Source organism: Shewanella cyperi, from assembly GCF_017354985.1.
In the GTDB taxonomy this organism is placed as follows: Bacteria; Pseudomonadota; Gammaproteobacteria; order Enterobacterales; family Shewanellaceae; genus Shewanella; species Shewanella cyperi.
In genome coordinates, this window is record NZ_CP071501.1 from 498,187 (window position 1) to 555,857 (window position 57,671).

Annotated in this window: 42 protein-coding genes (1 of these 42 running past the window's edge); 22 read left to right on the forward strand and 20 right to left on the reverse strand. The window is 55.5% G+C overall.

Features of this window, described 5'->3' with window-relative positions; translation table 11 throughout:
• Positions 1-10: 10 nt before the first annotated feature.
• From JYB84_RS02125 to JYB84_RS18485, 6 genes are all read left to right on the forward strand, one after another.
• Positions 11-517: a nitrous oxide reductase accessory protein NosL gene (locus JYB84_RS02125; protein WP_207321811.1), complete on the forward strand. Its 507-nt coding sequence runs from the start codon at positions 11-13 to the stop codon at positions 515-517.
• Positions 518-735: 218 nt separating this feature from the next.
• Complete coding sequence (locus tag JYB84_RS02130; RefSeq protein ID WP_207321812.1) at positions 736-1,587, forward strand: MipA/OmpV family protein; 852 nt, start codon at positions 736-738, stop codon at positions 1,585-1,587.
• Entirely contained in the window at positions 1,581-1,949 is a 369-nt protein-coding gene (locus JYB84_RS02135; RefSeq protein WP_207321813.1) for a DUF3019 domain-containing protein, read from the forward strand. Before JYB84_RS02130 ends, JYB84_RS02135 begins: the two co-directional genes overlap by 7 nt.
• On the forward strand, positions 1,949-2,641 hold the full coding sequence (locus tag JYB84_RS02140) for a response regulator transcription factor (protein WP_207321814.1): 693 nt from the start codon (positions 1,949-1,951) through the stop codon (positions 2,639-2,641). Before JYB84_RS02135 ends, JYB84_RS02140 begins: the two co-directional genes overlap by 1 nt.
• Complete coding sequence (locus JYB84_RS02145; protein ID WP_207321815.1) at positions 2,641-3,843, forward strand: sensor histidine kinase; 1,203 nt, start codon at positions 2,641-2,643, stop codon at positions 3,841-3,843. The genes JYB84_RS02140 and JYB84_RS02145 overlap by 1 nt, the downstream gene beginning before the upstream one ends.
• Positions 3,844-4,134: 291 nt before the next feature.
• A complete protein-coding gene (locus tag JYB84_RS18485; RefSeq protein ID WP_207321816.1) occupies positions 4,135-9,396 on the forward strand; it encodes a S8 family serine peptidase in 5,262 nt (1,753 codons plus the stop codon).
• A 120-nt stretch (positions 9,397-9,516) separates the two neighbouring features.
• On the opposite strand, the gene JYB84_RS02155 is transcribed toward JYB84_RS18485, so the two are convergent.
• The 5 genes from JYB84_RS02155 to JYB84_RS02175 all read right to left on the reverse strand — a co-directional run bounded on the left by JYB84_RS02155 (position 9,517) and on the right by JYB84_RS02175 (position 24,354).
• On the reverse strand, positions 9,517-10,029 hold the full coding sequence (locus tag JYB84_RS02155) for a TlpA family protein disulfide reductase (RefSeq protein ID WP_207321817.1): 513 nt from the start codon (positions 10,027-10,029) through the stop codon (positions 9,517-9,519).
• Positions 10,026-11,234 (reverse strand): exo-alpha-sialidase, encoded by a 1,209-nt coding sequence (locus JYB84_RS02160; protein ID WP_207321818.1) that lies wholly within the window; start codon positions 11,232-11,234, stop codon positions 10,026-10,028. Before JYB84_RS02160 ends, JYB84_RS02155 begins: the two co-directional genes overlap by 4 nt.
• Entirely contained in the window at positions 11,228-13,342 is a 2,115-nt protein-coding gene (locus JYB84_RS02165) for a TonB-dependent receptor (protein ID WP_207321819.1), read from the reverse strand. Before JYB84_RS02165 ends, JYB84_RS02160 begins: the two co-directional genes overlap by 7 nt.
• 247 nt (positions 13,343-13,589) lie before the next feature.
• On the reverse strand, positions 13,590-18,773 hold the full coding sequence (locus JYB84_RS02170; protein ID WP_207321820.1) for a S8 family serine peptidase: 5,184 nt from the start codon (positions 18,771-18,773) through the stop codon (positions 13,590-13,592).
• Between the two features lie 394 nt (positions 18,774-19,167).
• The gene (locus JYB84_RS02175; protein ID WP_207321821.1) at positions 19,168-24,354 is read right to left on the reverse strand and encodes a S8 family serine peptidase; all 5,187 of its coding nucleotides are present in this window, start codon (positions 24,352-24,354) and stop codon (positions 19,168-19,170) included.
• Positions 24,355-24,671: 317 nt separating this feature from the next.
• Between JYB84_RS02175 and JYB84_RS02180 the strand changes: the two genes are divergently transcribed.
• The 13 genes from JYB84_RS02180 (at position 24,672) to JYB84_RS02240 (ending at position 37,693) form a co-directional block, all read left to right on the forward strand.
• Positions 24,672-24,974 carry a c-type cytochrome gene (locus tag JYB84_RS02180; RefSeq protein WP_207321822.1) on the forward strand — a complete coding sequence of 101 codons (303 nt, stop codon included), beginning with the start codon at positions 24,672-24,674 and terminating at the stop codon, positions 24,972-24,974.
• A 289-nt stretch (positions 24,975-25,263) separates the two neighbouring features.
• Entirely contained in the window at positions 25,264-26,187 is a 924-nt protein-coding gene (locus JYB84_RS02185) for a cytochrome c3 family protein (protein WP_207321823.1), read from the forward strand.
• A 200-nt stretch (positions 26,188-26,387) separates the two neighbouring features.
• Positions 26,388-27,329, forward strand: a complete 942-nt coding sequence (locus JYB84_RS02190) for a peptidylprolyl isomerase (protein WP_207321824.1) — start codon at positions 26,388-26,390, stop codon at positions 27,327-27,329.
• 11 nt (positions 27,330-27,340) lie between these two features.
• Positions 27,341-29,104 carry a hypothetical protein gene (locus JYB84_RS02195; RefSeq protein WP_207321825.1) on the forward strand — a complete coding sequence of 588 codons (1,764 nt, stop codon included), beginning with the start codon at positions 27,341-27,343 and terminating at the stop codon, positions 29,102-29,104.
• The gene (locus tag JYB84_RS02200) at positions 29,104-29,577 is read left to right on the forward strand and encodes a c(7)-type cytochrome triheme domain-containing protein (protein ID WP_207321826.1); all 474 of its coding nucleotides are present in this window, start codon (positions 29,104-29,106) and stop codon (positions 29,575-29,577) included. The genes JYB84_RS02195 and JYB84_RS02200 overlap by 1 nt, the downstream gene beginning before the upstream one ends.
• Before the next feature lie 3 nt (positions 29,578-29,580).
• Positions 29,581-30,537 carry a c(7)-type cytochrome triheme domain-containing protein gene (locus JYB84_RS02205; RefSeq protein WP_207321827.1) on the forward strand — a complete coding sequence of 319 codons (957 nt, stop codon included), beginning with the start codon at positions 29,581-29,583 and terminating at the stop codon, positions 30,535-30,537.
• Positions 30,538-30,546: 9 nt separating this feature from the next.
• Entirely contained in the window at positions 30,547-31,347 is an 801-nt protein-coding gene (locus JYB84_RS02210; protein ID WP_207321828.1) for a hypothetical protein, read from the forward strand.
• 10 nt (positions 31,348-31,357) lie between these two features.
• Positions 31,358-32,254: a hypothetical protein gene (locus JYB84_RS02215; protein ID WP_207321829.1), complete on the forward strand. Its 897-nt coding sequence runs from the start codon at positions 31,358-31,360 to the stop codon at positions 32,252-32,254.
• A 19-nt stretch (positions 32,255-32,273) separates the two neighbouring features.
• Complete coding sequence (locus tag JYB84_RS02220) at positions 32,274-32,897, forward strand: c(7)-type cytochrome triheme domain-containing protein (protein WP_207321830.1); 624 nt, start codon at positions 32,274-32,276, stop codon at positions 32,895-32,897.
• 17 nt (positions 32,898-32,914) lie between these two features.
• Positions 32,915-33,271 (forward strand): c(7)-type cytochrome triheme domain-containing protein, encoded by a 357-nt coding sequence (locus tag JYB84_RS02225; RefSeq protein WP_207321831.1) that lies wholly within the window; start codon positions 32,915-32,917, stop codon positions 33,269-33,271.
• Complete coding sequence (locus tag JYB84_RS02230; RefSeq protein WP_207321832.1) at positions 33,265-34,302, forward strand: 6-bladed beta-propeller; 1,038 nt, start codon at positions 33,265-33,267, stop codon at positions 34,300-34,302. The genes JYB84_RS02225 and JYB84_RS02230 overlap by 7 nt, the downstream gene beginning before the upstream one ends.
• Positions 34,303-34,313: 11 nt before the next feature.
• A complete protein-coding gene (locus JYB84_RS02235) occupies positions 34,314-36,698 on the forward strand; it encodes a cytochrome c3 family protein (RefSeq protein ID WP_207321833.1) in 2,385 nt (794 codons plus the stop codon).
• Positions 36,674-37,693: a cytochrome c biogenesis protein ResB gene (locus tag JYB84_RS02240; RefSeq protein ID WP_207321834.1), complete on the forward strand. Its 1,020-nt coding sequence runs from the start codon at positions 36,674-36,676 to the stop codon at positions 37,691-37,693. Before JYB84_RS02235 ends, JYB84_RS02240 begins: the two co-directional genes overlap by 25 nt.
• Here JYB84_RS02240 and JYB84_RS02245 read toward each other — a convergent pair.
• The 5 genes from JYB84_RS02245 to JYB84_RS02265 form a co-directional block, all read right to left on the reverse strand.
• A complete protein-coding gene (locus tag JYB84_RS02245) occupies positions 37,690-38,970 on the reverse strand; it encodes an ethylbenzene dehydrogenase-related protein (RefSeq protein WP_207321835.1) in 1,281 nt (426 codons plus the stop codon). The two genes, JYB84_RS02240 and JYB84_RS02245, sit on opposite strands and share 4 nt — an antisense overlap.
• A complete protein-coding gene (locus JYB84_RS02250; protein ID WP_207321836.1) occupies positions 38,967-39,503 on the reverse strand; it encodes a cytochrome b in 537 nt (178 codons plus the stop codon). Before JYB84_RS02250 ends, JYB84_RS02245 begins: the two co-directional genes overlap by 4 nt.
• A gap of 231 nt (positions 39,504-39,734) precedes the next feature.
• On the reverse strand, positions 39,735-40,811 hold the full coding sequence (locus tag JYB84_RS02255) for an Lcl domain-containing protein (RefSeq protein WP_207321837.1): 1,077 nt from the start codon (positions 40,809-40,811) through the stop codon (positions 39,735-39,737).
• Positions 40,795-41,484, reverse strand: coding sequence for a tetratricopeptide repeat protein (locus JYB84_RS02260; protein WP_207321838.1), 690 nt, complete (start codon positions 41,482-41,484; stop codon positions 40,795-40,797). The genes JYB84_RS02255 and JYB84_RS02260 overlap by 17 nt, the downstream gene beginning before the upstream one ends.
• A 4-nt stretch (positions 41,485-41,488) precedes the next feature.
• Positions 41,489-42,757, reverse strand: coding sequence for a hypothetical protein (locus JYB84_RS02265; RefSeq protein ID WP_207321839.1), 1,269 nt, complete (start codon positions 42,755-42,757; stop codon positions 41,489-41,491).
• A 277-nt stretch (positions 42,758-43,034) separates the two neighbouring features.
• Here JYB84_RS02265 and JYB84_RS02270 point away from each other — a divergent pair, with 277 nt between their 5' ends.
• The 3 genes from JYB84_RS02270 (at position 43,035) to JYB84_RS02280 (ending at position 47,637) form a co-directional block, all read left to right on the forward strand.
• A complete protein-coding gene (locus JYB84_RS02270) occupies positions 43,035-43,658 on the forward strand; it encodes a cytochrome c biogenesis protein (RefSeq protein ID WP_207321840.1) in 624 nt (207 codons plus the stop codon).
• 29 nt (positions 43,659-43,687) lie between these two features.
• Entirely contained in the window at positions 43,688-44,389 is a 702-nt protein-coding gene (locus JYB84_RS02275) for a hypothetical protein (protein WP_207321841.1), read from the forward strand.
• A 626-nt stretch (positions 44,390-45,015) separates the two neighbouring features.
• Entirely contained in the window at positions 45,016-47,637 is a 2,622-nt protein-coding gene (locus JYB84_RS02280; RefSeq protein WP_207321842.1) for an RCC1 domain-containing protein, read from the forward strand.
• 230 nt (positions 47,638-47,867) lie between these two features.
• On the opposite strand, the gene JYB84_RS02285 is transcribed toward JYB84_RS02280, so the two are convergent.
• The 10 genes in view from JYB84_RS02285 to JYB84_RS02330 are tightly spaced (at most 3 nt apart) and all read right to left on the reverse strand, a layout consistent with a single transcriptional unit that may run on beyond the window.
• On the reverse strand, positions 47,868-49,001 hold the full coding sequence (locus tag JYB84_RS02285; protein WP_207321843.1) for a ligand-binding sensor domain-containing protein: 1,134 nt from the start codon (positions 48,999-49,001) through the stop codon (positions 47,868-47,870).
• The gene (locus JYB84_RS02290) at positions 48,998-50,068 is read right to left on the reverse strand and encodes a ligand-binding sensor domain-containing protein (protein ID WP_207321844.1); all 1,071 of its coding nucleotides are present in this window, start codon (positions 50,066-50,068) and stop codon (positions 48,998-49,000) included. The genes JYB84_RS02285 and JYB84_RS02290 overlap by 4 nt, the downstream gene beginning before the upstream one ends.
• Entirely contained in the window at positions 50,065-50,358 is a 294-nt protein-coding gene (locus tag JYB84_RS02295) for a c-type cytochrome (RefSeq protein ID WP_207321845.1), read from the reverse strand. The genes JYB84_RS02290 and JYB84_RS02295 overlap by 4 nt, the downstream gene beginning before the upstream one ends.
• Positions 50,355-51,071, reverse strand: a complete 717-nt coding sequence (locus tag JYB84_RS02300) for a tetratricopeptide repeat protein (protein ID WP_207321846.1) — start codon at positions 51,069-51,071, stop codon at positions 50,355-50,357. Before JYB84_RS02300 ends, JYB84_RS02295 begins: the two co-directional genes overlap by 4 nt.
• The gene (locus JYB84_RS02305; RefSeq protein WP_207321847.1) at positions 51,068-52,414 is read right to left on the reverse strand and encodes a sigma-54-dependent transcriptional regulator; all 1,347 of its coding nucleotides are present in this window, start codon (positions 52,412-52,414) and stop codon (positions 51,068-51,070) included. The genes JYB84_RS02300 and JYB84_RS02305 overlap by 4 nt, the downstream gene beginning before the upstream one ends.
• Positions 52,415-52,417: 3 nt before the next feature.
• Positions 52,418-53,647 (reverse strand): ATP-binding protein, encoded by a 1,230-nt coding sequence (locus JYB84_RS02310; RefSeq protein WP_207321848.1) that lies wholly within the window; start codon positions 53,645-53,647, stop codon positions 52,418-52,420.
• Positions 53,640-55,124, reverse strand: coding sequence for a sensor histidine kinase (locus tag JYB84_RS02315; RefSeq protein WP_207321849.1), 1,485 nt, complete (start codon positions 55,122-55,124; stop codon positions 53,640-53,642). Before JYB84_RS02315 ends, JYB84_RS02310 begins: the two co-directional genes overlap by 8 nt.
• Entirely contained in the window at positions 55,121-55,597 is a 477-nt protein-coding gene (locus JYB84_RS02320) for a TlpA family protein disulfide reductase (RefSeq protein WP_207321850.1), read from the reverse strand. Before JYB84_RS02320 ends, JYB84_RS02315 begins: the two co-directional genes overlap by 4 nt.
• The gene (locus tag JYB84_RS02325) at positions 55,594-56,565 is read right to left on the reverse strand and encodes a c-type cytochrome (RefSeq protein ID WP_207321851.1); all 972 of its coding nucleotides are present in this window, start codon (positions 56,563-56,565) and stop codon (positions 55,594-55,596) included. Before JYB84_RS02325 ends, JYB84_RS02320 begins: the two co-directional genes overlap by 4 nt.
• Positions 56,555-57,671, reverse strand: partial view of a cytochrome c gene (locus tag JYB84_RS02330; protein ID WP_207321852.1) — the 3' portion only. The gene runs 116 nt beyond the window's last position; only the last 1,117 of its 1,233 coding nucleotides appear in the window; its start codon lies beyond the right edge, outside the window; its stop codon occupies positions 56,555-56,557. The genes JYB84_RS02325 and JYB84_RS02330 overlap by 11 nt, the downstream gene beginning before the upstream one ends.

Below are 57,671 nucleotides of genomic sequence, written 5' to 3' on the forward strand. Positions count from 1 at the left end.
GGAAAGAAACATGAAAACAACCGCTAACCTCTTTCGTCTGCGCCCCTGGTTGGCGGCGCTGTTGAGCGGCGCCCTGCTGGCCGGCTGTGGTGGTGAGCCCCAGTCCCAATCCCAGCGTTTGCCGGTGGCGCTGGAGCGGGGCGACGAATGCCATCTGTGCGGCATGCTGATAGGCACCTTTCCCGGTCCCAAGGGGGAGCTTTACACCAAGGACTCGGATCGGGTGAAGAAATTCTGCTCCACCCGGGATCTGTTCAGCTTCCTGCTCGACCCCGAATACCTGCATCAGGTTAAAGAGGTCTATGTGCACGACATGGGCAAGTCTCCTTGGGAGAATCCGGCCGATGACAGTTTCATCGATGCCCGCAGCGCCTGGTATGTGCTGGGTTCGACCCGTGATGGTGCCATGGGCCACACCCTGGCCAGCTTTGGCACCGAAGCGGCCGCCCGCAGTTTTATGGAGCGTTTTGGTGGCGAGGTGTATCGCTTCGAGGAGATCAGGCTCGACATGCTTTAGTCGCCACCACCCAATACGCAAGGCACCCAGTGGTGCCTTTTTTATTGTCATGACAGTGGCTTGGGCTCCTGCAAGCGGCAACTCATCTCCTATAATGTGAAAACAATCAAGTCGCTCTCGCGCTGGAAATTGTACAAAAGTGTACCGCGGCGGGGGTTAATGCTGGTGCTGTTTGTAAACAATTGATACAAAGCTCGGAGATTCATTAGGAATATTTGATGTTTAATTGCTGTTTTTCCTTATGGCGGCGCCTGGTACCGGCACTGCTGTTGTGTTTACCCCTTTTTGGTACCCAGGCCCAGGAGGTCGCTGCAAGCAGCGGCAAGCTGTCGCTCGCCCTCGGCGTGGGTCGCTACAACTCTATGATGTATCAGGGCCAGGACGTGCCCCTTTATCTGTTGCCCCGTTGGTCCTATTACGGCGAGCGCTTCTATGTAGAAGATCTCAATCTTGGTTTTAATTTGCTTGAAAGCGATTCTTTTTCCTGGGATTTGACCACCAAGCAGAGTTTCGATGCCCTGATGTTCCGCCAGGATAACTCCCTCAATGATTCCCTGCTGGCCGGCCTGACCGCCGGCAATGTGCTGTTGGCCCTGCCATCCTGGGAAGCGGATCCCAAGGCACTGTTTCACCTCAAGGATCGCCATTTCAGCTACCTCGCCGGCAGTACCCTGTTTTGGCGCCACGGTGATTGGCAGTTCAGTTCGGCGCTGCACGCCGATGTCAGCAATGTTCACGGCGGTCTGGAGTGGGACAATCAGCTGCGTTACCTGACCAAACTCGGCCCTCTGGACGTGGCCACCACAGTGGGTGGACGCTGGCTCGACAGTCACTACAGCAACTATTACTTCGGCATCACCAAGCTGGAGACCAGCAGGGTATGGAGCAGCAGGCCCGATGCCCAGTGGCTGCCGTCGCTGAAGCTTGAGCTGTCCTGGCCTCTGGATGAGGATTTACGTCTGATTGGCAGTTGGCGCCGCGAATGGCTGTCCTCGGCTTTCGACAACAGCTATTTCCTGGCCAGCAAGACCCACGATATCTGGTTTATCGGAGTGATGAAGACATGGTAAAGACCTGGCTAATCTCGCTGACGCTGTTGTTTGGAGGCCCTTTGGCCGCCGAACCGCTGTCGTTTGAGATCTTGCCCAGGGTCTGCATTACCGCCCCCGACAGCCCCTGTCGCATGAATGTCAGCGTCAGTTGGCAGGCGCCACAGCTGGCCTGCCTGGTCGATGCGACGCGGCCGGAAGAATATATTCATTGCGCTGATAATCTGGATGATTTCCCGCTGGAGCTGGATCTCAGCCAGGATGCCGAGTTCAGTCTGGTGGACCCGGGTACCCATCAGGTGCTGGCCAAGCAGCGTATCGATTTATTAATCAAGGAGAAGCCGCCGCTGCAGGAGCGACGCCTTAGTTGGAGCCTGTTCTGATGTCTGCCCATATACTGCTGCTTGAAGATGATCCCGAACTGACCCGGCTGATAAAGCTGTGCCTGGAAAACGAAGGCTACATGGTCAGCACCTGTGCCAACGCCAATCGCGCCGAATTTATCTTGCAGCAGCAACAGGTGGATCTGCTGATCTGCGATGTGATGTTGCCGGGCCGCAGTGGCTTTGACTTTGTCAGCGAGATCCGCAGCCAGACCCAGTGTCCAATCCTGTTTATGACAGCCAAAACCTCGTTGCAAAATCAGCTCCATGGTTTGTCGCTGGGGGCCCAGGACTACCTGCTCAAACCCATAGATCCCAGGTTGCTGCTGGCAAAGATCAAGGTGTTTCTCGGGCGCCCCAAACCGACGGAAACAGCCCAGACCCAATACAGCCAATTCAATCTTTCTCTGAACGCCCTGACCCGCAGGGCCGAACTCAAGGGCCAGTTGTTGGAGCTGACCACGGCGGAATTTCAGTTGCTGGAGGCCCTGTTGGCCCACTTTGGCACCGTGGTCAGCCGGGAGTTCCTGTTCCAGCGGCTGCTGGGCCGCAGTTATGACGGTATGGCTCGCACCATGGATGGACGTGCCTCCAGGTTACGCAAAAAATTGCAGGCCATAGACGATAAATGGAACGTGCAGACCTCCTGGGGCGAGGGCTACTACCTGTCCTACGGTGAGCCCGAGTTGTGATGAATCCCCTGCTGCGTTTCAACGCCGTACTGATAGCCACGGTACTGCTGCTGGCCCTGAGTCTGGGCCAGGTGTATCGCTGGTACGGCAGTGAGCCCACCCCCGTGGTGGATGCCGAATACGTGCTGCAGGCGGTGGAGCAATTGCAGCACAGCCACAGATCGCTGCAATGCCAGATGGATAACGGCATTGGCTGTGGTGATGCCCTGTTTGTGGAGTACCCTGCCGGGTACTGGGGTGGCAAGCTGGACGAGGCCCAGGTGTTTGCCATGCGCGACAAACAGGGGCGGCAGATGCTGTGCCGCCATTCCGAGTCTGACAAAATTCTGTGCATCAACAACCTCAAGTCGCCGGACAAGCTGGAGCACGGGCTGGATCTGGCCTATGTGTTCTACCTGGCACTGTTCCTGGTGATTTTTCTGCTCAGTCGCAATCTGTTCCGTGACATAGAGATCTTGCGTCGCTCGGCGATCTCCGAAATCAAGTTCGGCAAGTTTCCAGCCTTCTCCTTAAGCCCCAAGTCCTACCTGGCGCCGCTGGCCCAGTCACTGCGCAACATGACGGCCAACATTGAACAGCTGAACCAGTTCCAGGCCGAGGTGGCCGAGACAGTGTGCCATGACATCAAGACGCCCCTGGCGCGAATAAAGTTTCTCAGCCATCTGATGACGGCGGACAACCTGGATACCTCGCGTCAGCAGCTGAACAACAACATTGCCGATATCGAAGACAATATTTACGACTACCTGTCGCTGGCGGAAAACGAGTACAGCGAGGTGGGCAACGAGCGCACCGAGTTGGAACTCGGCGCCTTTATCAAGGATCTGCTGGCCCAGGTGCCGGCAGACAACGACATTGCCATTGAGCTGCAACAGCCTGCGCCCATTTCCGCCTGGCTCTACAGTAACCTGATGAAACGCCTGGTGAATAACCTGCTTGGCAATGCGCTGCGTTTTGCCAAAAGCCGGGTGCTGATCCGCTGTGAACGGCAGGGGCAGCACCTGCTGCTGGCGGTGGAGGACGATGGCCCCGGCTGGGACGCCGCCGAAGGAAGCGGCGGTGATGGCCAGCTGGCACATCACAAGCTGGGCCTGTCGATAGTGCGGCGGGTGGTAGAGAAACACCAGGGCCAGATCCGGCTGCAGCCCTCCAGCCTTGGTGGGGCCAAGGTTTTGATTTTACTCCCCTTGATAACACAGTAGCTCCATTCCCCGTGGCCCTCTTTCCGGGCCTTCTTTCCGGGCTTTCTTTCCGGGCCTTCCGTCGGGAAACATTCCTTTTTCCTCGCTTTTCCGCCCTTGGGGTGGACCGCAAACCTGGCCTCGGGGGCCGGTGATTTTTTTGCATCACCAAGCAAATGATTTTGGCAGCAAAAGTTTAACAAATGTCACCAAATGTACACTTTTGGACAGTTTCGCAGGTACTTCTGCCTTAGGGTATCGCCTGGGGAGGCAAACCCAAAAACCCGAATCCACTCCTCCAGGAGAACTAGAATGAAACTGAAGTCCCTTACTGTGGCGACACTTGCGGCGCTGTATGGCGCCGGTATGGCATCGGCCATGCCCACGTCGTCGACAAACGTGTCTGCCACTGGCAGCAAGGGTGGCGTTGTACTGCAAGCCATCACCAAAGAAGAATTAAGCCGGCCCAAGCGCGTTTCCGACAAAGCGCCCCAAACCAATAACGCTATCCGTCCCATGCCCGGCGGATTGAACCAGCAGCATCAACCCGCATCGGCCAAGGCCAAGTTTGTTGAAGAGCCTAATCGCAGCGGCGAGGATGTGTACATAGTGCGCCTGCGGGACTTGCCGCTGGCCACCTACGACGGTCGGGTTAAAGGTTATGCCGCCACCGCCCAGCAGGTGATCCGTAACGAGATGGCTTCCCAAACGCCTGTGATGCAACAGGGCAAGCAAAGGATGCAAAAGGCGGCTGCCGTCGACCAGGCCCAGGTGCAGGCGGTGCAGCAATCCAGAGTGGAAAGCTACCGTCAATACCTGAGCGCCAAGCAAAATGACGTGCTGCAACAGGCCCGCAGCCAGGGCATACAAAACCCGGTGCGCGCCAACTACACCAACGCGGTCAACGGTTTCTCCATCAAGATGACCCAGGCCCAGGCCAAAGCCCTGGCAGCCCTGCCTCAGGTACAGTTCATCGAACGCTCCACCATGCAGCAGATCCAGACCGACCGCGGCCCGACCTTTATCGGTGCCGATCAGGTGTGGACCGGCAATACTGTCACCGGCCTGCCCTGGAAGGGTGAGGGCATAGTGATGGGTATCATAGATACCGGCATCAACTCGGATCATGTGGCGTTCGCCGATATCGGCGGTGACGGCTACGATCACACCAACCCCCTGGGCGACGGTAATTACCTGGGCGACTGCGCCACCGGTAAGCTGGTTTGTAACGATAAGCTGATTGGTATTTACAGCTGGCCTGTGATCACCGACACCTACCAGGGCCTGGCCCCGGCCACGGGTGAGGACATCCAGGGTCACGGCAGCCACACCGCGGGTACCGCCGCCGGTAACTATGTGGAAAACGTGCCCTTGCTGGCCCCCTCCCTGGGGGATGGTGACGGTGAGCCCCTGGGGTTCACCTTTGAGTCCACCTCGGGCGTGGCACCACATGCCAACATCATTGCCTATCAGGTGTGTCTCCCGGAAGATGGGTGTCCCACAGAGGCGATCCTCAAGGCCTATGAACAGGCCATTGCCGACGACGTGGATGTGATTAACTTCTCCATCGGCGGCGGCGAGCAATTCCCATGGGAAAGCGCTACCGAGCTGGCCATACTCTCGGCCCGTGAAGCCGGTATTTCCGTGGCCGTGGCCGCAGGTAACTCGGGTGGTGATGCCCATAACACCTTCTTCGGCAGCCTGGGACACAGTGCGCCCTGGGAAATGGTGGTGGCCGCGAGCACCCATGACAGGGTGTTGCACAAGACCAACAACCTGATCTCCTTTAGCGGTGGCAACTCCACCCCTTATCTCTACATAGATCCCAACTCCAGTTGGGGCGATGATATCGCCGGTTACTCGGTGGACAGCATCAGCCTGGGTATTCCCGTGAGTGCCGCCGATTATGGCGATCCCCAGTGTCTCAACGCCTTTGCCCCCGGCACCTTCAGTGCCGATCAGGTGGTGGTGTGTGAGCGCGGAACCAATGCCAGGGTCGCCAAGGCACACAACGTCAAGGCCGGCGGAGCCGGTGGCTTTATCCTCTACAACCAGGCCTGGTACTCGGGCATTACTCAGGAAGAGCAGAGGCTGTATGACGATGCCTATCCGCTGCCGGGTATCCATGTGTCCAACTACACAGGCAACAACATATTGAACTGGATGAATGACGGCGCCGCCGAACATTTCATCAACATTACCGGCGGTTCCGTGGACCGTAGCCTGGATCCCGCCAAGGGTGACATGCTGGCGGACTTCTCGTCCCTCGGTCCTTCCATGACCTACAAGCACCATATGGCGCCGAACATTGCTGCCCCCGGGGTGGACATTCTCGCGCCCTATGCCGATGAGCATCCAATGGCGCCTGGCTCAGCTCAATCCCAGGACTGGGCCATCATCAGCGGTACCTCCATGGCCAGCCCACATGTGGCCGGTGTCATGGCCCTGGTGCGTCAGGCCCATCCGGACTGGACTGCTGCCGAGGTGCAGTCGGCGATGGAAATGACCGCCTCCCAGACTGTGCGCCGTGACGTGGATCAGTACAATCCCGACGGTTTCCCCGCCACCCAGCACCGCACCGGTTCCGGCCGCGTGGATGCCCAGGCGGCGGTCAATGCCGGTCTTATCATGAATGAGACGGTGGAAAACTTCCGTCTGGCCAACCCATCCATGGGCGGCGATGTGCGCCAGCTCAACCTGCCACAGCTGGCAAACAGCAACTGCCGCGGCGGCGTCTGCTCCTGGGTGCGAACCGTGACCGCTACCCGCGATGGCAGTTGGACTTTGAGTGCCGATCAGTGGGTCTATGACCGTTGGGTCTCCACCTATGACGGCGAGATCGACATGCACAATGCCAAGATGGAATTCTTCCCGGCGAGCTTCAGTCTCAAGGCCGGCGAGAGCCAGAGCATAGTGATCAAGGCCGATATTACCGACATTCAATACCAACACGATTCAAAACTTTTGGGTGCAGGCCGCAGCCTGGATGGGGTGGAGCTGTGGACCAGCGTTAACCTCACTGCCTCCGACAGCAGCATACCCAAGTCACATTGGCCCGTGTCCATCAACTTCGACCATGGCGGTCTGCCGGAAGCGGTGAATGTTGAGGTCCACAGGGACAACGGCAGCTATCGCATCGCCGATCTGCCACTGGGTGCCAGCAATGACCTGGTGTACCGTGGCCATGGTCCGGTCAAGGCCGATATCATGGAAGTAACCCTGCCCCAGGACAACAACCACAGGCCTATCTACTCGGACGGTGATTATGCTCCGGGACATAACCAGGTGACCCTGTTCAATGTGCCCGAAGACACTGCCCGCTTTGTGGTGGAAGTGCTTGAACACACCAAGGACCCTGGCTTTAACAAGTACATGCGCGAATTGGGTGGCTCACTGGCGATTCACATAGGCCGTGACAGCAATGGCAACGGCGAGGCCGATTTCGATGAGGAATGGATCTGCTCCTCCACCACCCAAATCGAACTTAACCGCTGCAGCCTGACCAACCCGGATGCAGGCCAATATTGGGTCTTGTTGTCCAACACCAGTAAGAATATGAGCGACTGGGACCTGGACCAGGGGCCGGATCCCTGGGGTTACTACGGTATCACCAGAGAGCAATTGGTTGACAGTTACAGGGTTGCCATGGCCTTGGTGCCAAGCGATGCCAGTGGCCTGACGATCGAAGGCCCGGCCACCTCGGATGGCAGCCTGGTTGACCTGGATCTGAACTGGAACCTGGATAACCTGGCCGAAGGCGATGTGGCCTATGCCGGTGTCGATATCGGCAGCAGCGCAGCGCCCGGCAGCATAGGCTTTATCCCTGTGCGCCTTAAGCGTGGCATGGATGACGTGACCGTCAACAACAACCAGAGGGTTCGCGGTGGCGATATTGTCGACGTGACCGTACACGTGGTGGAAAACAACACGGGTACCGATCGCGACTTCGACCTCAGCACTGTTATTCCCGCGGGACTGACCCTGGTGCCGGGGTCGGTCAAGGTCAGCAGCCTGGAGCAGGAAGCAAACCTGAGCGTTGACGGCAACACAGTGCGCGTTGCCGGGGTGCAGCAGGATTCCGGCAACTGGGATCGCAGCTACAAGGTGACCACCAATGAAACCGACGCCCTGTGCCGGGTACCGGCCTATGGTCGCAATGACAGCGGCTTCGTCGGTCTGGCGAAAAACTACGGTTTCATGCCGGCCATAGGTGGCACCATGGTCGATGCCTCCGGCAGCTGGGATTATGATGCCACCGTCGGTGAGTGGGTCTACACCAATCCGTTCGAGATCCACATGGCGGATTACTGGGGCGCAGATGGCCATATGAACCTGTTCCATAACGAGGATTATATGAGCTATGACCGCTTCATTGTTTCGCCTCAGGGCTTTGTGACCTTCGGGCCTGAGTGGGGAGCTGCCAGCCACTTCATCAGCCAGAAGTTCCCTTACTACATGAACCCCTATGGCCCATTCGTGGCACCGTTCTGGCGTGGTTATGCGGACCCCGCAAACATCGGCTTCTCTATACCTGTCGATGTACTGGGCGCGCCACTGGAACAAAACCTGTTTGAGCCCTGGAAAGGCTCGGGTATCGCCCTGGCGTATGCCGGTGATGACTTCATCATAGAGTGGGTTAACGCCCGTACCCAAGGTGTGGAAGCCAGCTGGTTTGGCACCTATCCGACGGGTGTGGAGCAGAACGACCGCTATACCTTTGATCTGATCATGAACAAGGGTTATCGCTACGGCGCAGGTGAGTTCGAGTTTGTGATGGCCTATGGCGACATGGACTTTGCCGATCAGGGGGATTACGGTTCCATAGGTGTGCACGGCAACTATGGCCCGCTGGATGTCTTTGGTTATCCCTATGGTCAGGAAATGGGGGTCAGTGCCGCCTATAACGATCTGAAGGAAGTGACCACGGCCAACAAGGTGATCTGCTTAGACTACACAGGCCCGGAAGCAACCCAGTTCGACCTGAGCTTCCAGGTGCGTGTGGCTGAAACCGCCGCCGGTCAGACCCTGACCATGGACGTGGTCAGCGACGTCAGCGGTATGGGACAGAAGGTGATAGCCAATGCCATCCAGGTGGCCGGTAACATCACTCTGGCGCCGTTCAACGCCATGACAATCGCCGAGAACACCAGTGCCGATGTGACAGTGGCCTACGCCGACGTTGATGCCAATCCGAACCTGATTTCCGTCAGCGGTGAGCACATCAGTGCCCTGGTGCATGGCAACAGCGCCGGTTCTACCGTGACCATCACCCCCGATGCCAACTGGCATGGTGAAACACAAGTCAGCGTAACAGTGGCCGACAGCGTCAACCCCACTGATGCCACGACCCAGAGCTTTATGCTGACCGTGACTTCGGACGGTATCGAGCCCGGTTGTACCGATAGCGCTGCCACCAACTATGATGCCAACGCCAATCAGGATGACGGCAGCTGCACCTTCCCGGCGCCGCCTGCCGCTGAACCTGCCAAGGACACCTCCAGCGGTGGTGCCCTGGGCTGGCTGGCACTGCTGTTGGCACCTGTTGCCATGGTGCGTCGCCGCCGCCTGCACTGAGCTGCAATGCTTGGTTTAATGCAAGCTGCATGAGTCGCGGTTAACGCAAGATAAAACGGGTCCCTCGGGACCCGTTTTTTATTGGCTTAGGCCTTGATGCTCACCCCATGGGCCGGTTGTTCACTGCTGATGAATCAGGGGAGCCTGCTGGGCTGTCTGCTTTGACGCTTCATCCTGCGCCAGCCATTGCCGCAGCCATTGCTGCTCCACTAGGCCGCTCTTGCCTTTCCAGTTGCCTTTCTCATCGATAAAAAAGGTGCGCGGCAGCTCGCCGTACCAAGCGGGGTCGAGCAGGAAGCGCCCCTGTTGCTCCTGGCCATCGGCAAAACTGAGCTGTGGCAGGGCAGTCAGTCCCAGTTGCGCCAGCACTTGTTGTTGCTCCTGCTCCCGGTCGGCGTCGGCATCTGTGTTGATCAGCAGCAGACGTTCGCGGTCAACCTGTGGCAGCAGCGACTTGAGTTCGCCAAGTTCCCGAATACAGGCGGGGCAGTCGAGGCTCCAGCAAATGCTCACCCAGCGCTGGCCCGCCATGATGGCGGCCCTGGCATCCAGGCTTTGGGCCGTCAGCAAGGGGGCCGCGGTCAGGGAGCCGGACAGCAGCCAGAGTCCAAGCATCAGGCCGCGGCGGATCATGGCAGCACCCGGAAAAAGTGGCCCAGTCCGGGTCTGTGCCAGGAGACATAGGCCTTGCCGTCGTGGGTCAGCACAAAGGGCCGGTCGCTGCCGAGCTGGGAGCTGGCTAATTGACGGGCGGGACCGAAGAGGGCGCCGCCATCGCTTGAGCCTTGCCACCAGAGCTGTTGTTCGCTGCCGTTATATTCGGTCCACACCAGATCCACTCTCTGCCCCTGCACCGCCAGATGTGGGTGGGATGCCAGTTGCTGGTTATTGCCGACCTTGAGCGGCGCACTCAATTGAACCCCGCCATCGTCGGAATAAGCGTAAAAAATTCCCTGACCCTTGCGCCCGGCATTAAACCAGGCCAGGTGGTAACGTCCTGCGTCTGAGATGCCCAGGGCACCGCCCTGGTGCGGGCAGCCGTCGAGCTGCCAGTCATCGAAGGACACCTGTTGTGCTGTGGCGCCTTCCTTGAGCCGCAGCAGGGCAAACTCGCGTACATTGTCCGGATACAGGTGGCGCCACAGCAGGGCCTGGGTGCCGTCGGGCTCCTTGGCGAATGCCAGGCGGCAACACTGGCAGGTGCCGCGCACCAGTTCACTGTTGAGAAATTGGCTGTCGCCGCGGCGCAGATTGCCCCTGGCAAAATAGACGGCCGACCCGGCAGCGGCGTTTGGATCCAATGCCTTGGCGCGGCTGTCGAGCCACACCAGACTGATGTCGCCGTCTGGGCTCACCAGCATTTCGTTGAAGGAGTGGCCGGCAACAAGCTGGTCATCATTGATGGTTTGGGGCCTGGTGAAGTGAGCTCCGCCATCGGCCGAGTAGCTCAGGCGAATATCGGCGCTGTACTTCTGCTCCCTTGCCATGGCCCAGGACAGGTAGAGGCCGCCCTGGCCATCAAAGCCGAGCTTGGGGCGATTTTCACCGCGGGTGGAGATGGCCTCGGGCTCGGCGTTGACCTTTAGGGGGGCACCGAAGTGGACACCGGCATCGGTGGAACTGTCGAGGTACAGTTGCTGCTCGCTGACCCAGGCGCGCCACAATCTGCCATCCGGGCCGAAGGCGGCGGTGACAGTCTCGGCGCAGCGAATGTCACCGGCCGGGCATTGGCTTTGGGGTTGCGCAGGTGCCTCCTGATGCTGATGTGCCTGCGCCGGCATCAGGGCCGTGGCCAGTGCCAGCAGGGCCGTGGCCCTGATAGAGGTAAGGGTTACCATGAGACGTCCACTCCCAGATACAGGCTGCGGGGGGCGCCGGGGTTAATGTTGGCCTTGCCGTAGCTGAGGGCTGCCGACTGCACATAGTCCTTGTCCCACAGGTTGGTGGCACGGGCGTTGATGGACACCCTGTCGTTGATCTTATAGCGGGCCTTGAGGTTGGTCAGTTGATAACCCTCATAGCGACGGCTGTTGGCGTCATCCATCCAGTAGTCACCTATGGCCTGCCACTCCAGCATCAGGCTCAGGCCCTCAAGGGCATCCGGATTATAGCGGGCGCGGACATTGGTGATGTATTCGGGGGCATTCATCATCTGATTGCCGGTGATGGGCGGGTAGTCATCAAACTCGTGACTGGCGCGGGTAAAGGCCAGCGACAGCGCCAGTTCACGGGTGGCCTGCCAGTCGGCGGCCAATTCCACGCCCTTGTGGATCACCCGGGTGGCATTGACCTGATAGCGGAAGCCGAGCTCGCTATCGAAGGCGTTGACTATGCCGTCGTCCACGTCCATGTAATAGAGCGCCAGATCCCAGGACAGGGAATCGAGGTTGGCCTTGTAACCTAGCTCATAGGTGTCGGAGATCTCGGGTTTGAGGTTCGACAGGCCTTCGATGCTGTCCTTGGTGGTGATGTGGTACAGGCTGCCGCTGGTGGGCAGGCGGAAGCTGTTGGCATAGCGCAGGTACAGGCTGCTGCTGTCGCCGAGGCGATAATTGAGGCTGGCCTTGGGACTTAGGTGGCTGAAGCTGTCCTCCCGGTCGGCAATGCTGAGCTTGCCGTGGCCTATGTCACCCAGGGCCGCGAGATGGTTGTGATAATCATAACCGGCGTAATCAAAGCGGGCCCCCAGGGTCAGGGTCAGGTTTTCCGTCAGCGGTCTTTGGTGCTGCACATAGGGCGACAGGCCCAGGTAATCTGTGCTGTCGTCATAGAAACGCTCCCCGGCCACAAAGCTGTCGGGCTTGTAGCCGCCCACAGTCACATCCAGGGGTTGGAACGAGCTTTCATCACCGACCGAGTATTCCAGATCGGCGCCGACCGTGGTTTCGCTGTCATCGCCGTGCACCCAGTTGGCCAGGGCCAACAGGCCTGCGCTGCGCACCACACTGTCCACCATGGGCATATTGGCGTTCCAGGTGGCCGTGTAGCTGTTGGTGTTGCGGCGCAGGTAGCCGATCAGCGAGTAATTGGCATCGCCGCTTTGCTTGTCCCACTGGCTTGAGAGGCGCAGATAGTCGCTGCGCCGGGTCGGGTCAACCGCCAGCACGGCATCGCTCAGTCCAGACTGGTTGCGATCCTGCCGGTATTGCTCCTCGGTAAGACCGGCGGCCATTTCCTGCTCCAGGGTTGAGGCCGACAGCAGGGTCACCAGGCGTTGATTGGCGTCGATTTCATATTCGTGGCGGGCGTTGACTTCGGCTCTCTGGGTAGCCGTGTGCTCCTGCCAGCCGTCGCTTTCCTGGGCCGAAGCGGAAATGCGCCAGCCCTTGCCGGCCTCGGGTTTGCGGTTGTAGCCCAGCTGCAGCTTGTGGAAGTTATCGCTGCCGAGCATCAGGCCGCTGTCGAGGCGGTTGGCGTCTTCCACTTCATCGGAGAGCACATTGATGGTGGCGGCCACGGCACCGGAGCCATAGAGGGCGGTACCGGCGCCCTTGATCACTTCGATGCGGCCCACATTGGTGTTGAAACTGGACCACCAGAGGCCGTTATGGTTGAAGAAGGCCGGTGACTGAATGGGAATATTGTCCTGCAAAAACAGGTAGTAGCCGCTGGTGTTCATCGGCATGCGGATGGCGGTCTTGTGTCCCTGTCCACCACCAAGCTGATCTATCAATACCCCGGCGACGCTGTTGAGGGATTCGGCCGGGTGCTGGCCCTTGTCCAGCGCCAGCTCGGACTTGCTGATGCTGTCCAGGGACATGGCCAGATCCGTGTCCACATTCTGCTTGCGGTTGGCCGTGATGCTGATGCGTTCCATGACCGGGCTGGCGATGGCCATGGTGGAGGTTGCGCCATCCGGTGCGGTCTGTACCTCGGTGTTATCTGTTGTTGCCGCGGCGGAGGTGGTCAACAGCGCCAAACTGAGCAGCGAAGGGAATGTATTCATGGGCAGCCTTTCCTTGTGAACCTGGCCGCATTCTAACGCTCAATATTTAACATGCATCTTTAATATTGCTTTTGTGGGGGCTATTTCACGCTTTGTTGATCCGGCGCAAAATCGCACCGTGACCGGGGTCACAAAGGGGCCCTGGATAGGGAATGGCATACCCGATGGGGCATAAAAAAGGGCCTTCAGTGGAAGGCCCTTTTTATCAATCAAGCACAGGATAGATGCTTGTATTCACGCTTGGGGATCAATGTTTGCGACGCAGACCGCCCAGAGCCAACAGCATCAGGCTCAGCCAACCCAGGCTACCGCCGGAACTGCCTGTCTCTGGTTCCGTGGAGTCGTTCGGTGCGGCATTGACCTTGACCATGACTGTGGCACTGACGTCATCCATGTGGCCGTCGGACACGGTTACAGTGAACTGGTGTTCACCCACACTCAGCCCCGTGACCGTCGCTATGGGGCTGTCGGCGCCGGACATGGTGCCGGGACCATGCCATTCGAAGCTGAGGGCATCGTTATCCACATCGTAGGAGGCGCTGGCGTCGAGGGTGACCTTGTTGCCTTCTGTGATGCTGATTTGCGTTGCCGCCACCATGGCCTGGGGCGCATCCTGCTCAGGTGTCACTGTCAGCATAAAGCTGGTGCTGGCCTGATCGCTGGCATGCTCGTTGTCCTGCACTGTCACTGTCACCAGGGTTTCACCGAAGAAGTCGGCTTCCGGCTTCAGGTTGAAGTGGTTGCCCTCAACCGTAGCTTGGATGTGTTCGCCACTGACCATGATATGGTTGCCGACCTTGTTGGCATCAATGTACGAAACTTCGATACCGCTCAGTTCGTCGTCTTCAGCCACCGTCAGGTTGGGCATTGCTGCCACCTTGAGGTTGCTGTTGACCTTGATGCTGTGCACCACTGTCTTTTCTTCACCACCCTCAACCATCTGGGTCATGCTGATGTCCAGGGTCTTGCCCACGGCATCAGGCTGGATGACCGCCTTGACCTTCATGTCGATGGCACTCTTCTCCGGACCCTTGTAGTCGAAGCAGATCACCATGTTGTCGGTCAGCACTTCATCCAGGTTGTCGAAGCCCACTAAGGTGTACAGGTAACCGTCTTTGGGACCGGCGTTGGTGGAGAACACACTGTCAAAGCCTTCAACAAAGATGCTGCCCTTGGCCAGGTTATCGCCCAGATTGTCGTAGGCAAACATCAGTTCGAAGCGACCGTCGCGGAAGTCGATATTGGGGCGCATTATGACCTCATAATCGTACTCGTCGCCTGTGGTCTTGTCGGTGATGTTATCAAACTCCATAAACAGCAGGTCGCCCAGATCCGGTCTGTCTGCACCATACTGAGCCGCAATAGTCAGACCCCATGGGTCTTCCCAGTGACGACGATTCTTGGTCTCGAACGTACCACGCCAGAAGGGGCTGATGGACTCGTGCAGGAAGGCTGAACCGGGGCCTACATGATAATCCATCATCCACCAGGCGGTGTTGAACTGCATGGCACCCACTGTGTGCATGCGGAAGAAACCGCCGTTGTCCTGGTTGTAGAGTTTGAACTGCTCCTGACCCATGCCCCAGAACAGCCAGTGCATGGGGATATCAAAGTAACTGTTGCTGTCACCTACATACCAGTCATGTTCCGGCTGATAGCCAAATTCGAACATATCTATGTAGCGGCCATCCGAGTATTCGTCGATTAACGGAGTCCGGCACTGGGCCGAGGTCAGGCTGTTGGTCAGCACGTACTCGCGCGGTACGTCGCGGGTGCTTTCCTGGGTACCGCTGAGGCTCAGACCGTGCTCGTCGATTTCAAGACCTGTGAGCATCTTGTCATTGACTGTGGTGAGGGTCTCGGGCGCCAGACGCATGCCTTCGGGCAGGGTCAGCTTAAAGCTGAAGTCCCGATCCTGGCTTTCCAGGTTGGGCAGCATGTTGAGGCTGATATCCACCACATCCATGTTGCGGGCCTGATCCTGGCTGACAGCAAAGGACACGTTGTCCTTGCCGCGTACCAGTTTCAGCGAGGTGAAGCCCAGGGTGCCTTCTTCGCCGGGCATGTTGCCCAGGTCGAAGCCGCCGTAGAACACATCGCCTTCTTTGGCATCGGGCAGATCCCAGTTAAGGGTCAGCTCATAGTTGCCGTTACCGTCGTGCTCGGCCGGGCCTTCAACACTGAAGTTGCCGGCGTTGCTGTCGTCGGACAGCATGGCCACAGCTGTGGTGGTCTTGTACCTTTCTTCGCCCCAGCCAACGTTGACCACGCCCACCCAGTAGGTGCCGGGTGTTGGATCCACTATGTCACAGAAGTTTTGTACCGATTTTGAGGAAGACTGACATACAAGTTCGCTCCAATACTCATTGGTGAGAGCGGAGTAATCGGCATCGAGTTCTTCCTGTGACGGTATGAAGTTGCCGTTGCCGTTGGCATCCAGACCAATCGTCAGTACCGGGCGCTGACTGTAGTAACGTGGATTGGGGTTGTTATCCTGACCTATGAGCTCGTTGGATTGAATCTCAATCATCAGGCGTTTGGTGCCTTCAGGTACCACCACCTGGGTGACGCTCCAGCCCGCCTCCACTGTCTCTTTGTCCAGATAGGGGCTGGACATGGGCAATTCCACGGTAGTCAACTCGGGCTTCACCAGACCGTAGTACCTGGGGGTGAACTGGCTGTAGTTGTCGGTGTTGACCACAAAGGTCTCGCTGCCCTGTTCACGGTTGAACTCAATGTCCTTGGCAAAAGGCAATTGGTTGTATTCTGACAGTGCCACCACAGGCATGTGCAGCTCAGGTGAGTTACCTGTGGTGCTGGTCAGCTTGATTTGGCCGTTAAACAGCGAGTAGTTGTTGTCACCTTCCCATGGGCTGTCCTGATCCGTGGGCTCTACCAGGTGGCGGGTGATGCTGGGAACTGTCATCTTGACCATTAAGGTCTGGGTTTCACCGGCCTTGAGGCTGAACCGGCTTGGGGAAGCGGTCAGGGTTGCGCCATCTTCGGTCACTTCTGTGCTGACACTCCAGCTGCCATCCTTGGTCGCCTTGACTGTGCGCATCCAGGTGCACTCTTTCTCACAGCTCATGTCCACCATGGACGGCAGGTTGAGCCAGTTGGCTATGCCGCCATTGCGGGGGTTGGCATTGACATAGTTGTCTATGGTCTCGTCCAGCACCAGGCCCACGGCATCGGCCTTGGCCACGTCGATTGCACCGGCGCCGGCCATGAAGTTGTATGGCAGTTCCATGGTCATACCATAGCTTTGGTATCTGACCGGGTTGGCACTCAGCATCAGGGCCGATTGGATTTCCGCCGGGGTCCAGCCGGGGTGCAGCTGGGTCAACAGGGTCATGGCACCGGCCACGTGTGGCGAGGCCATGGAGGTACCGCTCATCATGGTCCAATCGCTGGCGTTGGGATACATGGTAAAGGGCTGATCATCGGCGTTGGCGGCATAGATGTCGACCCCGGGGGCGGTCAGATCCGGCACCAGGTTGTCTATGTAGCGGCTGGGACCCAGGGAGCTGAATTGGGCCAGCATATTGCCCTTGTCTTCATCCAGGATGTAGTCGTTGGTGTGGGCCGTGATGGTGCCGCGGGCGGAGCCATTACTTTGGCTAATCCAGCTTTTCAGAGACCAACCGGCGCCGGAAGCCACGTTAATGCCTGGGATGACGAAGCGGTCGGCAACGGTTGGCATGCTGTAATCGGTGTTCAGCAGCACCAGACCACCGGCGCCACCGGCCTGCACGTTGATGGCCTTATCGACACGGGGAATATCACCGCGCTCGCACACCACTATCTGATCGGCAGTGAAGGTTCCCGCCGGGAACGGCACGTTACAGCTGCCGGCGCCGTAGCCATCGTTGGGGTCGGGATCCGGATAGCTTTCCGCCAGTACAAACTGACCGGAAATGGCATCGGTAAAACCTTTACCCTCGATGTCGGAGTAGGGGAGGGTGTAGCTTGGGCCAGCGGTTTCAAAATTGGTGATGCTGGTCTTGCCCGCATCCAGGGTGCGGTCGTGGGTCGAGGCGCCAACCGTGGTCACCCAGGGCGAGGTGTGATCGGCACTGTAGAAATAGGGGCCCGAGTTACCGGCGGCCACCGCCACGGAGATACCGGCCTCACGGGCCGCCAGGAATGCCAGTTCCATGGGATCTTCCCAGGGGAAGGCTTCGGCACCGCCGATGGAGAAGTTAATCACATCGACGCCGTCTTTGATGGCATCCTCGTAGGCGGCCAGAATGGCTTCCTCGGGACAGCCTGAGTAAGGATCGCCGCCATTGCCCGGCCAGCAAACCTGATAAGAAATGATGTGGGCGCGGGGGGCGACACCCGAGGTATGGTCGAAGTTAAACGGCAGATTGACGCCATCGCTGACCGGTTCGCCGGTGGCGGCCTGCAGCGGGGTGTTTTCTATGCGGTTGCCGGCAACCGTGCTGGCGGTGTGGGAACCGTGACCGTGATGGTCTTCACCGTTCTTGGGGCGGATAAGGTTGGTTTGCCAGGGATATTCCTGGAACTCGGGGGCTTTGTAGACATCCGTGATGATGTCATAGGAGTAGACACCGATCAGCTTGTCGTTACACAGGCTCGCGTCTTCCTGGCAATCACCGAGGAAAGCACCGCCCATTTTGGCATGGCTGGCAGCGTATTCATCGTCTGAAGCAAAGGCGGGGTGGTCGGTGTTAATACCCGTGTCGATAATACCCACCACCATGCCTTCACCCTTGGCCTTGAGACCAGAGTCGGTATTGCCGCTCCAGGCACTGTCGGCGTGGATAAACTCGGGGCCGCGATCGGTTCTCAGCTCGAATACCCGGCTGGGGGTGATCTTGGTGACACCCGGCACCCTGGCCATCAAAGCCGCGTCCCTTTGGGTCATTTTGACCGCCACGGCGTTGTTGGCGACTGTGTACTGGTGCAGCAGCTCAAATTGGGCGCCCTGGGCCTTGGCCTGGCTCAGCAACTTGTTTTGTTTGCCCTTGAGCATGGTCTGATAGTCCTGCACCGCCGGGGCCATGGCAGCTTGGACCTGTTGCGGTTTACCCGTGCGGTTCAACAGCGAACGGGTGGCACTGAATCCCGGCAGGTTGCCATCGTAGGTGGCGACAGATTTGTCGCTGAATTGCACGATAAAGGTGTGCTCGCCCTTGATGGAATCATCAAATTGGAACACCTGATGGGATTTTTTGGGCAGCACATGGTTCGCTTTTCCCAGGGCGACAAACATGTCGCCCTTGGCTATCTCTTGCTGCTCTTTATTGAAATCGGCCACATCCTGACCGGTGAAAGTGGGCAGATAGAAGCCCCCTTTATCACCTTGTTTCATCCCTATCTCTGCGGCCGCATAGCCGGATACACCGAGATACAGCGCTCCGCAGACCGCCAGTGCCGTCCCTTTTAACTTATGATGCGATGTCATGAAAAAACTCCATGTATTCTTGTTTTTAGTGAAGTGCAGTGTGGCGAGGCCGTGCCCCGGGTGTGCATTCGGGCGCTGTTGCGGCCGGAAACGGACCGGGAACCCAAACTCCGGGCAAACCAAAGCCCCAAGCCTATTTCAGCCTGTAATTTTTGATTATTAAGGAGTTTTTCTAGCCATGCCGGACAGACATTCCTGTCTGTAACCAAGTTATAACATTGAAGTGAAAGTGACTGTTGTTACAATTTGTTAACGCATGCGGAGATGACGGACGTATTGGCAGTGGCGCAGACGGAGCCGTTCAAAATGGCCGCCGCTGAGATGACAAAAAAAGGGCCTTCAATTGAAGGCCCTTTTTATCAAGTTAAAGCAATTAAAGCATGTGCTCAGAAGGTTAGCGCTGGCGGCGCAGACCGCCCAGAGCCAGCAGCATCAGGCTCAACCAACCCAGGCTACCGCCGGAACTGGACTTGGAATTGTCCGGTGTGGCAGGTGCCGGTGCGGCATTGACCTTGACCATCACAGTAGCGGTCGAGTCGGTCATCACACCGTCGGAGACTGTCACAGTAAACTCATGCTCACCCACGCCAAGACCGCTGACAGTGGCGATGGCGCTGTCGGCACCTGAGATGGTACCTGGACCTTGCCATTCGAAGCTCAGGGCATCGTTATCCACATCGTAGGAAGTGCTGGCATCGAGGGTAACACTGCCACCTTCGGTGATGCTGATTTGCGTTGCCGCCACCATGGCCTGGGGCGCATCCTGCTCAGGTGTCACTGTCAGCATAAAGCTGGTGCTGGCCTGATCGCTGGCATGCTCGTTGTCCTGCACTGTCACTGTCACCAGGGTGTCACCGAAGAAGTCGGCTTCAGGTTTCAGGCTGAAGTGGCTGCCCTCGACTGTGGCCTGGATGTGCTCGCCGGTGACAATCACAGTGTTGCTCACCTTGTTGGCATCCAGATAGAACACCTCGATACCGGTCAGCTCGCCGTCTTCAGCCACGGTCAGGTTGGACATCTCTGCCACCTTCAGATCGCTGTTGACCTTGATGCTGTGTACCAGGGTTTGCTCTTCACCACCCTCGACCATCTGGGTCAGGTTGATATCCAGGGTCTTGCCCACGGCCTCAGGCTGGATAACCGCCTTGAAGCTCATGTCGATGGCACTTTTCTCCGGACCGGTATAGTCGAAGCAGATCACCATGTTGTCGGTCAGCACTTCATCCAGGTTGTCGAAGCCAACCATGGTATAGAGGTAGCCGTCTTTCGGACCGGCGTTGGTGGAGAACACGCTGTCAAAACCTTCAACAAAGACAGTACCCTTGGCCAGATTGCCGCCCAGGTTGTTGTAGGCAAACATCAGCTCGAAGCGATCGTCGCGGAAGTCGATATTGGGGCGCATTATGACCTCATAGTCATACTCATCGCCGGTCACCTTATCGGTAATGTTATCGAACTCCATGAACAGCAGATCGCCCAGATCCGGTCTGTCGGCCTCATACTGAGCCGCCAGGGTCAGGCCCCATGGGTCTTCCCAGTGACGACGGTTCTTGGCTTCGAACGTGCCGCGCCAGAAGGCGTTCATTGACTCGTACAGGAAGCCAGGGCCGCGGTGATAGTTCATCATCCAGTAGGCGGTGTTGAACTGCATGGCACCCACAGTGTGCATGCGGATAAAGCCACCGTTGTCCTGGTTATAGAGCTTGAACTGCTCCTGGCCCATACCCCAGAACAACCAATCCATGGGGATGTCGAAGTAAGAGCGATAATCGCCCACATACCAGGATTGCTCCGGCTGCATACCGAACTCGAACAGATCTATGTAACGACCGTCGGAGAACTCGTCGATCTTGGGCGTGCGGCACTGGGCTGAGGTCAGGCTGTTGGTCAGCACGTACTCACGGGGTACGTCGCGGGTGCTTTCCTGGGTACCGCTGAGGCTCAGACCGTGCTCATCAATTTCCAGACCATTGAGCATCTTGTCATTGACGGTTTTCAGGGTCTCGGGCGCCAGACGCATACCTTCGGGCAGGGTCAACTTGAAGCTGAAGTCCCTGTCGGCGGTTTCCAGGTTGGGCAACATCTTGAGGCTGATATCCACCACATCCATGTTGCGGGCCTTATCCTGGCTGACAGCAAAGGACACATTGTCCTTGCCGCGCTTCAGCTTCAGTGAGGTGAAGCCCAGGGTGCCTTCTTCGCCGGGCATGTTGCCCAAATCGAAGCCACCATAATAGACATCGCCTTCAACGGCATCGGGCAGATCCCAGTTCAGGTTCAACTGGTAGTTACCGTTGCCATCGTGTTCGGCCGGGCCTTCCAGACTGAAATTGCCGGCGCTGCTGTCGTTGGACAGCAGGGCAACGCCGGTAGTGACCTTGTACTTCTGCTCTCCATAGCCGACATTCACCAGGGCTACCCAGTAGGTGCCGGGGGTGGGATCTATGATGTCACAGAAGTTCTGCACCGAGGTGGCAGATGACTGACATACCATTTCACCGAAGTACTCGTTGCTGAGGGCATAACGGTCGGCATCCAATTCTTCCTGGGTCGGCATGAAATTACCGTTGCCGTTGGCATCCAGACCCATGGTCAGCACCGGACGCTGGCCGTAGTAGCGCGGGTTCTTGTTTTCCTCATAGCCTATCGGGTCACTGGATTGCACCTCAACCATCAGGCGCTTGGTGCCTTCCGGTACCACAACCTGGGTCACGCTCCAGCCTGCTTCGATTTGCTCTTTGCCAAGATACGGGCTGGACAAGGGCAGTTCCGCGGTGCGCAGTTCAGGCTTGACCAGACCATAGTACCTTGGGGTGAACTGGCTGTAGTTGTCGGTATTGACCACGAAGGACTCACTGCCCTGTTCGCGGTTGAACTCAATGTCCTTGGCAAAAGGCAGCTGATCGTATTCGGACAGCGCCACCACAGGCATGTGCAGCTCGGGTGAATTGCCCGAGGTGCTGGTCAGTTTCAGCTGGCCATTGAACAGCGAGTAGTTGTTGCTGCTTTCCCAGGGATTGTCGGTGTCTTCGGGTTCTACCAGGTTACGACTGATGCTTGGGACAGTCATCTTCACCATGATGGCCTGGGTTTCCCCTGCCTTCAGGCTGAACTGGCTTGGGGAGGCCGTCAGGGTGGCGCCGTCTTCCTTCACTTCGGTGCTGACACTCCAGCTGCCATCCTTGGTGGCCTTGACTGTGCGCATCCAGGTGCACTCTTTTTCACAGCTCATGTCCACCATTGAGGGCAGGTTGAGCCAGTTGGCTATGCCGCCGTTGTGGGGGTTGGCGTTGACATAGTTGTCTATGGTTTCGTCGAGCACCAGGCCGGTTGCATCGGCCTTGGCTACATCTATGGCACCGGCACCGGCCATAAAGTTGTAGGGCACATCCTGAGGTGTCGCACCTGAGTAAGGTTGGAATTTCACCTGGTTGGCCGTCAGCATCAGCGCCGATTGGATTTCTGCCGGTGTCCAGTCAGGGTGTAACTGGGTCAGCAGGGTCATGGCGCCGGCCACGTGTGGCGAGGCCATGGAGGTACCGCTCATCATGGTCCAGTCACTGGCGGCTGGATAATTGGTGAATGGCTGATCATCGGCGTTGGCGGCATAGATGTTAACGCCGGGGGCGGTCACATCCGGTACCAGGTTGTCGAAGAAGCGGCTGGGACCCATAGAGCTGAAACGGGCCAGCAGGTTGCCATTGTTTTCATCCAGGATGTAATCGTTGGTATGGGCGGTAATGGTACCGCGGGCAGTGCCATTGCTGCGGTTAATCCAGTTTTTCAGGGTGTAACCACTGCTGGATGCCACGTTGATCCCCGGGATCACAAAGCGATCGGCAACGGTAGCGTCACTGTAGTTGACGTTCAGCAACACCAAACCACCGGCACCACCGGCCTGAACGTTCACGGCCTTGTCGACACGGGGGATATCACCACGTTCACACACCACTATTTGATCGGCGCTGAAGGTGCCCGCAGGGAAGGGGGCGTTACAGGTCTTGGCGGCATAACCATCATTAAGATCAGGGTCAGGATAGTTTTCAGCCAGTACAAACTGACCGGAAAGCTCATCGGTAAAGCCCTTGCCCACTATATCGGTTTTGGGAATGGTATAGCTGGGGCCGGTGCTTTCAAACGCAGTAATGCTGGTTTTACCGGCATCCAGGGTGCGGTCATGGGTGGAGGCACCCACTGTGGTGACCCAGGGTGAAGTATGATCGGCACTGAAGAAATAGGGGCCGGAGTTACCTGCGGCCACGGCCACAGATATTCCTGCCTCGCGGGCGGCAAGGAAGGCCAGTTCCATGGGATCTTCCCAGGGGAATTGTTCTGAGCCACCGATGGAGAAGTTGATTACATCAACGCCGTCTTTGATGGCGTCCTCGTAGGCCGCAAGGATTGCTTCCTCGGGACAGCCCGCATAGGGGTCGCCACCACTGCCCGGCCAGCATACCTGGTAAGATACAATGTGGGCCCGCGGCGCCACACCCGAGGTGTGGTCGAAATTAAATGGCAGATTCACACCGTCACTGACCGGCTCACCCGTGGGGGCCTGCAGTGGGGTGTTTTCTATGCGGTTACCGGCAACCGTGCTGGCGGTATGGGAGCCGTGACCATGGTGGTCTTCACCGTTACGGGGACGGATCAGTTTGGTCTGCCAGGGATACTGCTGAAATTCAGGTGCATTGTAGACCGCAGTGATGATGTCATAGGAGTAGACACCGATCAGCTTGTCGTTACACAGGCTGGCATCTTCCTGACAGTCACCCAAAAAGGTGCCACCCATTTTCTCATGGCTGGCGGCAAACTCTGCGTCGCTGGCAAAGGCGGGATGATCGGTGTTGATGCCGGTATCGATAATGCCGACCACCATACCTTCACCCTGGGCCTTGAGACCTGAGTCGGTATTGCCGGACCAGGCGGCATCGGCATGGATAAACTCGGGACCACGATCGGTGCGCAGCTGGAATACCCGGCTGGGGGTGATCTTGGTAACGCCGGGCACCTTGGCCATCAGCGCAGCATCCCTCTGGGTCATCTTCACCGCCACGGCGTTGTTGGCCACGGTGAATTGGCGCACCAGCTCAAATTGGGCCCCCTTGGCTTTGGCCTGGCTCAGGAGAGTATTCTGCTTGCTGCTCAGCATGGACTGATAGTCCTGCACCGCAGGGGCCAGTACCGATTGCATGGACTGGGGTTTACTGTTTCTGTTCAGCAGCGGCTTGGTGGCACTGAAGCCCGGCAAGTTACCCTCATAGGTGGCCACAGGCTTATCGCTGAACTGGACGATAAAGGTATGCTCACCCGTGATGGAATCGTCAAATTCGAATACCTGTTGTGACCGCTTGGGTAACACATGGTTGACCTTACCCGGGGCCACAAACATATCGCCCTTGGCTATCTCTTGTTGCTGTTGGTTAAAATCGGCTACGTCCTGGCTGGTGAAGGTGGGCACATAGAAGCCCCCCTTCTCTGCCTTTTTCATGCCGATTTCGGCGGCAGCGTGACCGGATACGCCAAGATACAGCGCTCCGAAGACTGCCAGCGCCGTCCCCTTTAATCTGTGTTGCGATGTCATGAAAAAACTCCATGTATTCTTGTTATAAGTGTGAGATTTGGCAGGGCAGGAGTTTGCTTGACCTGAACAACAACCACATCTTGGCCAAGCCTGTTAAATAACAGTGACTTGCCCCAGCCTTACCGGGCAGATGTAACTATCTGCAACCCAGTTATAACATTTGCAACACGCTGATAACTGTAGCAAATTGTACCATTATGCCGTGTAGTGGAGCCGGGTCACAGCCGGGAAATTTGCTTGCTGTAAAGGTGGTTAATTCATACTGATTGGCTCGAAACTTGCCTTTAAAAGGCATCTGAGTTTTGTTGAGCATCATAATGAAACAGCAACTTTTCCTGGTTCTGGTGGCAGCGCTGTGTCATGGAGCGGTAAATGCGGCACCTGTCGCTTATGAAAGCGCTTGCAAGTACTGTCATGAAAGCGGGGTCGGGCATTCGCCCAAATTGCACAATCCCGATGATTGGGCGCCCAGGTTGGTAAAGGGAATGGACCAATTGCTTCAATCAGTTAAGCAAGGTCGTAACGCCATGCCGCCTGGAGGACTTTGCCCTCAATGCAGCGATGAGGAGCTGCTGGAGGCAATTCGCTTTATGGCCGGTCACGGCCCTCTCTATCGTTAACCCAAAGGTGGCATGCTGTGACGGCGGTCACCTTTTATTTTTCTTTATCTCCAAGGAGATATATCGGGGTTTCACCAATAGTGAGAGTCCCGATTCTGAAAAGCAGGAATCCCTTTACGCCAAAGCCCGTATTTCTTGATCGAGATCAGTTTAATTGGCCCAAAAGCCCCCAAAAAAGTTGGCACTGCTTTTGCCTATTAAGAGGTATGCAAGCGGGAACCTTATAAAACGGTGCGGTTGCAAAAAGTGACAGCATCAAAGAAATCTAGCTAATAGTGAGAGATGGGATATGAATAACTTACTTAAACTCAGTCTGGCGGTGGCAACCGTGCTGATGGCAGGCAATGCCATGGCAGTTCAAACCAAGAGTATTGTCGACTCTAAACATAACCTGGGTAGCACTTCAGTTGCTTCTCCAACTGCAACCCGTAACTCAACTACAGCAACGACTGAAGTGTGCGTGTTCTGTCATACCCCTCACGGTGGCGTAGCTAAAGATGGTGATGGTAATGCAGTGGCTCCTTTGTGGAACAAATCTCTGCCGGCCAAAGCCAGTTTTTCTACTTATAACACTTTGGGTACCGCAACCCTGCAAGGTTCTGTGACTTCTGTGGGTTCGGTTTCTATCGCCTGTCTGTCTTGCCACGATGGTTCCCAGGCTATGGACGTGATGATCAACCAACCTGGCTCCGGTGGGTATAATGCAGCAGGTGCTCGTCTCGCTGGTACCTGGACTTCTCCAGATGGTACTGTTGATACCGCGACAGGTAAGATGAAAACAACAGATCCAATACCAGGTCTTGGTACTGATTTAACCAATGACCATCCTATTGGTATCCAGTATGCCGGTGGTCTGCGTTCAGGTCAGACTGACAGATCACTGTCTGCCAGCTACAAAAATCCCGATTTCCGCGGTTTGGCCTCCACCAGCATTAACGGAAATACTGTTTGGTATGTACCTGTACCTGCTACCAACGCAACTACTGGTGTAGCGAACGCTATCAACGGAACCCAGATTTCTCCCGTATCCGGTATCCGTAACAAGACAGATATGGCGCTCTACACTCGTACCGATGCTGGCATTGATGCCGGTGCAGCACAGCCTTTCGTAGAGTGTGCTTCTTGCCACGATCCTCACCAGGCCGATACCAAAACTTTCCTGCGTATCGACAACACAGGAAGTGCAGTATGTCTGGCCTGTCACGTGAAATAATGTGATCCAGCTAGAAAAAGACTAACAGCTCAGGCTGTTAGTCTTTTTGCTATCTGGAGCGCCATGTAAAATAAGTGTTACATTTAAGCGGTTGCTAACATTTCCGGTCGAACGTCTCATGGCATCGGCTGAATATAATAAAAGTGGGGAAGCATATGGGCATAGCACGCAGGTTTATTATCCCTTGGTTACTGGCCGTTTTGACACCTAGTGTTCTGGCCGAGGAACCATCCCCGGCATCCGAGTTGCCACCTCCCTATACCCAGATCTATGCCAGGATCGATGGCAATCCTGAGCTTTTGGTGTCTTTCCAGGATTTTTACCAATACAAGCGCCGAAACAAGTACTACCACAGTCAGCCACCGGAAGCCGAATATGCGTCTTTTGTAGAAAGCGTTCAAAACGAATGGCTGGAGCAGATAGTGCTGCAAAATTTTCTGCAGCAACAAAGACCTGATTTCCAGGTTGATAACAAAGAAGTCGATTCTCAAGTGACTCGCTTCGATGAGCAAATGCAGAACAACCCCGATTGGCCAGTGGTTAAGGATGCTTACCTCAAGGTCTATCGCCAGCGCTTAATTCGGGATCTGTTATACCGTGCCTATAAAGATGAATTTGAAAAGGCGGTGGCTGTATCCGAGGAAGAAGCGCGGCACTTCTATGAGCAGCACCCGGAAAAATTTACCCAGCCACCTCGTAATAGAGTGTCTTTGATCCTGCTGGGGGTCGACCCTTCGACCGGTGCTGAGGCCTGGGACAGTGCCCGTAAACAAATGGAGCAGGTGCGTTTCAGAATCGCCAATGGTGAAGATTTTGCCGAGATGGCGCGTGAGTTCTCCACCGATCCCACGGCAGAAAGCGGTGGCGATATGGGCTTTGTCCACAAGGGCAGTATTTCCAATATTGCCGATGAGGCTTTGGCTTCGCTAGCGCCGGGGGAAATGACCCCCGTACTGATGCTGCTGAACGGTATAGCCCTGTTCAGGCTGGATGAAAGGTTGCCCGAGCAGCACCACAGTTTTGATGAGGTCAAACAAAGGGCAACCGGCTTGGCACTGCAGGAAAAGCGGATTGATACCTGGAAAGACTTCATTACCGGTCTGAAGCAGGCGGCCAAGGTTGAAATACTGATCAAAGACTAGAGACAACACCCTTGGCCGGTGCATCAAGGGCCACCCAGTGCTGGGTGGCGACAATTTTACTGGGGGCGGCGCCACAGTTGGCGGCCGTCACCTGGTTTGATTTGTCCGCACCACAACTGATGCAGTACGGAAGTTTTGGTTTGGCTGCCAGCTATGCCAAAGGCGGTGAAACTTATAGTCGGGACTTATCGTTTATTGGTGATTATAACGGCAGGGCCAACAGCTCAGGCTATATCTACCGCCCCTGGGTGCTGGGACTGAATGTGAACGGGCAGCTGAATGGCCAGTTGCAGGAATACGACGTTTACGCCAATCAGTTGTATAACAGCCTTGCTTGGGGATTGGGCACTGGGCTGACCCTGTATCCGGCAGACGAGAGTCCGACCTTTTTCAATGCCAATTTCAGCCAGGTACGCAGTCAGAGCAGCACGGACAACATCTTTAATACATTAAGCTTGGGTATCAGCAAAAATCTGAATTTCAGTGGGAATTCCCTAAACAGCAGATATGCATTTCGCAATGAAACAGAAAGCGAAAATGGGCGCGACTTCAAAGTACATGAGCTGGAGCTTAATTATACTGGCTTGTACGAGGACCATGATGAGTCGGGATACCTGAGATTAGATAGTCGAAAAGCCACTGCAGTGGGACTTGAGAACAGTGATTGGAATATTTATTTGGGGTACAACCACAACTTCAATTACTGGGAAAGAAGTTACTCAAACATTGGTGGCAGTTATTCCGTCTCTAATCGCAGTAACAGCGAGTCGGATGTCGATCTGACAAACTTCAGGGTGTTTAACGGTAATAGTTGGAACATTGCCGACTTGCCTGAAATGAGATTGAGCTTGAATAACCAAGTCTACAGTCTGGAGCAGGATGGTCGTAATGAGGGTGGACAGGTCAATATCCAGAATTTGACCTGGTCTTCAAATATAGCAGCGGACTATGACTGGTCCGATACCCTCAGCAGCAATGCCTCAGTACTGGTAGAAAAAAACGGTACTGTCGGTACGCTAAATGGTGAGCGGTACTTTGAGATGGACAGCACCCGTATATTGGAGCGCTTGGCGACCCGTTGGCGGGATAACTTCGATCTCGGTTTTGCCAGGTATAACGCCCATGTTCGAGGCAGCTTTAACGCTTCGCAGGGGGAGCAGGATGCTCAGGATGTGCAACTGGATCTGAGCCATGGGATTAGGCGTGATTTTTCACCAGTAGTCGGCGCAATTGGTTTGTCATTGACACAGGCTTATACCCGAACATTGACATTTTCGGATAGCGAGTCGTCGAGCGACAGATTGGCCCACAGTTTTGATGTGAACTGGAACCTGGGAGAAGGGGCAAGCAACACCAATATTTTTGGCCGTATCAGCCATGATATGTCGCCCATGGACGGCGGTAGCTGGCAGGAGCGCATTGATGTGGGGGTGGAAAGTGCCAGTATGGCGTCCTCCCGCGCCAGTTTCGGTGGCCGTATGAACTACGGCTGGAGCCGAACCGTGTTTGCCGGCTCGGATTTGGAGTCACAGAGTGCTTGGGGCAATCTCTGGTACAGAGAACAGGATCTATTTGATATTTGGGGCTTGTTGCTTGAAGCCACTTTAGATCTGCCGTTGGAGAACTATTTCTTCAACGATGGCAATAACAGGAATGATGTAGCCACATTGGACGTAAAACTGAAGTACAACATAGGCAGGCTGGAAATCAGATTCAGTTCGGTTTTCAGTGAGACTTCGGAATTCTATTCAATCTCTGCGCGAAGAAAATTTTGATGGTTCAACCCATTAAATGTCGTGAAACCATAGGGGATGCAGTGAGTATGGTGAAAAAAATTAATAAAGTGCGAAGCGCTATTTTGGCCTGTGCCACAGCGTTGACCATGTTGGGACTGGCATTGCCCATGTCGGCCCAGGCCGAATACGGTGACATAGTCATCAACAACTATGCCGATCAGGCCGGTATGAATCCCGTGGTATTTCCTCACTGGTTCCACCGTGCCCGTTTCCGTTGCAAGGTGTGCCATGCGGATCTGGGCTTTAAGTTTAAGGCTGGCGGCAATGAAATCAACATGTTGAAGATTATTGATGGCCAATATTGTGGCGCCTGCCACAACGGTGAAATTGCCTGGCAGGTGGAAAACTGCAACCTGTGTCACTCCGGCAAACCGGGAACGCCGACCCAGGTACACGGCAGCACGGTACAAAAGCTGGTGACTCCCGCCAACGCCAAGAATAAGGGGAAGTAAGCCATGAACGCATTCAGTAAAGTGATAGCCGTATCCGTCGCAATGCTGTCATCGGCCGCAACCCTGGCGCTGGATCTGAAACAGGGCGAGGCCCTGGTGAACGAGCGCTGCTCCGCCTGTCATAAACCCGGCGTCATGGGCGCTCCCAAGATGGGCAACAAGGCCGACTGGGAACCCAGGGCCGCCCAGGGCTACAAGACCCTGTTGGAACACGGTATGAAAGGCCTTAACGGTATGCCACCCAAGGGCGGCGCCGTGGACGTCAGCGATGAAGTGTTTGAATCTGCAGTGACCTTCCTGCTGCAAAGCGCAGGTGTGCTGGAACAGGCCAAGTCCGGCAAAGCTGCACCCGCCCCGGCCAAAAAGGCCGATCCCAAGCCTGCCGCTCCCGCCAAGCAGGAAACCGCCGTCACCGCCAAGGTGATGCAGTCGGCAGAAGGCAAGCAAAAGGTCAAACCGGCACTGAAATTCAATCGCCTGATGAAGAGTGCCGAGGAGTGGAACCCACCGCCATATGAGGATGGTATCCACGATCCCGAAGGTGAGGGTGCCTATGCACTGCAACCGCCGAAGGAACTGTTTGAATCCCTGCCCAAGGCCCCCAGTGGAAACAGGGTGGATTGGGTCAAGGCTCTGGAAGGTGGCGCCATCACACCCAGATACGACCGTACTGATCCCAGCAAGCAACCCTTTGTGATGGATCTGAACATAGTGCGTGAAGTGAAGGGCTTTATGCCGGACGTGGTTTATCCACACAAGCAGCACACCGAATGGCTGGATTGTTCCAACTGTCACCCCGATATTTTTATTCCCAAGAAGGGGGCCAACCAGATCAGCATGGCGGCCATTCTCATGGGTGAGAAATGCGGTGTTTGTCATGGCAAGGTGGCCTTCCCGGTATCTGAATGCCGCAAGTGTCACTCCAAGAACAAGACCCAGCCCGTGGGCATTAAACAATAGAGGTACGCTGTGAAATACCTGACGTCCCCTTTGCTGCTGTTGCTCTTGTCTGTGCCCCTGGCGGCACAGACCGAGCCCGCTTTCGTGCAAAAGCAGCAGTTGATCGACAAGCTGGTCAGCTCTCAGCCAAAACAGATGTCGGCCGAAGTTCAAAAGGCCCGCGCCGATATCAGGGAGCTGCAAGCCAAGGCCCAAAGGCACTATGACGCCGGGGCGCTGGAGTTGGCGTCCGAGCTGCAACGGCAGGCCTTTGCGCTGGCGGTCAAACTCAGATCCCAATTGGGGGGCGGTCAGGCTGCAGAAGAGAAAAGCCTGGAAAAGTTCAAGGCCATGCTGGCGGTAAGTCAGGATTATGTGCAGCTATTGCGGCAGGAAAAGCAGCCAACGGCGGCACTGGCGCTGGCCGAGACCCGGCTTGGTCAGCTAAAGCAGCAAGCCAAGGCTGGTCAGTGGCAAGCATCTTGGGACGAACTGGATGATTTGCACTACGCGCTGGCACTCCAGGTCAGTCGGACGCTCGACAAGCAGGAACGTACCGTTGAGCTCAAGCTGGATACCCCGCAGCAGCAGTATGACTATGAGGTCCGCATCTACGATGGCATGCTGCTGATGCTGGAGCGCTCAAAAGAGGGAATGGACAAGGCGACACTGAGCAAACTGCAGCAACAGCTGGCGCAGGCTGGTACACTCAGGGAAAAAGCCCGGGCCTTGGTAAAGGGTAAGCAAACGGCGCAGGCCGTGACTGTTATGGAAGACGCAAACCTGGAATTGAAGCGTGGGATGAGAATGATAGGCATCAACCTGCCTTAGGGAGTTTTTGATGTATAAACACCGTTTTTCCACTGTTCTGCTTGCCTTGTCCCTGGTGTGTGCCGGGATACCGGCAATGGCTGAAACTCAGGCTCCGGAATACCCGCCGCTGAATGTGCAGCCCGAGGGTAAGCCCAGCCGTTATGCTTTTGTGGCCAAGTTGCTGGAGGTGTCTTCCGGTGCCAAGCAGGTGCAAGCCAGCACAGACCCTGAAGTGATAGCCACCTATAACGAAGCCCGCAAGCTGTTCGAACAGGCCAATACCGCCGCCGACACTACCGGCATCAACATGTACCTGAACATGGCGGTGGGCAAGATGTACAGCGCCATTCAGGCTTCGACTCCCAAAAAAGTCAGTTCAGACAAATTCAAACAGGATTATGAACAGCGGCTCAAATCGGTTGATGCCCTGTCCGAGGCCTATCAGCGCATAGTGCAGGAAAAGCAAGCCGAAGAAAAAGGCAAGCTGGTGATGGCTCAGGTGGCTAAACACAAGTCTGCCGCCGCTGATCTCGGGGCCAAAGACGACTATCAGGCGGCCAGAACCGAGCTGGATCTGGGTTACAACCTGATAAAAAGCGCCATTGAACTGCTGCGCGGTGGCGATACCCTGACCCGCACCCTGAGCTTCGCCAGTGCCGAGGAAGAGTACCATTACGAAAAAGACCGTAATGATACCCACTTTATGCTGGTTAACCTGTTGGTGAACAGCAAGCTGGAAAGCAAGCCTCAGTCCTTCAAGGATAAAATTGCCCAGATGGTGCAGGAGGCAACCGAGGCCCAGGAAGTGGCCGAATCACTCGCCAAGAAAGGCAAGCACAAGGAGGCCATTGCCAAGTTGGAAGAGTCGACTTCCGTATTGGTCAAGGCTATCCGCATGGGCGGTATCTTTATTCCCAGCGCCTGATGAAAAGAGGTGATATTGCATGAGATTACTCACGGGCGCGCTGCTGATGCTGCTTGGGTTGGCAACGGCCTGGGCGGCAACTGAGCCAAAAGACCCCAGGGTCTGGCTGCAGTTGCAGCAGGATGGTATTCACGATCCCGAAGGCCCGGGCGTCACTGTGTTGCAGCAGCCCGAGGAAGCACTCAAGGAGATGCCCCCTGACTTTCAAGGGGTTGGCAATCAGGTCGACTGGGTGAGGGCACTCAATCAGGGCGTTATTCAGCCCATAGATAACCTCTATGAGGCCACCGAGGTGCGCCGTTTGGATCTGGATATCATCATGCCCAATACCGGTGAAATGCCCAGGGTCAGGTTTCCACACAAGGCCCACACGGATTGGCTCGATTGCAGCAACTGCCACGATAAAATCTTTGTCCCCAAGGCCGGAGGCAATCCGACCAATATGTTTGTGATCCTGGCAGGCGAATATTGCGGCCGCTGTCACGGGGCCGTGTCTTTCCCGCTCACCGAGTGTCGTCGCTGCCACAGCGTGGCCTGGTCGGAACCCGTTAAAGGTGGACCTCAGCCATTGCCCTCCAGGGTGTATGAGCCGGTTACGGAGCAAGTGGATCCCCGCCTTAAGCAACAAGGGGGGAATCAATGACCTGCTGGCGACGAATATTGACAGTCATTTTTATTGGAACGCTGGCCACTGGACCTGTGTGGGCCGAATATGCCGATGTGGTGCTCAACCGCTATGCAGAGAGTCAGGGGATGCGCCCTGTGGTGTTTCCGCACTGGTTTCATCGCACCAGGGTGAAATGCAAGGTATGTCATTCGGAGCTGGGATTTGAAATGCGTGCCGGTTCCAACGATGTGCGCATGAGTGACATCATAGATGGCAAGTTCTGCGGCATGTGCCACAACGGTAACGTAGCCTGGAGCACCGAGCATTGTGACCGTTGCCACAGTGGTAAGCCGGGCCTGCCCAGTGGCATCTATGGTGGCAACAAAACATCGGGGCCATCCATATGGTGATGCGGCTGCTGGCCTGTGCTGTGATATGGCTATCACTGGCCGGCTGTGCCAGCGTCGAGACCCAGGCCCGCTTCGAATTTTCCTCCCAATACAGCAGCTTTCCTTTGGTCTGGCCCTCGGTGGATGTACCCCGTTACCAGTATTTGGGTGACATCATAGGTGAGCAGAATTTTCACCATGAATATGTGCAGCAAAGCACTATGGCGCGCTTCTGGCAGTGGCTGATTGGCGAGGCCGATAAACTGCCCAAGCAACTGGCCCGGCCCCAGGGGCTGGCGGTGGACGGCGAAGGCCGGCTTTATGTCAGCGATGTGGGCTCGGCCGCGGTACTGATGTTTGACACCAAGACCAATCAGTTTGCCTATTGGGGCACTGAAAATGGCCGTGCCTTCCAGTCTCCTGTAGGACTCGCCATCAAGGACAATAGCCTGCTGGTGGCAGATTCAGAGGCGGCCTGTATTTGGGAACTGGACAGGCTCTCAGGTAAACTATTGAAACGCCATGAATTCAATAGCATAGCCCAACCCGTTGGTTTGGCGTGGGCGGCCAACCGACGCCAGTGGTTTATCAGCGATGCCCAGAATCACAGCATACATATGCTGGATGAAAACCTGGCTTATGCCGGCCTGCTGGCCAATGTCCCCGAGCTGAACCGGCCCACCTTTTTGGCCTATCGGGATGGTCAGTTGCTGATTGCCGACACCCTGGCCGCCAAGGTGTACAGATTAAGCCTGGACTCGGGGGAACTCTTGTCCCTTGGCCAACGGGGTGACAGGGTCGGAAACCTTAACCGCCCCAAGGGCGTTGCCTTTGACGGTGCTGGACGGATTTACGTGGTCGAGTCCTATTTCGATCACCTGTTAATTTTCAATCAGCAAGGTGAGTTTTTATTGCCTATAGGGGGCAGCGGTGCTGAGCCTGGCAATTTTATGTTACCCTCTGGTGTGGTAGTGGATGGGCAGAATCGGGTGTATGTCAGTGATATGCTTAATGGCAGGGTCACAGTGTTTCAGTACCTGGGCACGGAGTGAATGGGAATAAAATGAGACTCACAGGTTGGCGTATCCTACTGGGCAGTATCATGGGGCTGTGGCTGACTGGGGCTGCGGCTGCGCCTTCCTCCAATATCATAATGACCAAACATAACCTGTCATCCCTTGGCAGCAACACGGTTAAAGCCAACACCGAGAGTCAGATTTGTGTCTTTTGCCACACGCCCCATGGCAGCGATAACACTCAAGCAGTGCCTCTGTGGAACCGGCAGTTGAACACCGGTGCCACCTACCAGGTTTATACTTCGTCTTCGCTGCAATCCGAAACTGTGCTGGCCCCCGGTGGCGCCTCCAAGCTGTGTTTGTCCTGCCACGACGGCACTGTGGCCATAGGGGCGGTGAATGTTGCCAATGGTCAGCTTAACCCCAGCATCGCCATGAGTGGCACCCAGCCCGACGGTACCATGCCGGTGGGCAGCGGTGCCCAAACCGGCTTTACCCGCCGTATCGGCACCAACCTGACCAACGACCACCCCATTTCCTTTACCTTTGATACCACCCTCGCCAATGCCGACGGCGAGCTCAGGGACCCGGCCTCGGTCAGCCACATTGGCACCCGCGGTAACGGGGTCTATCCCCAGTTACCCCTGGATCACGAGGGCAAGATGCAGTGCACCAGCTGCCACGACCCGCACCTGTATGACCCGGACGATGCCAAGCGCAAGTTCCTGCGGGCCAACCGCTTACAGAAGGTGACGCCCGCCGGCGGCGCCTTTGATGCCAATAACGACATGATTTGCCTGGGCTGCCACGACAAGGAAGGGGATGCCTGGTCCAACTCTGTGCATGCCAGCAGCACCACGGCCAATTACACCTACACAGATGCAGCGGCGAACCAGCGCGAGTTTCCCCTCGGCACCAAGGTATGGCAGGCCGGGTGCTTAAACTGCCACGATACCCATACTGTGGAAGGCTCACGCCGCCTGTTGCGGGAAGGCACCGACAGCACCGCCTCGCCCAAGTCCGGTGGCAATCCGGCCATTGAGGAAACCTGCTATCAGTGCCACAGGGAATTGAGCAACAACGTGGTGCAGGAAGCCGGTATCCCGGATATTCGCACGGATTTTACGACCAAGACCTACACCATGCCGATCACCAACGTTGATCAGCAAAAGATTGAGCATCATGATATCAAGGATGCCGATTTCTCCGAGGATCCCAGCCGTACCGGCAATGGCGATACCCAGAACCGCCATGCCGAGTGCACCGACTGCCACAACCCCCACAGGGTAATGAAGGCACCGTTGCTCAATGCTACAGCCCCCGGCAGTCAGGGTACCCACACCCACAGCGGCTCTTCCACACACACCAATATTGCTTCCGGAGCCCTTAAGGGCTCCATCGGGGTGGAACCCGTGTACGCCCCAGGAGCAGATGCATTTCTGCCAGACCCCGTACAGGCTAATCAGTACATTACTTTTATCGTTAAAAAAGGCGTACCGCCAGCCGGTGGCGGTACCGAGGTGACCCAGCCCTATGTGACCCGGGAATATCAGGTGTGTATGCGCTGCCACTCCAACTATGGCTTTGGCACTACGCCACCGACCCTGGGCCAAAGTAGCGGTGGTACCCCGGTCAATACCAACGGCGTGAGCCAGCTGACCAATCAGGCGATGGAGTTCAGAGCGCCGGAATCGGCGAAAGGCTATACCAAGGGCAAGAACCGTTCCTGGCATCCAGTGATGGACAAAACAAACAGGACCGCAGGCACTCGTGGTGCTGCACGCTGGTACGAGCCGTGGAAGAACATAGGTAACCAAACCATGTACTGCACTGACTGTCATGGCAGTGATAACGGCACCGGAACAGGAAGTGATTCCAATCCTGGCGGCAGCGCCCCAAGCACAGGAAAGCCCTGGGGACCCCATGGTTCAAATAACCACTTTATCCTTAGAGGTGCTTGGGAAGAATCGATATGGACAATTCAAAATGGCAATGATAAGGCGGGTGGAACTGCCATTTGTTTCAAGTGTCATAATATTGAATATCGCACAAATAAGGATGGCGCACAGGGTAACTCGGGCTTTTATGGTGGCAAAGGTGACTTACATGGCGTTCATACGGACAGAATTCGTAATGCAAGTCCCCAATTTCAGCTGAGATGTACAATGTGTCATGTGGCTGTGCCCCATGGCTGGAAAAACCGCGCTTTCCTGGCGAACTTGAACGATGTAGGGCCTGAAGGTGGACAGCCTGAGGGTACCAATATGCCCGGAAATGGTGGGTATCTTAATTGGGGGCCTTATTATAGAAAAGCGTATTTGAGGGTTTTAAGCTGGGCTGACAGTCGAACCTGGAGCGATACTAACTGTGGAAAAGATCCTAATAACTCCGATTTAAAAGGAATTAAGTGGATGAAAAGCACTTGCAGTTGATGACTCAGTTGGTCAGTAGTTTGGCGTCGCTAAAGCTCACTTTTGCCGCCATATCCCTGCTGTTGCTGGCCGTGGTCGCGGCCAATCTCTTGGGTTGGCCCTATGCCGAGGCCATAGCGGCACCGGTCTTGCTGCTGACGGTGAATCTGATTTTCGCCATCCTGCATCAACCGGCCTTTAAGCGTGACAGCAGTTTGTTGCTGTTTCATATTGCCCTGGCCATGCTGTTGCCGGTGGCCCTGTACGGCAGTCTGGCGGGTTTTCAGGGCCGCTTTGAATTGCCGGAAGGCGCCACCTTTGCCCCGGGGCAGCTGGTAGTAACCAAGCAGGGCCCCCTGCACCCCTATTCCCTCGATGAACTGTCGCTGTCGCTGCAGGCGATGGAGGCCACCTATGTGCCCGGCAAAAGGGCCCAGCGGCTGCGGGCGCGGGTGTGGCTTGATGATGAACAGTGGGTGGTGGCCGAGCACCTGCCGCTGGTGTGGCGCGGCTACCGCATCAATGTTTCCAAAAACATAGGTTTCAGCGCCCTGTTGCAGTTCACCGACGGAGCAGGGCAAACCCTGACCCATGGGGTGAATTTCCCCTGGCTGGCGGCCAATGAGCTGCGCCAGGCCAACGAAGTGGCCTTGCTGGGTGAACCCTTCTGGCTCAAGCTGGAAGGGGTGGAGTCCATGCTGGAGAGCAACATGGATGCGGTGGATTTTGTGCCGCCCGCCGCTGCCTTTTTGGTGCTGCGCCAGGGCGAACGGCGGCTGGAGCTGCGGCCCGGGCAGGAGATTGCCATCAACGGTGGTCGCCTGCGTTACCTGGGCCTTGGCAGTTGGCAGGGCTTTGAGATTATCTACGATCCGGCCAAGCCTTTTTTGCTCGCCATTGGTGTTATTCTTTGTGCCGCCATGGGCTGGTACTTCTACCGCCGCTTCAGCCGTTACGACTGGGCCGCTTCAACCGCCACGAACAGATCGTCCCAGTCTCCGACAGATGCTTCCTAGGGATTCTGCGCGCCGTTCAACTCCCGGCTGATGATATCGGCTTCCACCTTGGGGTTCAGGGAGACAGAGATGGGGAAGCTGACAAAATGGCCGCGGCCCTCGGCATTATCATCGTGGATGGCGATGGCAAAGGTGTAAACCTTGCCCGCTTGCAGCGACTTGTCGGTTTTATTGTCACCCGTATCCAGGGGCCGTTTGAACGCCAGGGTATAAATACCTTTGTCCCAGCTGGCTTCGATGCGCTGCATTTCGCTGCTGTGTGCCTGCTGGCGGGACACATAATATTGCGGCAGCAGGGCGCCCTTGGGCAATTTGGCGGCATCGAAAGGCGCTGTGTTGTGGCCTTCGACCAGGGTCAACAGGCCTTGCTGTTTTAACAGATCCAGCTTGTTGAGGGCGCTGCGGCCCTGCACCTCAGGGTTGAACATCCAAATGGGTTCACCGGTCCTGGGATTAAAGTTGAGTTTGACACTGGGCTCGCCCGGATCCTGATAATGACTGTCGAGCAGCCAACCATCATCCACTATCCCCAACACCCCGGATGTGGCCGAGCGCCATTGCCATACATCGGCAAACTGGCCCTGGGCCTGTTGCTGCATCAACTCGGTTTCTTTGAGGGGCTTGGCGCGGGCGCCGCGACCGCTGTGACTGGCGGGTAAAAATTTGTCACTGCCGGCACCCACCGCGGCTAAATAATTTTTGAGTCCTGGGCCCTGTCCCTTGGCGGGCTTGCCCTCTTGCGGCAGGTGACAGCTGAGAAAGCATCCCTGACTGCTGAATAGGGGGATGCTGCCATCGTCCCACATGATAGAAAAAGCTTCTTCTGCCGGCGCGTTGAATTGCAGCGGCTGCCATTGACCGTTTTCCAGTGTCAGCAGGCTATGCAAACGCGCCGGTTTGTTGGCTTGCCCCTGCCAACGGGCCCTGACATGCAGGAAGTTATTGTCATGGGCGATTTGCAATTGCAGCCTGAGGGCGCCCATCTTGCCGGGGTAGCTGTCCTGGCTGCCTTTGACCAGCATATTGCCAAGCCCGTATTCCTCATCCTTATGGCAGGCGTTGCAGCGCCGCTGCTCAAAAAAAGGGTCCTGAAAGCCCGGATGACGGCTGGAGTTCAGCCATTCAAAGCTGACCTTGCCGGGAAAAAACAGGGTGCGGCTCACCACGGGTACATCGTTCCAGTTCACTTCCGACCAGGTGTCCGTCAGGGTCAGGGGCTCGGCCTGGGCAAGGGGCCAGGCCAGCAGTCCCAGAAGTACCGGCAGTGCTGATTTCATTTGTTGCTCCCCAGCATACGCACGAGGGTGATGTCCTTGAGTATAAAGTGATGATAGAGGGATGCAGCCACATGGACCAGCAACAGGGCGGTGCTGCCCCATACCAGGCTCTGGTGCAATTCGCTGGCAAACCGGATCAGCCAGCCGGTGCGTTCGGGAAAGCCCGACCACAGGGTGATACCGAAGAACAGTAAGGGTTTGGCCTTGGCTGCTATCAGCAACATGCCGGAGAGGGGGATCATAAAGATCACCAGGTACAGGGCATAGTGGCCCATACAGGCCATGACGCGGGCAAGGGGACTGCCCAGCGCCTTGGGTTTACCCACCAGATGCAGGGTTACCAGCCGCAGTATGCTCAGCAACAGTACCAGCAGCCCAATGGCGTAATGGGTCTCCAGCAGTGATACATCCAGAGACGGCGTGGCCAGTGCCTTCCAGGCCATAATAAAGGCCAGTGAACACAATAAGGCGGTCAGCAGGTGAATGCATTTGCTGAAACAGTGGAAGTGTTGAACGGGTTTGTCTGCTGCCATTTTGGATGCCCTCCGCAGTGGTCTTGGCGCTATTCTGGCACCTGCGGCAGCGGCATTTTGTGATTCGAGTGGAATAAATTAATTAGCCTTGCTGAATATAGTGCTGAAAAGGCGAGCAATTGATGACTTTGTGATCCTGCTCGGATTTCGGATGCAGACAAGGCGCTAGGCAGGACCCACAAGGCCGTTGGCGGGGCGTTGTGGATCCAAAGACGTTGTGGGTCACTCAGATCAGTGCTTGTCCTTATAGTATTCCTTCCATTGATCGGACACGCCTGGATGGATCTGACTGTGGCAACGGGCGCAGTCGGTGAGGGTAAAGGCCACCACACCGTGGCAGGTGCCGCAATACTGGCCTGAATAGATGGTCGCCATAGAGATGTCGGCCGTGCCCGTTTTCTGGGCAAAAATATCGTCATGGCAATTGGTGCAGGCCAGCCACTCGCTGTGGGTCTGGTGCGGGAACTTGACCCAGGGCATGTTGGCCGTGTCCTTGAAAATAATATCGTGTTTCCATACCGGCATTTCTTCGGGCTCACCAAACTTGTTCACCCTGGGAGCTATTACGCCCTCGCGCAGCAGCGCCGCCCAGTCGGGCTTACCGAAATCGTTCAGCGGCAGGTCGGCAAAGGCGGCCTTTTGAGACTGCAGCGCCTGCAGATCCGGGTTGGCAAGATTGTGGATGCCGTCATCCCATTCAGCCAGGGCCTGTTCGTCGTTATTGGCCTGGGGGGTATTGAGGCGGGGGATCTTGCCCTTCACCAGGCGCACGTTATAGGAGGCGGTTTTGGTCAGCACTGTGGATGGCACGCCGGTGGCAAAGTCCAGAGTCCAGGCATATTCAGGGTTGTTGGCAAAGGGGGTGGATGACCAAAAACGCCAGCTGGGGGTATTGGGGAACATATGGCTGTTGATGGCCGGATCCTGGCAGTCGTACTTCACCAGGGTTTGCAGCTCGTCTATGGTGGGCACCCGCCAGCCATCCTGACCCGTTTCCTTGATGGTGCGCTCTACGGCGCTGTCCAGCTGAGAATAAGTGAACCAGGATTTAATCATACGTTTACTGGACTCTTCGCAGCCGGTGCCGTTCCAGAATTGCCCCACGGAGCAGCGCTGCCACAGCAGGCCGGTGACCCTGTCCCGCACCAGGCCCGTGTCTTCAAAGACAATAAAGCGTTGGTCGGGCTGGGAGGTGCCGGGGCGGCAAGTCTGTTCAGCAAGGCTATTGCTTGAAAACAGCAGGCTTGAAAGCAATAGGGTGGAAAACAGCGGGGCGCAAATCAGTAACGGCTTAGTGCTTGGCTTCATCTTTCTCGGTCACGTCTTTTTCGGTCACGGTATTTTGTGACACATAGTCAGGCTTTAATTTTTCTTCCCATAGCCAAAGCGCCGCCCTTGCTTTGTTATCGAATGCCTTATCGTGCTCAAGGTGAAGAAAGGTTTGCATATATTCTTTGGCGAGGCGTAACTCGTTGCCCGCTTCCGCAACCAGAGCCAGGCCGTAGTAGGCGTTGGCCTGATTGCTGTTGAGATCCAATGCATGTTCGAGTGCGCTGCGGGCAAAGTCCCATTGCTCCAGGGCGATAAAGGTGTAGCCCAGATTGACCTGTGCTTCGACCACATTGGGATAGCGACCGATAAATTCGTGCCATTTCACCAGCGCCGCTTCAGGGTGACCATATTGCATCAGGGTCACGGCATCGTTGAACGCCTGCAGCTGTTGGTTCTGCTGTGCCGTTTTGGCATGGCCCGCAGGGTCAAGGGCGCCACTGACATAATCGGTCGGTTGTTGCAGTTGCTGCTGGGGCTCAAGCTTGGGCGTCAGGCTGTCGCTGCGCCAGTAGCTGGGGTCTTGGGCTGAGTCCTGGTATTTGTGTTTATGTCCTGTCACAAAGGATTGCGGCAGCAGGCTGAACACAGTGCCGAGCACCAGGGTCGCAAACACGAAAAACACTATGTTACGCAGGCGTTTGTCATTCATGGGCTTAATTATCCGCAGGGGCTGTCAGCGGCCTGAGCTTGTGGCCGATGCGAGAGGGGCTGGGGCGGCGTAATTGCCCGGCAATCTTCAAACAAATGGTCGCAGTGGTGGCCAACATCAGCAAGCCACCCACGGCCAAACTGCCATAGATCAGGTATTGCAGCGAGTCCACCACCCAGATATAACCCGAGGTAACTTTGCGGGCGGCCCCAAAACTGCCAAGGAACCAGAGTGACAGGCTGACCAGCAATATGCTGCTGCCATACCAGCCCAGGGGAGCTGTGGTTTGTGTCTGGGTCAGCAGCGCCCTGAACAACAGCAGGTTGGTGAGTCCTAACATGGCGTGGTAATGGGCCGGTACAGTCAGGGTGCCATAGGTCATAAATGCCCCCTGCAACAGTCCCAGGGCCAGTATGCCCCCGGCCAGTATGCTGGTTCTGTCGTGCAGCAGTGGTTTCAGATCCATCAGCACCACCAGTAACAGAGGGGCGCAACTGGCATACATCATCAATGAGGTAAACAGTTCATGGTGCAGTTGCGGCTGGGTGACAGTGCCTTGGGACAGGGCGTACCCCAGGGTCAGCAAGGCCGCGATAGGTGGTATGGTGCCGACCAGTTTGATTGGGAGGCTGTGATTTCCGGGTTTCAGCCACAACGCCGCCAGCAAGGTTCCCAGGGCGCAAACGTAAATATGTCCCGCGGCCCACAGTAATCTCTGGTAGCCGCTCAAGGGATCCAAATTGACCGGCAGCTGGCCATAGAGCAGCGCCGGTGTTGCCATGGCCAGTAACAGGCAGGCCAGCGCCATACGCAATAACCAGGCTGAGTTGTCACCGGCATGACTCAGCAGTCCACGCAGGGCCGTGATGGCTACGGCAATCAGATACAGGCCGAGGCCCAACAGGAAACACCAGGAGGTGGACAGGGGAAAATAATCCAAAGGTACCGGACTGTAGGAAGGCAAAAAGAAGGATACCAGCACCAGCACCAGCCCCAGACCGGCCAGCAGACTCTGGGGTTGACCCTGTCCCTTCAGCAAGCGGCTGTGGGTCAATTGGCATACAGAGGCGGTGAGCCAAATGAGAAATGACAGGGTGACATGCAATACCAGCACACCATGGAAGGCTTCAATGCCGTTGCTGGCCAAGGGCGAGTGTGGCAGGCGCATGGCGATCAGCAATATGGCCAGCAGACTGGCGAGGATCAGGGAGGCGATCGCCAACAGGCCCCAGCCATTAGCAGTAAGAATTTGAATTCTTTTGCTGATGTTCATCAATGCACCCAAATCTTTGGCTTGTTTCAAAGCATAATGCGTTGGTTTAAGATACCAGAAATGTCTATATGTGGGGACTGTTTTGGATCAACAACTGGAGCTTTTACTGTTATGGAGTGGCCTGGGCTTATATGCCTTGGCCGGAAGTTGGGGCCTGGCAGTTCTGTTAATATTCCGACGCATATCGGCGTTATTATTTCCCACCATGATTGCCGGATTTTTATTTCATACCGCGGCCATTACCGTGCGTTGGGTGGAATTTGGTTACGGTCCTTTTGTGACCATTTTTGAAATACTATCCAGTAATATCTGGAGCTTTGTGCTTATCTGGCTGCTGTGTTTCTATCGCTTTACCCGGGTGCGTCAGGCTCTGCTGATGGCCTGCCCTGTGTTCTTTATGATGATGGGCTGGTTGCTGCTGGCCAATCCAGGTAAAACCTTCTTTCCTTCAACTTATTACACCGTGTGGCTCTATATTCATGTGGGCTTTGGCAAGGTGTTTCTGGGCGCGGTATTGATTGCCGTCAGCCTGTCTTTGACCGTGCTTATGCGCTTGCTCGCCAGGGGCCGCTGGGCGTTTCAGGCCTTACCTGCGGATGATGCTTTGTCGGAATTGGCGTTTCGCTTTCTGGCCGTGGGGCTGGTATTTGATACCCTGATGCTTATTTCCGGTGCCATTTGGGCCCAAGATGCCTGGGGCCGATATTGGAGTTGGGATTCTTTGGAAGTGTGGGCCCTTATTTCCTGGATTTGTATGGCCTTAACCCTGCATGCCAGATTTGCCCTGGAATTAACGCCCAGAAAAAGTGCGCTGCTCGTCATTGCAGTTTTTTCTGTGGCCTTCCTCACTTTTTTCGGAATCCCCTTTATCTCTCAGTCTGCCCATAAAGGTATAATTTAGCCTTACCTCAACATACGCGGATGCCCGATATGAAAATACGTCTTTGCCTCTCTTCAGTTTCAGCCATGCTATTGCTCGCTGCCTGTGGTCAACCCCAGCAGGCTGAGACGCCGGCGGCTCAGGAACCTCAGCAACAGGTCACCGGGCAACTGCCTGCGGGCCACCCACAACTGGCCGCGGTTTCCCAGGACAGCATCAGCCAGGGCGCGCTTATTGGTGGCGTGGTGGAAGAGGTGTTGGCCGGTGGCGGCTACACCTATGTCAAAGTGACAGTGGATGGCAAAGAGCAGTGGGCGGCCGCCCCCATGACCAGCGTTACCGTGGGTCAAAAGGTGGCTTGGGAAACCAATGCACCCATGACCAATTTCCACAGTTCTACCCTGAACCGCACCTTTGAAACAGTGTATTTCGTATCCCACTTCAACACCCCGGGCATGATGAACCAGGCTGCAGCCCAACCCCATGGCGCTGATCACACCATGGCGCAGGCGCAGGCTCCCGCCGGTGCCAGCACGGCCGAAGTGCTGGAAGTGTTCGCCTCTGCCGGTTACACCTACCTGCGGGTGAATGAAGGCGGCCAGGAAAAATGGTTGGCCGTACCCGAAACCCAGGTGGCCCAGGGCACCATGATCAGCTGGAACGGTGGTTCTGAAATGAACAACTTCACCAGCCGCTCTTTGAACCGTACCTTCGACTCCATTTGGTTTATTGACCATATCCAGGTTAACTAATCTGAACCACCACCGGTAACTCATACCGGCAAGGTCCTGATGCCAGTCAGTCAAGCTGACTGGCATTTCTTTTGCTGGCAATAGCCACAATTTGTATTTCGGCAGTGTCGTTAAGCTGTCTTCTGATGGTGACTGTCAGCGCCGTACCCGTCTAAAAAATCCTTATTCGCATCCTGGGTTTCAGAGCCCGTCAGCTTCACTTCGAGTCTATTCGTGACTGTAGTCCGTCAGTCCTCAAGTGCCTCGGTATCGCACAAGCTCATTGGCTTACAAGGCTTTTTCCTGCAGCGGCCATTCTCATTTTTGAAAACTGCCCCCCAAAACCCTCTACCTCTTTTTGATTAGAGTCAAATCAAAATCCGGTCACAGCCAGTAATATCTGCGGCTAATTTTTGGGCATTTATGGCTTGCCACCAGGCTGGCCCAAAGCTCAATTCCTTGAATCTTATTCCTAACAGGGAAGACCGTAATACATGGATGTCGTCAGCAATCATGCCTCAACCGAGACCGAAACACGCAGGATATGCCCACTGGCGCAGCGCACACCAGTGCGTACTTTCGTGCGTGACAACCAGATTTAAACCTCCAAAACAACAATTACCCTCAGGCTTGCAAGGACAGAATCCATGCCGAAAAAAACTCACTTTAGACGAACCAAAATCCAGCGCGGGTTGGCCCTGCTCGGGTTGGCACTCCCCTGGTTACACGCCCAGGCGGCACCGCAGATCGAAATAGGCAACAACAGCATTCACATTATTAAAGATGATGGCAGCCTCTGGAGCTGGGGTGAAAACTATAATGGTCAAACCGGTGTAGCATCACCTAATGATAAAATCCAATCACCGCAACTTATAGCCGGGAATTGGAAACAAGTAGGTGCTGTTGGTGGTCTCGCTATTAAAGCCGATGGGACACTATGGAGAATATCTGACACAGGCAGCTCAGATGATCCGGTTCTACAAGCCTTAACGAGGCAGCCCCAACAGGTGGGGGAAGACAATGATTGGGCACAAGTCAGTCAGTCATATGATGCCGTACTTCTAAAGCAAGATGGAAGTCTTTGGCTTTACACAAGAGATCCAAATGACCCCTTAAGTGAATTCAAAATTGAGCCGCTAGATGTGGGCGCAGAACCATGGTTAGCTGTGAAAGCTGATGCCCATCGATTGTGGGCCATCCGCGCCGATCATAGCCTCTGGTACTGGCAACGAGATTACTTAAATGGTCCTTTACCTTATGCCCGTCATCAGTGGGGTACAGATACGGATTGGGAATCTTTTGGAGGAGAGTCCGATACGATCCGTATCGTGAAATCCGATAAAAGTACCTGGGAGAATGTAGCGAAAGATGCATGGTTTTATTCTTCAGTCAAAATCGAACAGAAATATGATTCAAGTTGGCTAGCTGTGGACAGCCACATACGCTACTTTGTTGGAATTAAACAAGATCACACACTTTGGCAATGGGGAGAGATAGTCGAGCCATCAGGTTTCAGAGATTATGTTCAAAGAACAATAGAACAACCTGAGCAGGTCGGCTCTGACAGCAATTGGGAGAGTGTCAGTGCTGGGGACCACTTCGCAATTGCCAGTAAAAGTGATGGCAGTCTTTGGGGTTGGGGGCTAGAAGGTAGTTCATCTTTTCTTGGAGTTGACTACTGGATTCCCAGGCAAGTGAGTCAAGAAACAGATTGGTGGAAAACAAGAACTGGTGGTTATGGTTCTTTTGCGATTAAGGTGGATGGTACGCTTTGGTCGTGGGGTTACAGTGAACAACTTGGTCTGAGTAATAGTACTACTGATGAATGGGGTTATATCCAAACACCGGATGTTTGGCACCCACAACAAGTGGGTGGAGATCGGGATTGGGTTGATATAAGTGCGGGATGGCGTCACATAGTAGCCCTGAAAGCCAACGGATCAATTTGGTCTTGGGGTGGCAACCGTTACGGGGTTTTAGGGCTTGGCATTGAAAGTACGTCCTTTGGTTTGGATTCGCCGGCACAGATTGGCGACCGCACAGATTGGGTCAAAATCGCTGCCGCAGAAGATACCTCCTATGCCATCGACAACAGTGGCAGACTTTGGGCATGGGGTGAGAATAGCGAAGCACAGATAGGTGATGGTACCGAAGAAGACCGAATTGTGCCCACTCAAGTTGGTAATGACACTGATTGGCGTGACATCACCGGCGGCTGGGGGCACGCCCTGGCCATTAAAGCAGACGGTAGTCTTTGGGGCTGGGGGCGAAATTCTCAAGGTCAGCTGGGTGATGGTACTACTGAAGACCACCCCACTCCGGTGCGAATAGGCTCTGATAATGATTGGAAGACCGTAGTTGCTGGTGATAGCCATAATATCGCCCTTAAAGCCGACGGTAGTATTTGGGGGTGGGGATTTAATTATTCAGGTCAAGCGGGATTGGGGCATAATAATCCAGCTCTCCAACCAAGCAGGATAGGTACAGACAGTGACTGGATAGAAGTAGGGGCCGACGATGATGGTTCATTTGCTATAAAGTCAGATAACAGTCTTTGGGTTTGGGGAAAGGGAGAGGCACTTGGATTAGGTGGCTTGGTCTATAACCATAATGCCCCGGTTAAGATGTCAACGCCTGCAACTTGGTTTGCCATTGGTTTTGGTGCAGATTCACGCCACAAAACTGCAATTAGGTGTGATGGTACATTGTGGGCCTGGGGCCGGCGTTTCAGTGCACTGGGGCAGGAGTATAACAATGTTATTACTGAACCTACTCCTATTTTCATTCCTGCACAGCTACCTGACTACTCAGTAAGTGATGCCTCACGCTGCCTCCTTTCTGGCTCTGAAAACATAGACCTGCAAGTTGCCAGCGCTTCAGTAACCACTACCGGCAGCATCAATGCCGGCAGCAACCTGGACGCCGAGTTTTCCATCAGTAACCTGGGCAGTATAGGCACGTCGTCAGAGCCTTTTGTGGCCCAATGGTATCTGTCTGCAGACAACCAGATCGATACCAACGACATAGCCCTTAATTCTGTGCTGCTAACGGGTATGAACAGTGGCGAGACCTTGGCTTATTCCAGCCAGGTGAATATTCCTATCACCACTCAAGCCACAAGTTATTTTTTGATACTGTTGATTGATGCAACCAATACTCAAACCGAGTCGGATGAAAGCAATAACAGTTTCAATTTGGGACAAATCACTGTGGCAAGGCCCAATGGCAGGCCGGAACAGCCGCCAGGCAAGATCAGACGAAAACAATAATGTCCTTACTGGGAATAGCTTAATACCTGATAAGTCACGGTAAAGCCAATTTTAGAAGGCTATACCGTGGTGTTTAGATTCCGGATGATGTTTAGAGTTTGGGATGACATAAAACACCAATGCCAAAGCTGACTGGTGATCTTGTCTGGTTAGGTATTTAAATTGATGGAAACAAAACGCCCCGGCTCTTATGGAACCGGGGCGTTTTTTATGCGTGTGTTAGGCTCAGATTACTGGTCTTTGCCGGCCTTGATACGGGTAACACCGCCGTAGCTGCCAATCCAGTATTCCCCTTGATTGTCTATATCCATGGAGAACACTGTATCTGCCACCAGGCCATCTTCGCGGTTTAAGGTCCTGGCGACCTTTTTGTCTTTGTCCAGCAGTGACAGGCCCATATTGGTGCCGAGCCAGATCCCGTCACTGCCCTTGTCGCCGTGCAGCATAAATACGTGATTCGATGGCAGGCCATCCTTCTTGGTCAGCACTTCGAACTTGTTGCCGTCAAAGTGACTGAGGCCGGCGCCCCAGGTGCCAACCCAGACATCACCGTTGTCGGCTACCGTCATGGACACTATGTAGTTGGGGTTATAGGCGGTATTGACCCCCTGTAAGCCCTGTTCCATTTTCTGCTTGGCATGGTGGCGGGAGTAGGCGGCAGGATCTGTACCAAAGGAGGTCTCTTCCTTGACGTCATCATAGTTGGCGCCCAAACCATCGGCATGGGTCCAGTGGGTCCAGGTTTCATCCTTGAAGCGGGCCAGGCCCCCTTCGGTGGCGAACCAGACCTCGCCATTTTTACCTTCGGCCAGACCGTAGACCCAGTCGTTGGGCAGGCCGCCTTTGGTATTTTCGACTGTGAACACTTCCCAGGCATCGGGATTGTCCAGCTGCCCCTTTTTGATGCGGTTGGCGCCGGTCCAGGTGGCAATCCAGAGATCGCCATTGCTCATTTTCAGGAAGTCATAGACGAAGGGATCACCCAGACCTTCGGGCACGTTGTAGCGTTGCCAGTGGCCGGTGTTTTCATCCAGCAGGGTCAGGCCACCGCCATAGGTACCTATCACCATGCGGTTGTTATCGAAGCGACTGACATGAAAAACGCCGTTGGCCAGCAGGCCGTTGCGGACATCGTAGTGACGGTATTCATCGGTTTCTGTGTCATAACGTACCAGGCCCCCGGAGGTGCCAACCCAGATGATCTTGCCGTCGGCAAAGATATCCTTCACGTTACGCTCACCCACAGCATAGCGGACAAATTTACTGCTGGGGTCCTTGGCCGGCATATCGGCGGCTTGCGCTGGCAACAGGGTCAGACTGCCAAGGAGCAGACCGATACAGTGAGAGACTAAAGCGCGCTTCATTTGTTCCTCCGCAGATGGGTGACGCCACCCTGGGTGCCTACCCAAACGTCATTTTCCGGGGTGATGGCAATGGCATAGACGTTGTTGTTGATCATGCCTGTGCCCTTGTGGAAATACTGCCAGTGCTCGCCGTCAAAGCGGGACAGGCCCTTTTCGGTACCAAACCAGAGTGCACCGTCCTGATCCTGGGCTATGGCATAAACTATGGTGCCCTGCAGTCCCTGGGATTCATCGAGGTTGTGCCATTTGCCATCGACCAAATGACCTACGCCGCCCCCCCAGGTGCCGGCCCAGATGCTCTGGTCGCGCTCATCCACCAAAATGGAGAACACGTAGCTTGGGTTGTAGGTGGCTTGACCGCCGGAGAATACCCCCAGGTCATGACGTGAACGGGTACCCAAACCCGTATTGGTGCTGTAGGGCAGATTGCTGTCGTTGGCGGCACCCAGGCCATCCTTGTGATCCCAGGACTGCCAGTTTTTGCCGTCATAATGGGTGACGCCGCCTTCGGTACCAAACCAGATATCGCCTTTTTTATCGACGGCTATGCCATAGACCCATTCGTTGATCAGCTGCTCAACATAGGTCTCGAATTTTTCGGTTTTGGGATCAAGGCGGTTGGCACCGGCCCAGGTGCCTATCCACAGGCTGCCATCGGGATGATTGGCAAAGGAGTAAATCCAGTAATCCGCCAAACCGTGCAGTGGGAAAAAGGTTTTCCATTCGCCATCTTTGAAGCGGCTCATGCCGCCGGCGTTGGTGCCGAACCACTTGGTGCCGTCCGGGGCCACGTTGATGGCAAACACGTATTCATTGGCCAGGCCGTGATCGCGGTTAAAGGTGCGCTGCAATTCCCCTGTCACGTAATTGACTTCACTTACGCCGACTGAGCTGCCGACCCAGAGTGACTTCTCCTTGGGTTCCAGTGCCAGTGAACGAACCACCAGGCTTTCACCCATCTGAAAGTTTTCCACCAGTTGAAACGGCGTGTCATCGTGCGGCTTGGGACTGTCACAGCCCAGCAGGGACAGGCCGCAGAGCAAGGGTAAAATCAGGTTGAACTTCATCGTCCCATTTTCCTTAAATGGCTAACCAGATCATAGAGTTGTTGTTCGTTGAGTACGCCTGCGAAGGGGGGGCAGGAACGTTTACCATTTTCAATGCGCAGCGCCAGTGCCTTGGGTGATTGATTCAGCCCTTGTTGCAAATTGAAGTTGGCTGCACCCGGCATCACGGGTTCGCCGTCGCTGCCATGGCACTGGGCGCAATGGCGTTGGTAGAGATCGGCGCCATTATTGTTGGCCACGGCAGAAAAGCTGCTCAGGCAAAAAATGGCAAACAGCAGCTGCTTGTTCATGGCGAATTTCCTTTAATAGCTTGCAATTGACTGCTTTTTTCCGCGTATGCGGCTGCCTTTACAGGGTCCGCGGCCTGCCCCAGCAAGCCGTCGCGGTAAATTAAGTGCAACCTGGTCAAGGCGTTGATATCGTTAAGTTCTGCTGCCCGTTCCAGCAGCTCAAGGGCCTTAACCTCATCCTTGGCGATACCAAACTGACCCTCGGCCTGAATGTTGCCGAGCACCACCATGGCAGGGGCATATTCCTTGGCTATGCACTCGTTAACCATGGCAAAGCCTTGTTCCACATCTTGGGGCAGGAAATCGCCTCTGAGCAGGAAGCCTGCCAGCTGCAGCTTGGCAAAGGCGTCGCCGCCGTCAGCTCCTTTCCGGTACATCTCAAGGGCTGCATCCGTGGTGCCGCCTTTTTGCAGTACAAAGCCCCAGAATCCCTGGGCTTCCGGCAGTCCCAATTCGGCGGCTTCCTGCAGCAGCGGCATGGCCTCAAACATATTGTCCTGAGCATACATTTGGCGCCCCTCTTGGAGCAGGCGAGCGGCCTTCTCCATATCCGTTTCCTGAAGCTGTGCCTTTTCCTCGGGCTGTGCCGTCTTCTCGGACTCTAACAGCGCCGGCGCTTCGGGTGCGGCCTGTGCCATGGCAGTCGGGGCCAGCGGCAGGGCGCTAAGGAGCCACAGCAGTCGGGGCAGGGCAATGTGTCGGTATGGACTCATGAGTATTCCTCCAGCTTGCGGTACAGACTGGACAGGCCAAGACCGAGAAGTTTGGCCGCGGCGCGGCGGTCGCCGTCGACGCTGTCCAGGGTTTCTTTGATAATCTGTTGTTCGTATTGTTTCAGGCGATCCCTGAGGTTGGTCTCCTCAGGTAAGCTGACACCGGCACGCTTGTACAGCTGTTGCGGCAAATCTTCCACCCGGATCAGGTTGTCTTCCGCCAGGATCACCGCCCGTTCGGCAATATTTTCCAACTCCCGTATGTTGCCGGGGAAATCATAGCCCAACAACACGGCCTCCACTTCGGCATCTATCTCAAAGCTCTGGCTGAGACCGAGCTTTTTACGCTCGTTTTCCAAGAAAAAGCGGAACAGGGGCAGCAGGTCCTCGCGTCTTTCGCTGAGGGATGGCAGCAGGATGGAAAACACATTGAGGCGGAAATAGAGATCTTCCCGAAATTCGTTGCGTTCAATCATGCCCGGCAGATCGCGGTTGGTGGCGGCAATGATACGCACATCCACAGGGGTAAAGCGATCGCTGCCCACGGGGCGGATTTGCTTGTCTTCCAGCACGTGCAACAGCTTGGCCTGCATGGCCAGGGGTAATTCGCCTATCTCGTCGAGGAACAGGGTGCCACCCGAGGCCGCCTCAAACAGGCCAATTTTCTTGGTGCTGGCACCGGTGAACGCGCCCTTGCAGTGGCCGAAGAGTTCACTTTCCAGCAGTTGCTCGGGAATGGCGGCACAGTTGACCGGAATAAAAGGCTTGTTGGCGCGGCGGCTGGCGTTGTGAATATTTTTGGCCGTCACCCCTTTGCCCGAGCCGCTGGCGCCGCAGATCATCAGGGTGGCATCGGTATTGGCCACCTTGGCGACTATGCGATCAACCCTGGCCATGGCTTCGGAAGCGGAATGAAATACCTTGTCGGACACCTGCATGGCGGCATTGCGCAGGGCGTGGTTTTCGTTGCGCAAATCGATCAGATCAGCGATGAGCTTGATCCTGTGTTCCACGTCCTCGTTGCGCAGTGGTTTCATCATGTAGTCGTAGGCACCGGAGCGCATGGCATCTATGGCCGTTGATACCGAGGCAAAGGCGGTCATGATGACAAAGAAACACTCGTGTCCCCGACGCCTGGCTTCTTCTATCAATTCAATGCCTGTCATGCCCGGCATGCGCACATCGCTGAAGGTGACATCCACTTCATTGGCGGCCATTTCGGTCAGGGCCTCTTCGGCATCTTTGGCGGTAATGACTTCGTGGCCCAGGCGGCGAATGGCGTGTGCCAGCACCTGTCTTATGGCTATCTCGTCGTCGACTACCAGTATTTTCAGTACTTTCATTGGTTATTCCGCAGTTTGCTGCTCACACCTGAAGTGAATGTTCACTGTGGTGCCTTCATTGATTTTGGACTCTATGTCCATCTTGCCGCCCATCTCTTTGATCAGATCTTTGCAGATCACCAACCCCAGGCCGCTGCCGCTGCTGGCATTACCGCGATTCTTGGTTGAGAAATACAGGTCGGCGGCTTTTTCCAGCACGTCAAAGGACATACCAACGCCATTGTCAGCAATGCTCAAACGAACCCCATCCGGTTCCATATGGGTACTGACCTGGATTTTCTTCTCTGTGCGCCAGTAGCACTCCACCAGGGCGTCGGCGGCGTTGACCAGGATGTTCAGCAATACCTGCAGCATTTTGCCCTCATTGAACTTGATGGCCGGTATGTCACGGTTGAGATGATAACCCAGACTGATATTGAGCATGCGCTTGTCATACTTCATCAGATTGCAAGCCCGCACTATCAGATCGTTCAGGTTATGGTATTCCACCGTGCTGGTGGTGTCGCGGAACAGGCCGGTGAATTCCAGCTTGATGTTGTTGATGCGCCTGGCTTCATTGAGCATGCGGTTGGTCATGTCGATCATGGCCGTTTTGCTGTCGGCATCGAGTTGATCTTCGGTGAGCATCACCAACATGTATTCCAAACCGCCCTCGATGGCCACCATGGGAGATCCCATTTCGTGCATGGCGCTGGCGATGAGCTTGGACTTGGTGGACAGTTGTTGCGCCTGACTAAAGGAATTGGAAAACATCATGCGCTCGGTTTCATTGATCAGGTGGAAGCAGAAGCTGTCCTTGTAAAATACACTGCGCTGCAGCCTGAAAACCGTGTCGGGGTACTTTTTGCTTTTGTACAGCAGGCTGCTGTTGTTGATCAGCAGTTGCAGCGTGATCTCAGGTTCCTGAACGTCCGGATCGTGGAATTGGATCAGCTCGTCAATCTGCTCGCCCTGAACGGAACGCATGGTGAGATCCAGCATTTCGTTGGCTTTGCCATTACTGCGCAGTACTTCGCCGTCTTCATTGAGCACCAGAGTGGGCAAACTGGTGCTGGTTATCCAGTCCAGATCGAGGCGGAACTTGCGCAAATGCCACACCAGCAGCAATAACCACAGGATAAGCAGCCCCAGACAGCTGATGATGATATAGGAAGACAGCTGCTCGTTGGCTGCCAGCACCGGCAGTGGCAACAGGGTAAACGCCAGGGCGCTTTTAATGCCGGTCTTACTCATTGCCTAGATCCTCCCTGGGGAATGTGAGGGTGACTTTACAGCCTTTCCCCTGCTCCGAACTGATGGTGATACTGCCCTTGATATCCTCCATCACAGAGCGGCAGATGCTCAGGCCAAAGCCTGCGCCGGCGATGTCTTCCTGGGTGGTGATATAGGGCTCCAGGCAGACATCGATCAGCTGGGGCGACATGCCTATACCATTGTCGGCAATCTCCAGCAGCACCTTGTTGTCCGCGTATTGCAGCTTGAAATGCAAGGTTTGATTCTTTTTAAAGCTTTTTTGCAGTGCCAGCAGCGCGTTGTCACAGATATTGTTCAGCAGCAGGCTCATCTGCTCCCGGGAGGCCCGCACCGCGGGAATATCATTGACTATATCCATCTGGATATCCACCTGATACCAGCGTTCATCCAGATTGAGGAAGTAGATGTACTGTTTGACCTGTTCCGTGAGATCGAGGATTTCAGAGTCGCTGCCATATTCGCTGGCAAAATTCACCAGGTGCGTGTTGAAGGCCTCAAGCTTTTCCACCTGCTGGGTGATGAGCGCCAGCGCTTCGGTCCGCTGTTCCGGATCTGACATTTCGTAGGCGCCCAGCAGTCCCTTGATGCCGGCTATGGGATTGCCCAGCTCGTGGATTAACCCCGCCACCAGATGCTTGAGCGAGGCACTGCGCACCTGATTGAAATAGGTATAACGGCCGAAGGCCAGTTGCTGATCTTTCCTTTCCAACTCAATGGAAACCTGGTTGACCGCCGAAAACAGCTGGCCAATCTCATCACTGCGACTGACGGGCAATTGTTCGGGTTTCTGATTGCGAACCAGGAGTTGAATTTGTTTCACCGCCTGATTGATCTTGCTGGCCAGCATGTTGAAAAAGCTGATACAGAGCACAGAGGTGAACAGGGCTATCAGCAGCACTATCATCATCACTACCCGGGCCGATTCTTCACTGGTCTGCAGGTATTTTTCGGACAGTTCGCTGCGCAGCTGCTGTTGCTCTTGCAGCGCCGTCACCAGGTTATGGTTGGTTTGACGCGACTGAGCCAGCACACTGTTGACCAGTTCACTTGAGGGTTGCATGACCATGGCAGCCATCATTTTCAGTAGTTGTTCAATATCTTGTGTGTGTTCGGGCATGATGCCGGCAATCACATTTTTGGCTTCCGCCAGGGCGAGGAAGTTCTGGTGCAGCCCGTTCAGCAGGTTGCGGTCGAAATTGCCGTCCTGATCCAGGGGCTGTTTGAGCATCAGCAGATCTGTCATCACCTCTATGAGTATCAGGTGCGACTTGGTCAGATCTTCACTCTGACTGTTCAATTGCAATATCTGGCCATAGAAGTGGTACAGCTCATCTTTTTTTGACAGGGCGTAGGAGCTGGTCAGCAGGATGGCGACCAGGACTATGGCCAGCAAGCCCATGGCCTGGGTGCGCAATTTGAGAAATTTGAACATCAGGTAATAGGACAATTTGTTCATGGCCGCACGACCTCAGATTCTGCCTTCAATTTTTGCCAGGCGTTGACCAGACTGGTTTCATCCAGCTCACCCTGGTGCACATACAGGGGCTGACCCTGGGGATTGATAATCACTGTGGTGGGAAATACCTGTATTGGGTTGGCTTCGGTGGCTTGGCCAATCAAATTGGGGAAAGTCACTGGGTAGCGCCTTAAAAACTCATCGGCCAGAAAGCGGTCTTCATCCATGGAGTAACCCAATACCGGCATGCCGTTTCTGTAAAGGCCATCGAGCATGGGCATCTCCCGGCGGCAGGGCGCACACCAGCTCGCCCAGAAATTGACAATCAGCAGTCCACTTTCGCTGCTTTGAGTAAACAGCGGCTTTAACCAGCCATTTGCCTGCGACAGGGGAGTAGAGTCCCCCATGTTCTTCGCTGTCAGGCCACCGGCCAATGCCGCCAGCATGAGCAGGGATAGCAATAGCCTGTTCATCCCTGCGTCCCTCCCTCAGCCTTTAACTGATGGAAGGCTTGTTCAATATAATCAATCAGCTGCTCCAATTGCTCCTCGGTGAGCACATTGCGCCACGCCGGCATGGAGGTATTGACCACGCCGGATTTGATCCTTTCTTTGAGTTCGGCCCGGGTGAGCTGCCCCATAAACTGGCTCGAGGTCAGATCCCTGGGTTTGCGTTCCAGAAAGCTGCCAATCCAGTTGTGGCCTGTACCGTCTTTGGCATGGCAGAAGGCGCAGTTGCCATCCCACAATTGCTGGCCTTTTCTGGCCGATTCGCTGAGCCCGGCTTGGCGTTCGGGTCTGTCGTGCTTGAGAAATACCGATGCCCCGGTTACGCCGTCAAATTCGGTAAAAGAGTAGTTGTTACGGGGATAGGAAATACTTTCCGTACGCCAGATAGGGCCCTGTGACTCAACCTTGCCCTGGTCATGGCAACTTATACAGGCTTTTAAATACAAAACCTTACCTGCACGTTGCTCGTTATTGAGCTTGTCATCCGCCAGATCAACAGGCAATTCACCGGTCGCAAAAGGAAAGGCTGCCTGGTAGCGTTCGTGGTTGGGCCAACCCGCCTCGGCGGTATGGTAATGGGTATTGGCGGCCTTGTTTTCCATGAATTCCTTGCGAATAAAGCGGACAACTGTGCTCACTTCCGCAGCGGACAGGAAATAATCAAAACTCATCATGGCGGTACCCTCTATGCCCTGATGAACCACGGTTTCCATTTGCTCCTGGGTCCGGTCGTTGAGGGACATGGCGGCAAAATTGGCCGGCTTGGGATCCATCCAGCTTGCCGCCAGGGTCTTGGCATCGCCCGAGTAGCCGTGGCAATAGTAGCAGCGGTAGTTGTACAGCTGTCTGCCGGCTTCGTGGTCGGCATCCACCTCTGCCAGGGCAGACAGGCTGAGCAAGGACAGCAGTACCCCAAGCAGTTTATTGCTCATTGGTCACCTGAGTGTTCTTCACCTTGGGGTTGCGCGGGGCGATGAATTCGCTGAACACGTATTCGGTCAAATCCGCCATTTGCTGCTTGGTCAACACCTGGCCCCAGGCCGGCATTTCTGAACCCAGCACCCCCATGCGAATACGCTCGTAAATATGGGCACGACTGAAGCTTTCGGTCGCCGCCGGATGAGTGAAGTCCCTGGGTTTGGGGAAAATGAAAAAGGCGCGCGGTCCCTGGCCATCACCATGTTCGCCATGACAGGTGATGCAGGTTTTGTTGTACAGCTCCTTACCGGCAGCCCGATCCGCCGTCAGCTTGACCGGCAGTGGCGCATTGATATCAAGCTTGGCTCCCATATGGGCGCCGTGGTCATGGATGGCCTCACCAAAGATGATGCTGTCATCTTTGATGTTAAGGTCTTTGCTGGGGTCATAACCCTGGTTGTCCAGGAAGGGATCGACCCCTTTATCTTGCTGGGTGGTCTGGCTGGCGGTTTGCACCTGTGAGGCTGTGGTTCCCTGGACGTCTGCACCCGACAGGAAGGGATCGCTGCTATCGGCACCTTCACCTAGGGGACGTCCCAGGTAGCCGTCGATGCGGGGCACATCCATGATGACCACCCTGATGTAATCGACAATGGCGTTAATCTTGTGTTCGCCGAGGCGCTTGCCCCAGGAGGTCATGGCGGTTTGCGGTCTGCCGTTGGTGATGGAAAATATCATCCGATTGCGATCCAGCACCTTTTTCATGGCAGGGTCGGTAAATACCGCCGGTTTGGGGAATAAACCGGCCTGGGCCATGATGGCCCCTTCACCTCTGTCGCCGTGGCACACGGAGCAGTGGCGTTCAAACAATTTCTTACCCTCATCGTACTGGGCAAAGTTGTCCTGCTTGGCCATAAAGCTTTCACGGGCATAGTCGACGACAGCGATGATTTCCTCATAGCTGAGTTTGTCACGAAATCCCATCATGGCCGTGCCGGGTTTGCCGTCACGTACCGCAATCAACATTCTGGGCCTGTCCATGCTGACTTCGGCGGCAATGGAGGTGAAGTCAATAAAATGCCCGGCTTCACGCATAGCCGCGACACCGCGACCGTCTGCA

Coding starts and splice junctions, on each gene's coding strand:
- JYB84_RS02175 (WP_207321821.1), bottom strand. CDS start 24,354: ATGACATCGCAACACAGATTAAAGGGGACGGCGCTGGCAGTCTTCGGA.
- JYB84_RS02155 (WP_207321817.1), bottom strand. CDS start 10,029: ATGATCCGCCGCGGCCTGATGCTTGGACTCTGGCTGCTGTCCGGCTCC.
- JYB84_RS02185 (WP_207321823.1), top strand. CDS start 25,264: ATGAATAACTTACTTAAACTCAGTCTGGCGGTGGCAACCGTGCTGATG.
- JYB84_RS02135 (WP_207321813.1), top strand. CDS start 1,581: ATGGTAAAGACCTGGCTAATCTCGCTGACGCTGTTGTTTGGAGGCCCT.
- JYB84_RS02205 (WP_207321827.1), top strand. CDS start 29,581: ATGAACGCATTCAGTAAAGTGATAGCCGTATCCGTCGCAATGCTGTCA.
- JYB84_RS02145 (WP_207321815.1), top strand. CDS start 2,641: ATGAATCCCCTGCTGCGTTTCAACGCCGTACTGATAGCCACGGTACTG.
- JYB84_RS02160 (WP_207321818.1), bottom strand. CDS start 11,234: ATGGTAACCCTTACCTCTATCAGGGCCACGGCCCTGCTGGCACTGGCC.
- JYB84_RS02215 (WP_207321829.1), top strand. CDS start 31,358: ATGTATAAACACCGTTTTTCCACTGTTCTGCTTGCCTTGTCCCTGGTG.
- JYB84_RS02280 (WP_207321842.1), top strand. CDS start 45,016: ATGCCGAAAAAAACTCACTTTAGACGAACCAAAATCCAGCGCGGGTTG.
- JYB84_RS02310 (WP_207321848.1), bottom strand. CDS start 53,647: ATGAGTAAGACCGGCATTAAAAGCGCCCTGGCGTTTACCCTGTTGCCA.
- JYB84_RS18485 (WP_207321816.1), top strand. CDS start 4,135: ATGAAACTGAAGTCCCTTACTGTGGCGACACTTGCGGCGCTGTATGGC.
- JYB84_RS02180 (WP_207321822.1), top strand. CDS start 24,672: ATGAAACAGCAACTTTTCCTGGTTCTGGTGGCAGCGCTGTGTCATGGA.
- JYB84_RS02245 (WP_207321835.1), bottom strand. CDS start 38,970: ATGAAATCAGCACTGCCGGTACTTCTGGGACTGCTGGCCTGGCCCCTT.
- JYB84_RS02125 (WP_207321811.1), top strand. CDS start 11: ATGAAAACAACCGCTAACCTCTTTCGTCTGCGCCCCTGGTTGGCGGCG.
- JYB84_RS02275 (WP_207321841.1), top strand. CDS start 43,688: ATGAAAATACGTCTTTGCCTCTCTTCAGTTTCAGCCATGCTATTGCTC.
- JYB84_RS02165 (WP_207321819.1), bottom strand. CDS start 13,342: ATGAATACATTCCCTTCGCTGCTCAGTTTGGCGCTGTTGACCACCTCC.
- JYB84_RS02230 (WP_207321832.1), top strand. CDS start 33,265: ATGGTGATGCGGCTGCTGGCCTGTGCTGTGATATGGCTATCACTGGCC.
- JYB84_RS02260 (WP_207321838.1), bottom strand. CDS start 41,484: ATGAATGACAAACGCCTGCGTAACATAGTGTTTTTCGTGTTTGCGACC.
- JYB84_RS02295 (WP_207321845.1), bottom strand. CDS start 50,358: ATGAACAAGCAGCTGCTGTTTGCCATTTTTTGCCTGAGCAGCTTTTCT.
- JYB84_RS02325 (WP_207321851.1), bottom strand. CDS start 56,565: ATGAGCAATAAACTGCTTGGGGTACTGCTGTCCTTGCTCAGCCTGTCT.
- JYB84_RS02250 (WP_207321836.1), bottom strand. CDS start 39,503: ATGGCAGCAGACAAACCCGTTCAACACTTCCACTGTTTCAGCAAATGC.
- JYB84_RS02170 (WP_207321820.1), bottom strand. CDS start 18,773: ATGACATCGCATCATAAGTTAAAAGGGACGGCACTGGCGGTCTGCGGA.
- JYB84_RS02320 (WP_207321850.1), bottom strand. CDS start 55,597: ATGAACAGGCTATTGCTATCCCTGCTCATGCTGGCGGCATTGGCCGGT.
- JYB84_RS02220 (WP_207321830.1), top strand. CDS start 32,274: ATGAGATTACTCACGGGCGCGCTGCTGATGCTGCTTGGGTTGGCAACG.
- JYB84_RS02315 (WP_207321849.1), bottom strand. CDS start 55,124: ATGAACAAATTGTCCTATTACCTGATGTTCAAATTTCTCAAATTGCGC.
- JYB84_RS02130 (WP_207321812.1), top strand. CDS start 736: ATGTTTAATTGCTGTTTTTCCTTATGGCGGCGCCTGGTACCGGCACTG.
- JYB84_RS02235 (WP_207321833.1), top strand. CDS start 34,314: ATGAGACTCACAGGTTGGCGTATCCTACTGGGCAGTATCATGGGGCTG.
- JYB84_RS02140 (WP_207321814.1), top strand. CDS start 1,949: ATGTCTGCCCATATACTGCTGCTTGAAGATGATCCCGAACTGACCCGG.
- JYB84_RS02305 (WP_207321847.1), bottom strand. CDS start 52,414: ATGAAAGTACTGAAAATACTGGTAGTCGACGACGAGATAGCCATAAGA.
- JYB84_RS02300 (WP_207321846.1), bottom strand. CDS start 51,071: ATGAGTCCATACCGACACATTGCCCTGCCCCGACTGCTGTGGCTCCTT.
- JYB84_RS02265 (WP_207321839.1), bottom strand. CDS start 42,757: ATGAACATCAGCAAAAGAATTCAAATTCTTACTGCTAATGGCTGGGGC.
- JYB84_RS02285 (WP_207321843.1), bottom strand. CDS start 49,001: ATGAAGCGCGCTTTAGTCTCTCACTGTATCGGTCTGCTCCTTGGCAGT.
- JYB84_RS02290 (WP_207321844.1), bottom strand. CDS start 50,068: ATGAAGTTCAACCTGATTTTACCCTTGCTCTGCGGCCTGTCCCTGCTG.
- JYB84_RS02200 (WP_207321826.1), top strand. CDS start 29,104: ATGGTTCAACCCATTAAATGTCGTGAAACCATAGGGGATGCAGTGAGT.
- JYB84_RS02255 (WP_207321837.1), bottom strand. CDS start 40,811: ATGAAGCCAAGCACTAAGCCGTTACTGATTTGCGCCCCGCTGTTTTCC.